At 65.2% G+C, this 57,450-nt stretch carries 50 protein-coding genes (1 of these 50 only partly in view); 31 read left to right on the top strand and 19 right to left on the bottom strand.

Annotated elements, in window-relative coordinates:
* Positions 1 to 137: 137 nt before the first annotated feature.
* The 3 genes from ABID59_RS24700 to trmB all read left to right on the top strand — a co-directional run bounded on the left by ABID59_RS24700 (position 138) and on the right by trmB (position 2,501).
* Entirely contained in the window at positions 138 to 551 is a 414-nt protein-coding gene (locus tag ABID59_RS24700) for a helix-turn-helix domain-containing protein (protein WP_148750925.1), read from the top strand.
* 85 nt (positions 552 to 636) lie between these two features.
* Positions 637 to 1,794, top strand: a complete 1,158-nt coding sequence (locus ABID59_RS24695; protein ID WP_354085203.1) for a M20 family metallopeptidase — start codon at positions 637 to 639, stop codon at positions 1,792 to 1,794.
* On the top strand, positions 1,791 to 2,501 hold the full coding sequence (gene trmB, locus ABID59_RS24690; RefSeq protein ID WP_354085109.1) for a tRNA (guanosine(46)-N7)-methyltransferase TrmB: 711 nt from the start codon (positions 1,791 to 1,793) through the stop codon (positions 2,499 to 2,501). Before ABID59_RS24695 ends, trmB begins: the two co-directional genes overlap by 4 nt.
* On the opposite strand, the gene ABID59_RS24685 is transcribed toward trmB, so the two are convergent.
* Entirely contained in the window at positions 2,498 to 3,580 is a 1,083-nt protein-coding gene (locus ABID59_RS24685) for a DUF2336 domain-containing protein (protein WP_148750927.1), read from the bottom strand. The two genes, trmB and ABID59_RS24685, sit on opposite strands and share 4 nt — an antisense overlap.
* Positions 3,581 to 3,948: 368 nt before the next feature.
* On the opposite strand from ABID59_RS24685, the gene rimP reads away from it, so the two are divergent.
* The 4 genes from rimP to infB all read left to right on the top strand — a co-directional run bounded on the left by rimP (position 3,949) and on the right by infB (position 9,773).
* Positions 3,949 to 4,704 (top strand): ribosome maturation factor RimP, encoded by a 756-nt coding sequence (rimP, locus tag ABID59_RS24680; protein WP_148750928.1) that lies wholly within the window; start codon positions 3,949 to 3,951, stop codon positions 4,702 to 4,704.
* A 2-nt stretch (positions 4,705 to 4,706) separates the two neighbouring features.
* Positions 4,707 to 6,317, top strand: coding sequence for a transcription termination factor NusA (gene nusA, locus ABID59_RS24675; protein ID WP_354085108.1), 1,611 nt, complete (start codon positions 4,707 to 4,709; stop codon positions 6,315 to 6,317).
* Between the two features lie 23 nt (positions 6,318 to 6,340).
* Complete coding sequence (locus ABID59_RS24670; RefSeq protein ID WP_148750930.1) at positions 6,341 to 7,024, top strand: RNA-binding protein; 684 nt, start codon at positions 6,341 to 6,343, stop codon at positions 7,022 to 7,024.
* Between the two features lie 70 nt (positions 7,025 to 7,094).
* Entirely contained in the window at positions 7,095 to 9,773 is a 2,679-nt protein-coding gene (gene infB / locus ABID59_RS24665; RefSeq protein WP_354085107.1) for a translation initiation factor IF-2, read from the top strand.
* Positions 9,774 to 9,782: 9 nt separating this feature from the next.
* On the opposite strand, the gene ABID59_RS24660 is transcribed toward infB, so the two are convergent.
* Positions 9,783 to 10,067 (bottom strand): hypothetical protein, encoded by a 285-nt coding sequence (locus ABID59_RS24660; RefSeq protein ID WP_246229828.1) that lies wholly within the window; start codon positions 10,065 to 10,067, stop codon positions 9,783 to 9,785.
* On the opposite strand from ABID59_RS24660, the gene rbfA reads away from it, so the two are divergent.
* The 4 genes from rbfA to pnp all read left to right on the top strand — a co-directional run bounded on the left by rbfA (position 9,984) and on the right by pnp (position 14,275).
* Positions 9,984 to 10,361 carry a 30S ribosome-binding factor RbfA gene (gene rbfA / locus ABID59_RS24655; protein WP_354031664.1) on the top strand — a complete coding sequence of 126 codons (378 nt, stop codon included), beginning with the start codon at positions 9,984 to 9,986 and terminating at the stop codon, positions 10,359 to 10,361. The two genes, ABID59_RS24660 and rbfA, sit on opposite strands and share 84 nt — an antisense overlap.
* On the top strand, positions 10,358 to 11,470 hold the full coding sequence (truB, locus tag ABID59_RS24650; protein WP_354085106.1) for a tRNA pseudouridine(55) synthase TruB: 1,113 nt from the start codon (positions 10,358 to 10,360) through the stop codon (positions 11,468 to 11,470). Before rbfA ends, truB begins: the two co-directional genes overlap by 4 nt.
* Positions 11,471 to 11,472: 2 nt before the next feature.
* Positions 11,473 to 11,742 (top strand): 30S ribosomal protein S15, encoded by a 270-nt coding sequence (gene rpsO / locus ABID59_RS24645; protein ID WP_148750934.1) that lies wholly within the window; start codon positions 11,473 to 11,475, stop codon positions 11,740 to 11,742.
* A 376-nt stretch (positions 11,743 to 12,118) separates the two neighbouring features.
* On the top strand, positions 12,119 to 14,275 hold the full coding sequence (gene pnp / locus ABID59_RS24640; RefSeq protein ID WP_148750935.1) for a polyribonucleotide nucleotidyltransferase: 2,157 nt from the start codon (positions 12,119 to 12,121) through the stop codon (positions 14,273 to 14,275).
* Between the two features lie 112 nt (positions 14,276 to 14,387).
* On the opposite strand, the gene katG is transcribed toward pnp, so the two are convergent.
* Positions 14,388 to 16,553, bottom strand: coding sequence for a catalase/peroxidase HPI (gene katG, locus ABID59_RS24635; protein WP_354085105.1), 2,166 nt, complete (start codon positions 16,551 to 16,553; stop codon positions 14,388 to 14,390).
* A gap of 113 nt (positions 16,554 to 16,666) precedes the next feature.
* Here katG and ABID59_RS24630 point away from each other — a divergent pair, with 113 nt between their 5' ends.
* The 3 genes from ABID59_RS24630 to ABID59_RS24620 are packed head-to-tail and all read left to right on the top strand — an operon-like array spanning position 16,667 to position 18,652.
* Positions 16,667 to 17,593: a hydrogen peroxide-inducible genes activator gene (locus tag ABID59_RS24630; protein ID WP_354085104.1), complete on the top strand. Its 927-nt coding sequence runs from the start codon at positions 16,667 to 16,669 to the stop codon at positions 17,591 to 17,593.
* Between the two features lies 1 nt (position 17,594).
* Complete coding sequence (locus ABID59_RS24625) at positions 17,595 to 18,059, top strand: GNAT family N-acetyltransferase (protein ID WP_354031312.1); 465 nt, start codon at positions 17,595 to 17,597, stop codon at positions 18,057 to 18,059.
* A complete protein-coding gene (locus tag ABID59_RS24620; RefSeq protein ID WP_148750939.1) occupies positions 18,056 to 18,652 on the top strand; it encodes a glutathione S-transferase family protein in 597 nt (198 codons plus the stop codon). The genes ABID59_RS24625 and ABID59_RS24620 overlap by 4 nt, the downstream gene beginning before the upstream one ends.
* On the opposite strand, the gene fabI is transcribed toward ABID59_RS24620, so the two are convergent.
* The 3 genes from fabI to fabA form a co-directional block, all read right to left on the bottom strand.
* Complete coding sequence (gene fabI / locus ABID59_RS24615; protein ID WP_354085103.1) at positions 18,649 to 19,449, bottom strand: enoyl-ACP reductase FabI; 801 nt, start codon at positions 19,447 to 19,449, stop codon at positions 18,649 to 18,651. The genes ABID59_RS24620 and fabI overlap by 4 nt on opposite strands.
* 138 nt (positions 19,450 to 19,587) lie before the next feature.
* Complete coding sequence (gene fabB, locus ABID59_RS24610) at positions 19,588 to 20,811, bottom strand: beta-ketoacyl-ACP synthase I (RefSeq protein WP_354085102.1); 1,224 nt, start codon at positions 20,809 to 20,811, stop codon at positions 19,588 to 19,590.
* Positions 20,812 to 20,851: 40 nt separating this feature from the next.
* Positions 20,852 to 21,373 (bottom strand): bifunctional 3-hydroxydecanoyl-ACP dehydratase/trans-2-decenoyl-ACP isomerase, encoded by a 522-nt coding sequence (gene fabA, locus ABID59_RS24605; protein WP_148750964.1) that lies wholly within the window; start codon positions 21,371 to 21,373, stop codon positions 20,852 to 20,854.
* A 353-nt stretch (positions 21,374 to 21,726) separates the two neighbouring features.
* Here fabA and irrA point away from each other — a divergent pair, with 353 nt between their 5' ends.
* On the top strand, positions 21,727 to 22,218 hold the full coding sequence (irrA, locus tag ABID59_RS24600) for an iron response transcriptional regulator IrrA (protein ID WP_045004900.1): 492 nt from the start codon (positions 21,727 to 21,729) through the stop codon (positions 22,216 to 22,218).
* 82 nt (positions 22,219 to 22,300) lie between these two features.
* On the opposite strand, the gene ABID59_RS24595 is transcribed toward irrA, so the two are convergent.
* Positions 22,301 to 22,831: an SH3 domain-containing protein gene (locus ABID59_RS24595; RefSeq protein ID WP_148750942.1), complete on the bottom strand. Its 531-nt coding sequence runs from the start codon at positions 22,829 to 22,831 to the stop codon at positions 22,301 to 22,303.
* A gap of 324 nt (positions 22,832 to 23,155) precedes the next feature.
* Here ABID59_RS24595 and ABID59_RS24590 point away from each other — a divergent pair, with 324 nt between their 5' ends.
* Positions 23,156 to 24,157: a 2-hydroxyacid dehydrogenase gene (locus ABID59_RS24590; RefSeq protein ID WP_354085101.1), complete on the top strand. Its 1,002-nt coding sequence runs from the start codon at positions 23,156 to 23,158 to the stop codon at positions 24,155 to 24,157.
* Between the two features lie 3 nt (positions 24,158 to 24,160).
* On the opposite strand, the gene ABID59_RS24585 is transcribed toward ABID59_RS24590, so the two are convergent.
* A complete protein-coding gene (locus tag ABID59_RS24585) occupies positions 24,161 to 25,072 on the bottom strand; it encodes a LysR family transcriptional regulator (RefSeq protein WP_354085100.1) in 912 nt (303 codons plus the stop codon).
* A 121-nt stretch (positions 25,073 to 25,193) separates the two neighbouring features.
* Between ABID59_RS24585 and ABID59_RS24580 the strand changes: the two genes are divergently transcribed.
* The gene (locus ABID59_RS24580; protein ID WP_354085099.1) at positions 25,194 to 26,201 is read left to right on the top strand and encodes an aldo/keto reductase; all 1,008 of its coding nucleotides are present in this window, start codon (positions 25,194 to 25,196) and stop codon (positions 26,199 to 26,201) included.
* 8 nt (positions 26,202 to 26,209) lie between these two features.
* Here ABID59_RS24580 and ABID59_RS24575 read toward each other — a convergent pair whose 3' ends face one another.
* Entirely contained in the window at positions 26,210 to 27,013 is an 804-nt protein-coding gene (locus tag ABID59_RS24575; RefSeq protein ID WP_148750946.1) for a HesA/MoeB/ThiF family protein, read from the bottom strand.
* Between the two features lie 91 nt (positions 27,014 to 27,104).
* Between ABID59_RS24575 and ABID59_RS24570 the strand changes: the two genes are divergently transcribed.
* Positions 27,105 to 28,466, top strand: a complete 1,362-nt coding sequence (locus ABID59_RS24570; RefSeq protein ID WP_354085098.1) for a peptidoglycan-binding protein — start codon at positions 27,105 to 27,107, stop codon at positions 28,464 to 28,466.
* Positions 28,467 to 28,611: 145 nt separating this feature from the next.
* Here the strand turns inward: ABID59_RS24570 and ggt are convergent, their stop codons facing one another.
* Positions 28,612 to 30,291: a gamma-glutamyltransferase gene (gene ggt, locus ABID59_RS24565; RefSeq protein ID WP_354085097.1), complete on the bottom strand. Its 1,680-nt coding sequence runs from the start codon at positions 30,289 to 30,291 to the stop codon at positions 28,612 to 28,614.
* 242 nt (positions 30,292 to 30,533) lie between these two features.
* Here ggt and ABID59_RS24560 point away from each other — a divergent pair, with 242 nt between their 5' ends.
* Positions 30,534 to 31,274 (top strand): nucleotide-binding protein, encoded by a 741-nt coding sequence (locus tag ABID59_RS24560; RefSeq protein ID WP_354085096.1) that lies wholly within the window; start codon positions 30,534 to 30,536, stop codon positions 31,272 to 31,274.
* A gap of 275 nt (positions 31,275 to 31,549) precedes the next feature.
* On the opposite strand, the gene mutM is transcribed toward ABID59_RS24560, so the two are convergent.
* Positions 31,550 to 32,455: a bifunctional DNA-formamidopyrimidine glycosylase/DNA-(apurinic or apyrimidinic site) lyase gene (gene mutM / locus ABID59_RS24555; protein WP_354085095.1), complete on the bottom strand. Its 906-nt coding sequence runs from the start codon at positions 32,453 to 32,455 to the stop codon at positions 31,550 to 31,552.
* Between the two features lie 81 nt (positions 32,456 to 32,536).
* On the opposite strand from mutM, the gene ubiE reads away from it, so the two are divergent.
* The 11 genes from ubiE (at position 32,537) to trxA (ending at position 49,559) form a co-directional block, all read left to right on the top strand.
* Entirely contained in the window at positions 32,537 to 33,298 is a 762-nt protein-coding gene (ubiE, locus tag ABID59_RS24550; RefSeq protein WP_354085094.1) for a bifunctional demethylmenaquinone methyltransferase/2-methoxy-6-polyprenyl-1,4-benzoquinol methylase UbiE, read from the top strand.
* Complete coding sequence (ubiB, locus tag ABID59_RS24545; protein WP_148750951.1) at positions 33,295 to 34,869, top strand: 2-polyprenylphenol 6-hydroxylase; 1,575 nt, start codon at positions 33,295 to 33,297, stop codon at positions 34,867 to 34,869. Before ubiE ends, ubiB begins: the two co-directional genes overlap by 4 nt.
* A 57-nt stretch (positions 34,870 to 34,926) precedes the next feature.
* On the top strand, positions 34,927 to 36,375 hold the full coding sequence (gene coaBC, locus ABID59_RS24540; protein WP_354085093.1) for a bifunctional phosphopantothenoylcysteine decarboxylase/phosphopantothenate--cysteine ligase CoaBC: 1,449 nt from the start codon (positions 34,927 to 34,929) through the stop codon (positions 36,373 to 36,375).
* Positions 36,372 to 36,830, top strand: coding sequence for a dUTP diphosphatase (dut, locus tag ABID59_RS24535; protein ID WP_354085092.1), 459 nt, complete (start codon positions 36,372 to 36,374; stop codon positions 36,828 to 36,830). Before coaBC ends, dut begins: the two co-directional genes overlap by 4 nt.
* Before the next feature lie 191 nt (positions 36,831 to 37,021).
* Positions 37,022 to 39,526 (top strand): sensor histidine kinase, encoded by a 2,505-nt coding sequence (locus ABID59_RS24530; protein ID WP_354085091.1) that lies wholly within the window; start codon positions 37,022 to 37,024, stop codon positions 39,524 to 39,526.
* Positions 39,523 to 41,043 carry a tRNA (adenosine(37)-N6)-threonylcarbamoyltransferase complex ATPase subunit type 1 TsaE gene (gene tsaE, locus ABID59_RS24525; RefSeq protein ID WP_354085090.1) on the top strand — a complete coding sequence of 507 codons (1,521 nt, stop codon included), beginning with the start codon at positions 39,523 to 39,525 and terminating at the stop codon, positions 41,041 to 41,043. The genes ABID59_RS24530 and tsaE overlap by 4 nt, the downstream gene beginning before the upstream one ends.
* Positions 41,044 to 41,130: 87 nt before the next feature.
* On the top strand, positions 41,131 to 41,448 hold the full coding sequence (locus ABID59_RS24520; protein ID WP_148750956.1) for a PilZ domain-containing protein: 318 nt from the start codon (positions 41,131 to 41,133) through the stop codon (positions 41,446 to 41,448).
* A 124-nt stretch (positions 41,449 to 41,572) separates the two neighbouring features.
* Positions 41,573 to 42,295, top strand: coding sequence for a nucleotidyltransferase family protein (locus ABID59_RS24515; protein ID WP_354085089.1), 723 nt, complete (start codon positions 41,573 to 41,575; stop codon positions 42,293 to 42,295).
* 224 nt (positions 42,296 to 42,519) lie between these two features.
* Positions 42,520 to 45,666: a double-strand break repair protein AddB gene (addB, locus tag ABID59_RS24510; protein WP_354085088.1), complete on the top strand. Its 3,147-nt coding sequence runs from the start codon at positions 42,520 to 42,522 to the stop codon at positions 45,664 to 45,666.
* Positions 45,660 to 49,169 (top strand): double-strand break repair helicase AddA, encoded by a 3,510-nt coding sequence (gene addA / locus ABID59_RS24505; protein WP_354085087.1) that lies wholly within the window; start codon positions 45,660 to 45,662, stop codon positions 49,167 to 49,169. Before addB ends, addA begins: the two co-directional genes overlap by 7 nt.
* A gap of 69 nt (positions 49,170 to 49,238) precedes the next feature.
* Entirely contained in the window at positions 49,239 to 49,559 is a 321-nt protein-coding gene (gene trxA / locus ABID59_RS24500) for a thioredoxin (protein ID WP_148749083.1), read from the top strand.
* A gap of 72 nt (positions 49,560 to 49,631) precedes the next feature.
* Here the strand turns inward: trxA and ABID59_RS24495 are convergent, their stop codons facing one another.
* Positions 49,632 to 50,060 carry an SRPBCC family protein gene (locus ABID59_RS24495; RefSeq protein ID WP_354085086.1) on the bottom strand — a complete coding sequence of 143 codons (429 nt, stop codon included), beginning with the start codon at positions 50,058 to 50,060 and terminating at the stop codon, positions 49,632 to 49,634.
* 177 nt (positions 50,061 to 50,237) lie between these two features.
* Between ABID59_RS24495 and ABID59_RS24490 the strand changes: the two genes are divergently transcribed.
* Positions 50,238 to 51,251, top strand: coding sequence for an ATP-dependent DNA ligase (locus ABID59_RS24490; protein WP_354085202.1), 1,014 nt, complete (start codon positions 50,238 to 50,240; stop codon positions 51,249 to 51,251).
* A gap of 23 nt (positions 51,252 to 51,274) precedes the next feature.
* On the opposite strand, the gene ABID59_RS24485 is transcribed toward ABID59_RS24490, so the two are convergent.
* The 7 genes from ABID59_RS24485 to ABID59_RS24455 all read right to left on the bottom strand — a co-directional run.
* Positions 51,275 to 52,015 (bottom strand): metallophosphoesterase family protein, encoded by a 741-nt coding sequence (locus ABID59_RS24485; protein ID WP_354085085.1) that lies wholly within the window; start codon positions 52,013 to 52,015, stop codon positions 51,275 to 51,277.
* Positions 52,016 to 52,150: 135 nt separating this feature from the next.
* Positions 52,151 to 53,494, bottom strand: a complete 1,344-nt coding sequence (locus tag ABID59_RS24480; protein WP_354085084.1) for a bifunctional folylpolyglutamate synthase/dihydrofolate synthase — start codon at positions 53,492 to 53,494, stop codon at positions 52,151 to 52,153.
* Positions 53,491 to 54,432 (bottom strand): acetyl-CoA carboxylase, carboxyltransferase subunit beta, encoded by a 942-nt coding sequence (accD, locus tag ABID59_RS24475; RefSeq protein WP_354085083.1) that lies wholly within the window; start codon positions 54,430 to 54,432, stop codon positions 53,491 to 53,493. Before accD ends, ABID59_RS24480 begins: the two co-directional genes overlap by 4 nt.
* Positions 54,433 to 54,542: 110 nt before the next feature.
* On the bottom strand, positions 54,543 to 55,379 hold the full coding sequence (trpA, locus tag ABID59_RS24470) for a tryptophan synthase subunit alpha (protein ID WP_354085082.1): 837 nt from the start codon (positions 55,377 to 55,379) through the stop codon (positions 54,543 to 54,545).
* A complete protein-coding gene (gene trpB, locus ABID59_RS24465; protein WP_354085081.1) occupies positions 55,376 to 56,593 on the bottom strand; it encodes a tryptophan synthase subunit beta in 1,218 nt (405 codons plus the stop codon). Before trpB ends, trpA begins: the two co-directional genes overlap by 4 nt.
* Positions 56,590 to 57,249, bottom strand: coding sequence for a phosphoribosylanthranilate isomerase (locus ABID59_RS24460; protein WP_354031292.1), 660 nt, complete (start codon positions 57,247 to 57,249; stop codon positions 56,590 to 56,592). The genes trpB and ABID59_RS24460 overlap by 4 nt, the downstream gene beginning before the upstream one ends.
* Before the next feature lie 65 nt (positions 57,250 to 57,314).
* Positions 57,315 to 57,450: the 3' end of a lipopolysaccharide assembly protein LapA domain-containing protein gene (locus tag ABID59_RS24455; RefSeq protein ID WP_354085080.1), read on the bottom strand. It continues 257 nt past the right edge of the window; 136 of the gene's 393 nt are visible here — the last part of the coding sequence; its start codon lies beyond the right edge, outside the window; it ends in the stop codon at positions 57,315 to 57,317.

Below are 57,450 nucleotides of genomic sequence, written 5' to 3'. Positions count from 1 at the left end.
GCACCCGCTGCATAAGACAGCGGTGCATTGCTAAATTTCTCCGCAATGTTTCCCCAATCAGGGTGAAATTTTGACGTCGCTGTCACCTGAGGCAATACTTCTATTGCGCCGACGGTGGTGTTTGGAGGGCTGAGGAAATGTCGAAAGCGCCCAACCCTGTTGACAAATATGTCGGCAGTCGCGTGCGTATGCGCCGCATCATGTTGGGCATGAGTCAGGAAAAGCTCGGTGAAGCTTTGGGGCTGACTTTCCAGCAGGTTCAGAAGTACGAGAAGGGCACGAACAGGGTCGGCGCAAGCCGAATCCAGCAGATCGCCGAGATTCTGCAGGTGCCGGTGTCGTTCCTTTTCGAGGGCGGACCGAGCGGCGTCGCCGGCCCCGATGGCTTCGCGGAAGGTGCATCGCCCTCTTATGTCTCCGACTTCCTCGCGACCTCGGAAGGGCTCGCGCTGACCAAGGCGTTCACCCGAATCACCGATTCGAAGCTGCGCCGTTCGATCGTCGATCTCGTCGAGCAGATCGCCGCCCGCGAAGGCCCGGACAAGCGCTGACGCGCCAACTCATTCCAGTTTGAGACTGCGCCAAATCTGGCCTATGTCGTCATTTGCGGTTGCGCTTTGCATCGCCTCCGCCGAGATGATGCGATTCGAAGGTACAGATATTTTCATGGCGAACTCCAATTCGTTCGATTCCCAAACTATTCTCGCTGGTATCCGCCGCTGGGTGGAGATCGAGACGCCGACGGAAGTGCCCGAGCAGGTCAACAAGCTGACCTCGATGGTTGCCGACCACTATCGCGACCTGCCTGTCACGCTCGAACGCGTCGCCGGCGTCGATGGCTACGGCGATCATCTCGTGGTGCGTTCGACCTGGGGCCAGGACCGGCCCGGTATCCTGGTGCTCAGCCATCTCGACACCGTTCATCCCATGGGCTTCATCGAACGTCTGCCTTTCAAGGTCGAGGGCGACAGCGCGTTCGGTCCCGGCATCTACGACATGAAGGGCGGTGCCTACATCGCCTATCATGCCTTTCGCGAGCTTTGCGTTGCGCCCGATCGTCCGCCGCTCGGCATCACCCACCTGTTCACCTCCGACGAGGAGACCGGCAGCCCGACCTCGCGCGGGCTCATCGAGGCGGAAGGGCGCAAGGCCAGATACGTGCTGGTGACGGAGCCGGCGCGCGACGGCGGCAAGATCGTCACCGGACGCAAGGGCGTCGGGCGATTCAAGATTTACATCAAGGGCGTGCCCGCACATGCCGGCTCGCGGCCCGAAGACGGCCGCAGCGCAGTGCGCGAGCTCGCCAACGTCATCCAGACGCTGGAAGGGATGAACGATCTGAAGCGCGGCGTCACCGTCAACGTCGGCGTGGTGCGCGGCGGCACGCGGCCCAACGTCACGCCGGAAGAGGCCTATGCCGAAGTCGATTTGCGCGTGCCTGGTATCAACGATGCGGAGGAGTTCGTCGGCAGGATCCTCGGACTGACATCGAGGACCGACGGCGTGACCGTCACCGTCACCGGCGAGCTCAACCGTCCTCCTTACGAGAAGGGCAACGCGGGCGCGTCGCTATACGAGCACGCCAAGACGCTGGCCGCAGAGATCGGCTTCGAGCTGATCGACACCCACACCGGCGGCGGCTCCGACGGCAATTTCACTGCGCCGCATACCGGCACGCTCGACGGGCTCGGCGTCGACGGCAAGGGCGCACACACCCATTATGAGCAGCTCTACGTCTCCTCGCTCGAGCCGCGCGCGCGGCTGCTCCATCGTCTGTACCAGACACTGCGATGAGCGAACGCAAATCAGATTCCGATCGTGCGGACGGCGAGCGCGCCTTCTTCGGGCGGCGCAAGGGCCACAAGCTCAGGCAGCACCAGGCCGAGCTGGTTGATCATCTGCTGCCGCATCTTTCGCTCGACATCACGACGCAGAGGCCGGCGAGCGCCGCCGAGATCTTCGGTCCCGCAACCAAAGACGTACGGCTCGAGATCGGCTTCGGCGGCGGCGAGCATCTCGCCGCGGAAGCGCAGACCTTCACGACGACGGGCTTCATCGGCTGCGAGCCCTATGTCAACGGCATGGCAAAGATCCTCGCGCAGATCGAGGCCGCCAACATCGGCAACATCCGCCTGTTTGCCGGCGATGCCGCCGAACTGCTGGCCTGGCTGCCGGACGCGTCGCTGTCGCGGATCGATCTGATCCACCCCGATCCCTGGCCGAAGCGGCGACACTGGAAGCGGCGCTTCGTTCAGGACCGGACGATCGCCGCGATGGCGCGCGTGCTGAAGGCAGGCGGTGAATTCCGTTTCGTCTGCGATATCGACGACTACTGCGCCTGGACGCTGTCGCATCTTGCGCGCGCGCCGGATTTTCAGTGGCTTGCCGAACGCGCCGATGATTTTCGTCAGCCCTGGGCCGGCTACACCATGACGCGCTATGGACGAAAAGCCGCGCGCGAAGGGCGCAAGGCGGCGTATTTGCGATTTCGCAGAAGCTAGATCGTTCGCCGGTTGCGCCAGAAATTCACGACGCGCTCGGCGGTCGCCGGCATCAGACGCGTGAAATTTATCCGCGCCTGCTCCAGATCGGCATCGGCCGGCATGCGATGCGGCCCGTACCACATCAGGACCAGCGCGCGCACCGTGGGCCAGCCGAGATTCAGGACACGGCCGAGGATCAGGATCGGATCGTAGCGATCGCCCGCAATCAGGCGATCGAGCATCGAAAGCCTGACGCCGGCCATCGCCGAGAGTGTGGCGACCGATTCCTCGTATTTGTTCGCCTTGGCAAAGCCAAGCAGCGCGCTTTCGCCGAGATGGCCGCCGCGATGCAGGCCAAGCACCGTGCGTTGCGCAGCGGAGAAATCGCGCCGCGGGCCGGGCGGCAGCGCGGCTTCCTCGATCGAAGCCATGGCGCGCTTGATCTCGACCTGGCGCGTCGGATTGACCACGCTGGAGAGGCGACGGCGAATGACATCGAGCGTGCCGTCCAGGAGCTCTTTGAGGTGCTCGCCGGAGAGATCTTCGCGCTGGCCGATCTTGAGCGTCAGCACGCCATCCTGGCGCGCGCGCTTGATCAGCTCCGAATAGCCACCCGACGAAAAGATCGCACCGGCGTTACCGGCGGCACGACGCACGACGTCGCGATCGCCGCGCTCGACCAGCACGTCGGTGATCTCAGGCGACAGGGTCGGCCGTTCCGTCATCGCCAGCAGGTGGCCCTGGCCCTTCAGCCGCGCGATCTCGACGAGCGCGGCTTCATCGAGCACAGGCGAACGGCGCAGCACCGGGCCCGCCACCAGGATTTCGTTTTCACGCGCGAGCTGGCCGACCAGATGAGGCGGCGCATTATCAAGCAGCGAGAAGCGCTCGGCGAGATCGACGCGCGAGGCAAGCTCGGCGTGCGGGACGAGATCGATCAGGAGATTGTCGAAGAGATCGACGAGCTCGGGACGGAGTTTTGACGCGTCCTGAAAGAACAGTGCGGCGATGGCGCTCGCGATCTCGCCACGACGCCGGGGATCACCGCGTTTGACGATATCGTCCAGTCCGGGAATGAGCGACGTGGCAACGGTCATGGAACGCAACTCGAATCTGGCACGCCGTGGGCGCGCCATAGGCTCAAGCCGCCCCACAACCGGGAAATTTAGGCCCGCTTCATGAAGGAAGCGTTGCCCCCGGGGGCCTGCAGGGGCGCAAAAAGCCCGCATCCCGCTGCGATGGGCCTTGTCCGGGCGGGCGGAAAGGGCTATATCAGCGCCAATTCATCTTCTCATACGATCCGCGTAGTGAGAGTGGGCCCGAAAGGACCCGCTCTTTTTTATTACCTGAACGCGGCTTGGCGGAAGATGCCGGCCCGACGGAGTGTCGGGAAAGTTCCGAAGCGGGCTTTGACGTTTTAACCAAGCCTTAACCATCGAGACTATCGAGCGCCTTGACCCCTGATATGACCGAACCGAACACTGGTTCCAACGAGGCCGAGTTGCTGGCCGAGCCGAGGCTCGTGGTCGAGCCGGGCGCGGCGGCGCGGGTGTCTGCGGTCGCAGCGCCGGTGCTCGAAGGCATGGGTTACCGCCTGGTACGGATCCGCATTTCCGGCGAAGCCGGCTGCACCGTGCAGATCATGGCCGAGCGGCCGGACGGCTCGATGCAGCTCGAGGATTGCGAAGCGATCTCGCGGGCATTGTCGCCCGTGCTTGACGTCGCCGACCCCATCGATCGCGCCTATCGGCTGGAAATCTCCTCACCCGGGATCGACCGTCCGCTGGTGCGCCGCTCCGATTTCGAGCGCTATTCCGGCTATCTGGTGAAGATCGAGATGGCGGTCGCCCATGAGGGACGCAAGCGGTTCCGTGGCACGCTCGGTGCCGTCGAAGGCGACCGCGTGCACCTGCGTCGCGACGACGCCAAGCCGAACGACGATGTCGACGTGCTCCTGACCATGGAGGATATCGGCGAGGCGCGGCTGGTGCTGACCGATGAGCTGATCGCGGAATCCATGCGCCGCGGCAAGGCCGAGGAGCGCAAGATGCGCCGCGATCTCGGCATCGCGCCGCCGCAGGCACCGCACGCAGAGATCAGTGCGAAGACCACCAAGAACACCAAGCCGAAAAAGAAGCCGGCCCCGACCAATACGAAGAAACATCGCCTTGCCGCCGAACGCGCGCGGCGCGGCGAGATCGAGCCTGACGAAGGAGACTAGCCATGGCAGTCAGCGCCAATCGACTTGAATTGCTCCAGATCGCCGACGCCGTCGCCCGCGAGAAATCGATCGATCGCGGCATCGTCATCGCGGCGATGGAGGATGCCATCGCCAAGGCGGCGCGAGCCCGTTACGGCAGCGAGACTGACGTTCACGCCGAGATTGACCCGAAGAAGGGCGAGCTGCGGCTGTCGCGCCATATGCTGGTGGTCGACACGGTCGAAAACCACTCCAACCAGATCTCGCTGGTCGACGCGCAGCGCGCCAACCCCGGCGCCCAGGTCGGCGACACCATCGCCGACACCCTGCCGCCGCTCGAATACGGCCGCATCGCCGCGCAGTCGGCCAAGCAGGTGATCGTGCAGAAGGTGCGCGAGGCCGAGCGCGACCGGCAATACCAGGAATTCAAGGACCGCATCGGCGACATCGTCAACGGCGTCGTCAAGCGCGTCGAATATGGCAGCGTGATCGTCGATCTCGGCCGCGGCGAAGCCATCATCCGCCGCGACGAGATGCTGCCGCGCGAAGTGTTCCGCAACGGCGACCGCGTCCGCGCCTATATCTTCGACGTCCGCCGCGAGACCCGCGGTCCGCAGATCTTCCTGTCCCGCACCCATCCGCAGTTCATGGCAAAACTGTTCGCGCAGGAAGTGCCTGAGATCTATGACGGCATCGTCGAGATCAAGGCGGTCGCCCGCGATCCGGGCTCGCGCGCGAAAATCGGCGTGATTTCCCGCGATTCCTCGGTCGATCCGGTCGGCGCCTGCGTTGGTATGCGCGGCTCGCGCGTGCAGGCCGTCGTGAACGAATTGCAGGGCGAGAAGATCGACATCATTCCCTGGTCGCCCGACATCGCGACCTTCGTGGTCAACGCGCTGGCGCCGGCTGAAGTCTCCAAGGTCGTCATCGACGAGGACCGCGAGCGCATCGAGGTCGTGGTGCCCGACACCAACAACCAGCTTTCGCTGGCCATCGGGCGCCGCGGCCAGAATGTCCGTCTCGCCTCGCAGCTCACCGGCTGGGACATCGACATCCTGACCGAGCAGGAGGAATCGGAGCGCCGCCAGGCCGACTTCGAGAACTCCACCCGCGTCTTCATGGAATCGCTCAATGTCGACGAGGTGGTCGGCCAGCTGCTCGCGTCCGAAGGCTTCACCTCGGTCGAGGAGCTCGCGATGGTGGACCTCAAGGAACTTGCCGGGATCGAGGGTTTCGACGAAGAGACCGCGCAGGAGCTCCAGAACCGCGCCCGCGAATATCTCGATCAGCAGGAAGCCGAGATCGAGGCCCGCCGCAAGGAACTCGGCGTCGAGGACGCCGTGAAGGACGTGCCCGGCGTCACCTCGAAGATGCTGGTGAAGTTCGGCGAGAACGACATCAAGTCGGTCGATGACCTCGCCGGCTGCGCCACTGACGATCTGGTCGGCTGGACCGAGCGCAAGGAAGGCGGCGAGCAGACCAAGTTCGCCGGCGCGCTCGACGGCCTCGGCGTCTCCCGCGACGATGCGGAAGCCATGATCATGCAGGCCCGCGTTCAGGCCGGCTGGATCACCGAGGCTGACCTCGCCAAGCCGGCCGAAGAGACTGAGGCGACCGAAGATCAGCCGGCTTAAAGGCGAAGGAGGATGTCGCCCGGATGCTTGCCAGCACTGACAACGAACTCGACCATGGACCGCGGACCGAAAGGTCCGCGACCATGCGCATGTGCGCTGTCAGCCGCGAGGTCCGGCCGATCGACGAGCTGATCCGCTTCGTCGTATCGCCGCAAGGCGACATAGTTCCCGATCTCAAGCGCAAATTGCCCGGACGGGGCATGTGGGTCACGGCATCGCGACAGGTGGTTGCGGAAGCTGTCCGTCGTCACCAATTTACCAGAGCCTTCAAGCGCGACCTGCGCATTCCCCAGACGCTTCCCGACGACATCGATGCGCTCCTGGTTCGAAGCGTGACCGAAGCCCTTGGGATTGCCGCCAAGGCGGGCCAGATCGTTGCAGGTTTCGGCAAGGTCGAAAGCGCCCTGCGGGAAGGCACTGTCGAGGTCCTGATCCACGCCAGCGACGGGGCCGCGGACGGAATCCGCAAATTGGACATGCTGGCACGTCAAAATGCCGGAAACCGCGGTGCCAAGCCTCAGATTCCGGTCGTCACGGCCCTGAAATCGGTAGAATTGGATTTGGCACTTACCCGGTCAAATGTGATACATGCTGCCCTGCTCGCGGGCCCGGCGAGCAAGTCATTCCTGTCACGTAGCCAGATGCTGGTCCGATACCGGATGGCGGACGCTGACAAGATTGCCGAAAAGCCCGGCCAGGATTTCTGAAGATAACGACGAACCCGATAAGACGGTGCGGCAACGCACAACACTGATAAATCAGGATTAGGACTGCTGAATGGTTGATACCAAGACCCCAGACGACAAGAAGCTGAGCGTTCCGAGCAAGACGCTATCGCTCAAGCCGCGCGTCGAAACGGGCACTGTCCGCCAGAGCTTCAGCCATGGCCGCAGCAAGCAGGTCGTGGTCGAGAAGCGCGGCAAGCGCCGCATCGACGGCAGCCCTGAGCCGCAGGCCCCGACGGTTGTCGCGAAGCCGGCGCCCGCCGCGCCGGCGCCCGCCCCTTCACGCCCGGCGCCGCCGCGCAACGCCGGCTCCGGCGTGGTGCTGCGTACGCTGACCGAGGACGAACGCTCCGCCCGTGCCAGCGCGCTCGCTGACGCCAAGGTTCGCGAAGTCGAAGAGCGCCGGCAGGCCGAGGAAGAGGCCCAGCGCCGCACGGTTCGCGAGGCCGCCGAGCGCGCCGAGCGCGACGCCGCCGAATCCCGCCGCAAGGCCGAGGAAGAGCGCCACCGTCACGAGGACGAGGCCAAGCGCAAGGCCGAGACCGAAGCCAAGAAGCGCTTTGGCGAAGGCGAGCAGCCGGCTGCCGCGCGTCCCGCAGCGGCCACCCCGACGACCAGCGCTCCGCGCTCCGCGCCGACCACGACGCGACCGGGAGCGACGGCGACCACTCGCCCGGCAACGACCACGACGCGACCGGGTATCCCGGCAGCTCGTGCGCCCGGTGTTGCGGCCGGACCGGACGAAGATGACGGTCCGCGCCAGATCCGTCGCGGTCCCGGCGGCGCCGCGCGTCCTGTGGTGGCGCCCAAGCCGACCCATAAACCTGGCCCGCAGAAGGAGCGCGGCCGCCTGACCGTCGTCACGGCGCTCAACGCCGACGAGGTGCGCGAGCGCTCGATCGCCTCGTTCCGCCGCCGCACCCAGCGCCTGAAGGGCCACGTCTCGAATGAGCCGAAGGAGAAGCTGATCCGCGAGGTGATCATTCCCGAAGCGATCACCATCCAGGAACTCGCCAACCGCATGGCCGAGCGCGCGGTCGATGTCATTCGCATGCTGATGAAGCAGGGCGCGATGCACAAGATCACCGACGTGATCGACGCCGACACCGCGCAGCTGATCGCCGAAGAGCTCGGCCATACCGTCAAGCGTGTCGCCGCGTCCGACGTCGAAGAAGGCCTGTTCGACCAGGTCGACGATTCCTCCGACACCGAGACGCGGTCGCCTGTGGTGACCGTGATGGGCCACGTCGACCACGGCAAGACCTCGCTGCTCGACGCGCTCCGCCATGCCAACGTGGTGTCCGGCGAAGCCGGCGGCATCACCCAGCACATCGGCGCCTATCAGGTGCTGTCGCCCGAGAGCGGCAAGAAGATCACCTTCATCGACACGCCCGGCCACGCCGCGTTCACCGCGATGCGCGCCCGCGGCGCCAAGGTCACCGACATCGTCGTGCTGGTGGTCGCGGCCGATGACGGCGTCATGCCGCAGACCGTCGAAGCCATCAACCACGCCAAGGCGGCGCGGGTGCCGATCATCGTTGCCATCAACAAGATCGACAAGCCCGATGCCAGGCCCGAGCGCGTGCGCACCGAGCTGCTCCAGCACGAAGTGCAGGTGGAATCGTTCGGCGGCGACGTCGTCGACGTCGAAGTGTCCGCCAAGAACAAGACCAATCTCGACAAGCTGCTCGAGATGATCGCGCTCCAGGCCGACATCCTCGACCTGAAGACCAATTCGGAGCGTCCGGCCGAAGGCACTGTGATCGAGGCCAAGCTCGACCGCGGCCGTGGTCCGGTCGCGACCGTGCTGGTCCAGCGCGGCACGCTCCGGGTCGGCGACATCATCGTCGCCGGCGCCGAGATGGGTCGCGTCCGCGCGCTGATCTCGGACCAGGGCGAGACGGTGCAGGAAGCCGGTCCGTCGGTGCCGGTCGAGGTGCTCGGCTTCAACGGTCCGCCAGAAGCCGGTGATCGTCTCGCGGTGGTCGAGAACGAAGCCCGCGCCCGTCAGGTCACCAGCTACCGCGCGCACCAGAAGCGCGAGAACGCGGCGGCCTCGATCTCCGGCATGCGCGGCTCGCTCGAGCAGATGATGTCGCAGTTGAAGACGGCGGGTCGCAAGGAATTCCCGCTGATCATCAAGGCCGACGTGCAGGGCTCGCTGGAAGCGATCCTCGGCTCGCTGGAAAAGCTCGGCACCGACGAAGTCGCCGCCCGCATCCTGCATGCAGGCGTCGGCGGCATCTCGGAATCCGACGTGACGCTCGCCGAAGGCTTCAACGCCGCGATCATCGGCTTCTCGGTTCGTGCGAACAAGGAGGCGGCTGCGGCCGCAAAGCGCAACGGCATCGAGATCCGCTACTACAACATCATCTACGACCTCGTGGACGACGTGAAGAAGGCGATGAGCGGCCTGCTCGCGCCGACCTTGCGCGAGACCATGCTGGGCAATGCTTCGATCCTGGAGATCTTCAACATCTCCAAGGTCGGCAAGGTTGCCGGCTGCCGCGTCACCGACGGCACCGTGGAACGCGGCGCCAATGTGCGCCTGATCCGCGACAACGTCGTCGTGCACGAAGGCAAGCTGTCGACGCTGAAGCGCTTCAAGGACGAAGTGAAGGAAGTCCAGTCCGGTCAGGAATGCGGCATGGCCTTCGAAAACTATCACGACATGCGTGCCGGTGACGTGATCGAGTGTTATCGCGTGGAGACGATCCAGCGCTCCCTGTAAGTCCAAATCTTACCGAAGCGGCTGGATCTTTTTGAGCTGAAATTGCGGGAGTGAGATGGCCGGATTTTTTCCGGCCATCCACGCCTCATTCGTTCCAACAGGACAAATGACAATGCTCGTGTCCCAAACGCGGGCAGGACGAGGTGATTTTCGACGATGCCGCGCCATCATCAGAAGAAAAGTTCCGCGCCCGGCGGCTCGCAGCGTCAGCTGCGCGTCGGCGAGCAGGTTCGCCACGCGATAGCCGAGATTCTGGCGCAAGGCGGTGTGCATGATGCGGACCTCGAAGGTCACATCATCACCGTGCCGGAGGTGCGGATGTCGCCCGACCTGAAGCTCGCGACAATCTACGTGATGCCGCTTGGTGGCCGCGACACCGAGCTCGTCATCGCTGCGCTCGATCGCAACAAGAAATTCCTGCGCGGCGAAGTCGCGCGGCGCGTTAACCTGAAATTTGCACCTGACCTTCGCTTCCGCGTCGACGAGCGATTCGACGAAGCGGAACGGATCGAGAAGCTTTTGCGAACACCTGCGGTGCAGAAGGACCTGGAACAGGATCCGGACTCGGATCGGGAAGAAGAACAATGATGATGGACCCGGCTCACGGCACGATCGGCAGCGAAGAGGTCGACACGCGCGACCTGCAGAAAAATAATTTTGCAGTTGCCGATGCTCAGCCGCATCAGGAAGCGCGTCGCGTCAACAACGATCCGCGCGCGGGCAAGCAGAAGGGCAACCAGCCCCGCCGCGACCGGCGCGACGTGCACGGCTGGGTCGTGCTCGACAAGCCGATCGGGATGACCTCAACGCAGGCCGTTGCCGTGCTCAAGCGTCTGTTCAACGCCAAGCGCGCAGGCCACGCCGGCACGCTCGACCCGCTCGCCTCCGGCGGCCTGCCGATCGCGCTCGGCGAAGCCACCAAGACGGTTCCCTTCGTCATGGACGGTCGCAAGCGCTACCGCTTCACCGTGTGCTGGGGTGAGGAGCGCGACACGGACGATATCGAAGGCAAGGTCACCGCGACCTCGGACCAGCGCCCGACCCGCGAGGCCATCGAAGCCCTGCTGCCCCGCTTCACCGGTGTGATCGAGCAGGTCCCGCCGCGCTATTCGGCGATCAAGGTCCAGGGCGAGCGGGCCTACGATCTGGCACGCGACGGCGAGGTCGTGGAGCTGGCGCCCCGCCCGGTCGAGATTCACCATTTAACCCTTGTGGATCAGCCAGATAGCGATCGGGCCGTGTTCGAGGCCGAGTGTGGCAAGGGCACCTATGTCCGCGCGCTCGCCCGCGATATGGGCCGGATTCTCGGCACTTTCGGCCATATCTGCGCGCTGCGGCGGACCCTGGTCGGCCCGTTTGGCGAAAACGACATGATTCCGCTGGATCAGCTTGAGGCTTTATGCGATAGAGCCGCGTCCGGCGAGGGAAGCCTCGCCGACGCGCTGATGCCCGTTGAGACCGCGCTGGACGACATCCCGGCACTGGCCGTCACTCGGGCTGATGCGGCAAGGCTCCATCGGGGCCAGGCCGTTTTGTTGCGCGGACGGGATGCGCCCACTAGTAGCGGCACAGTCTATGTCACGGTAGCAGGCCGTCTTTTGGCGCTTGCTGAAGTTGGCAATGGCGAAATCATCCCCAAGCGTGTGTTCAACCTGACCGGCTTGACTGCCTCAACCGGTCGCAACGAGAGAAATTGACGATGTCGATTGCCGCAGAACGCAAAGCGGAAGTCATCAAGACGAATGCCAACAAGGCCGGCGACACCGGCTCGCCAGAGGTTCAGGTCGCGATCCTGTCGGAACGCATCACCAACCTGACCAACCATTTCAAGACCCACGTGAAGGACAACCATTCGCGTCGCGGTCTCTTGAAGCTGGTCTCGACTCGCCGTTCGCTCCTCGACTATCTCAAGAAGCGGGACGAGGCGCGTTACAAGGCGCTGCTCGAGAAGCACAACATTCGTCGTTAAGAGTTCTTGCGCGCGCCACCGGCGCGCGTTTTTGCGCGTGATTTCGAGCGAAAGCGCTTATTTCAAGGTTTTTGATCGAGGCTCACGCGTACGTCCGGTGCGGGCCAATGCTGCTTCGCATCGGGGCATGATGAACGAAGACCGCGGTCCGGTGTTCGCGAGCGTGCCGACTGACAGTCCAGCAGCAATCCGGCGGCTGGGCGCAACGGGCAAGGTGCCCGTATGACCCGAAAGGATGGACGCCATCCGACATCCGAAAACCATGGCAGGATCGCAGGACGCTGATCGCCCGCTCCGATCAGCGTCCTGCAATCTTGACATGGTTTTTGTTTTTCGAGCCGTCCCTTCTTTCGAGAACCCATGAAAGAAGACCTCTATGTTCAATAAGCATTCCGTCGAGATCGACTGGGGCGGACGCCCTCTCAAGCTCGAAACCGGCAAGATCGCACGCCAGGCCGACGGCGCCGTCGTCGCCACCTATGGCGAGACCGTGGTGCTCGCCACCGTCGTCGCGGCGAAGTCGCCGCGTGAAGGCGTCGACTTCCTGCCGCTGACCGTCGACTACCAGGAAAAGACCTACGCAGCTGGCCGCATTCCCGGCGGCTATTTCAAGCGCGAGGGCCGTCCGACCGAAAAGGAGACGCTGGTCTCCCGCCTGATCGACCGTCCGATCCGTCCGCTGTTCGTCGACGGCTGGCGCAACGAGACCCAGGTGATCGTCACCGTGCTGTCGCACGATATGGAGAACGATCCCGACATCGTCGCGCTGGTGGCGTCCTCGGCCGCGCTGACCCTGTCCGGCGCCCCCTTCAAGGGCCCGATCGGCGCTGCCCGCGTCGGCTTCGCCAATGACGAGTTCATCCTCAACCCGACGCTCGACGAGATGGTCGACACCCAGCTCGACCTGGTCGTCGCCGGCACCGCCGACGCCGTGCTGATGGTGGAATCGGAAGCCAAGGAGCTGAACGAAGACATCATGCTCGGCGCCGTGATGTTCGGTCACCGCCACTTCCAGCCGGTCATCAACGCGATCATCGAGCTCGCCGAGAAAGCCGCCAAGGAGCCGCGCGAAGTCACCGTCATCGACAATGCCGCACTCGAGAAGGAAATGCTCGGCCTCGTCGAGCAGGAGCTGCGCGCCGCCTACGCCATTCCGGTCAAGCAGGATCGCTACGCCGCGGTCGGCAAGGTCAAGGAAAAGGTGATCGCCCACTACTTCCCCGAAGGGCAGGAGCCGAAATACGACAAGCTGCGCATCGGCGCCGTGTTCAAGGAGCTCGAGGCGAAGATCGTTCGCTGGAACATCCTCGACACCGGCAAGCGCATCGACGGCCGTGACTCAAAGACCGTTCGCAACATCATTGCCGAGGTCGGCGTGCTGCCCCGCGCCCATGGCTCGGCGCTGTTCACCCGCGGCGAGACCCAGGGCCTGGTCGTGACCACGCTCGGCACCGGCGAGGACGAGCAGTATATCGACGCGCTGTCGGGAACGTACAAGGAGACGTTCCTGCTGCACTACAACTTCCCTCCCTACTCGGTGGGTGAGACCGGCCGCCTCGGCGGCACCAAGCGCCGCGAGATCGGCCACGGCAAGCTCGCCTGGCGCGCGATCCACCCGGTGCTGCCGCCGCATCACGAGTTCCCGTACACGATCCGCGTGGTCTCCGAGATCACCGAGTCCAACGGCTCCTCGTCGATGGCTTCGGTGTGCGGCGCCTCGCTCGCGCTGATGGACGCTGGCGTGCCGTTGAAGCGGCCGACCGCGGGCATCGCGATGGGCCTGATCCTCGAAGACAAGCGCTTCGCCGTTCTCTCGGACATTCTCGGTGACGAGGACCATCTCGGCGACATGGACTTCAAGGTCGCCGGCACGGAAGTGGGCATCACCTCGCTCCAGATGGACATCAAGATCGAGGGCATCACCGAGGAGATCATGAAGGTCGCGCTCGGCCAGGCCAAGGATGGGCGTATCCACATCCTCGGCGAGATGGCCAAGGCGCTCACCAACGCCCGCGCCGAGCTCGGCGAATACGCGCCGCGCATCGAGACCTTCAAGATCGCCACCGACAAGATCCGCGAAGTGATCGGCACCGGCGGCAAGGTGATCCGCGAGATCGTCGAGAAGACCGGCGCCAAGGTCAACATCGAGGACGACGGCACCGTGAAGGTCGCCTCCTCCGACGGCGAGGCGATGAAGGCCGCGATCAAGTGGATCAAGTCGATCGCATCCGATCCGGAAGTCGGCCAGATCTATGACGGCACTGTCGTCAAGGTGATGGAGTTCGGCGCCTTCGTGAACTTCTTCGGCTCCAAGGACGGCCTCGTCCACATCAGCCAGCTCGCCTCGGCGCGCGTGCAGAAGACCTCCGACGTCGTCAAGGAAGGCGACAAGGTCAAGGTCAAGCTGCTCGGCTTCGACGATCGCGGCAAGACCCGCCTCTCGATGAAGGTCGTCGACCAGACCACCGGCGAAGACCTCGAAGGCAAGGGCGGCGACGGCGAGAAGGCCCCGCGCGAAGCGGCCGGCGAGTAAGTCTCGCTACCTGCCAGAAACACGAAGGGCGGCCTCGCGGCCGCCCTTTTTGTTTGTGTTCGCTCCGGGAGAGCTGCGCTCCTTCTCCCGCTTGCGAGAGAGGTGCAGCAACTCAGGCCGCGATGTCGAACCGGTCGAGGTTCATCACCTTGGTCCAGGCCTTGGCGAAGTCCTTCACGAACTGCTCCTTGGAGTCGGACGTGGCATAGACCTCGGCGTAGGCACGAAGCTGCGAGTGCGCGCCGAAGATGAGATCGACACGCGTGCCGGTCCACTTCACCGCATTGGTCTTGCGGTCGCGGGCTTCGTAGGTACCGTCAGCAGCCGGCGTCCACTGCGTGCCCATATCGAGCAGGTTGACGAAGAAGTCGTTGGTCAGCGTGCCCACCTTCGAGGTCAAGACGCCGTTCTTCGAACCGCCCGCATTGGCACCGAGCACGCGCAGGCCGCCGACGAGCGCCGTCATCTCGGGTCCGGTCAGCTTCAGAAGCTGCGCGCGATCGACCAGGGCTTCTTCCTGCTGCAGGAACTGTTGCCGCTTGCCGACGTAGTTGCGGAAACCATCGGCTCGCGGCTCCAGCGGAGCAAACGAAGCGGCATCGGTCTGCTCCTGCGAAGCATCCATGCGGCCCGGCGTGAACGCGACCTTGACGTCGACGCCAGCATCCTTGGCGGCCTTCTCGACCGCGGCGGTGCCACCAAGCACGATCAGGTCGGCGATCGAGACCTTCTTGGCGCCTGATGACGCGTTGAAGTCTTTCTGGATCGCTTCGAGCTTGCCGAGCACCTTGGAGAGCTGGGCCGGCTGGTTCACCTCCCAGTCCTTCTGCGGCGCGAGGCGAATGCGCGCGCCGTTGGCGCCGCCGCGCTTGTCGGAGCCGCGGAACGTCGAAGCCGACGCCCAGGCGGTCGAGACCAGCTCCGGCACCGAGAGGCCCGAGGCCAGGATTCTGGTTTTCAGCGAGGCGATATCCTGATCGCTGACCAGCTCGTGGTCGACCTTCGGGATCGGATCCTGCCAGATCAGCGTCTCCTTCGGCACCAGCGGGCCGAGGTAGCGCTGGATCGGACCCATGTCGCGGTGGGTGAGCTTGAACCAGGCGCGGGCGAACGCGTCGGCGAACTGATCGGGATTTTCGAGGAAGCGGCGCGAGATCTTCTCGTAGGCCGGATCCATGCGCAGCGAGAGGTCGGTGGTCAGCATGGTCGGCCGACGCTTCTTCGACTTGTCGTACGCGTCCGGAATGATCGCGTCGGCACCCTTGGCCGTCCACTGGTTCGCACCACCCGGGCTCTTCGTCAGCTCCCATTCGAACTTGAACAGGTTCTCGAAGAAGTTGTTGCTCCACTTCGTCGGCGTCTTGGTCCAGGTCACCTCGAGACCGCTGGTGATGGAATCACCCGCGAGACCCGACGCGTGCTTGCTCTTCCAGCCGAGGCCCTGATCTTCCAGCGCGCCGGCTTCCGGCTCCGGTCCGACCAGCGACGGATCGCCGGCGCCATGGGTCTTGCCGAAAGAGTGGCCGCCCGCGATCAGCGCGACGGTTTCCTCGTCGTTCATCGCCATGCGGAAGAAGGTCTCACGGATGTCCTTGGCCGCGGCGACCGGATCCGGCTTGCCGTTCGGGCCTTCCGGATTGACGTAGATGAGACCCATCTGGACCGCGCCGAGCGGCTCGGCGAGCTGGCGTTCGCCGCTGTAGCGCTCATCGCCCAGCCACGTGCCTTCGGGACCCCAATAGAGCTCTTCCGGCTCCCACACGTCGGCGCGACCACCGGCAAAGCCGAACGTCTTGAAGCCCATCGACTCCAGCGCGACGTTGCCCGCGAGCACCATCAAATCGGCCCAGGAAATCTTGCGGCCATATTTCTGCTTGATCGGCCAGAGCAGCCGGCGCGCCTTGTCGAGATTGGCGTTGTCAGGCCAGCTGTTGAGCGGGGCGAAACGCTGCTGACCGGCACCGGCGCCGCCGCGGCCGTCGGTGATGCGGTAGGTGCCGGCGCTGTGCCAGGCCATGCGGATCATGAGACCGCCGTAGTGACCGAAGTCGGCCGGCCACCATTCCTGCGAGTCCGTCATCAGAGCGGTCAGGTCCTTGATGACCGCGTTCAGGTCGAGCGTCTTGAATTCCTTGGCGTAGTCGAATTCCTTGCCCATGGGATCGGAGAGGCCGGAATTCTTGTGCAGCATCTCGATGCTGAGCTGAGTTGGCCACCAGTCGCGATTGGTTGGCGCGCGTTTTCCGCCCGGAAACGGGCACTTCGAAGTGTCGTCCATGATTACCTCCTCTGGTGGCGTCCGACGGCGCCTTTGACCAGGTCGAAGCACTCTAAGCGTCGCGTTCGATCAGGGGAAGTTGACTTTAATGATCGCTGCAATAGGATTTTCTGATGATCAACGTGACGATGCGACAGCTGCGGTATTTCGACGCGCTGGCACGGCATGGTCATTTCGGCCGCGCCGCCGAGGCCTGCTCCATCTCGCAGCCGGCACTGTCGATGCAGATCAAGGAACTGGAGCAAGCGCTCGGCGGGCTGCTGCTGGAGCGCAGCGCGCGCCAGGTCGCGCTGACCCGGTTCGGCGAGGAGCTCGCCCAGCGCGTCCGCGACATCCTGCGCGCGGTCGATGAGCTCGGCGATTTCGCCCGCGCCTCGCAGGACCGTTTTGCGGGCCGCCTGCGCATCGGCATGATCCCGACGATTGCCCCCTATCTGCTGCCCAAGATCACCAAGAATCTCACGCGCCTGCATCCCGAGCTCGACATCCGCGTGCGCGAGACGATGACGCCGCGGCTGATCCAGGAACTGGTCGAAGGCCGGCTCGACACCGCCATCGTCGCGCTGCCGGTCTCCGAACCCTCGCTCACCGAGGTCGCTTTGTTCGAGGAGAAATTCCTGCTGGTGCGACCGGGCACGGATGCGGGCACGCCGGTGCCGTCGCGCGAGATGATGCGGGAGATGCGGCTGTTGCTGCTCGAAGAGGGCCATTGTTTCCGCGATCAGGCGCTGTCGTTCTGCAACATGCAGTCGGCGCCGCCGCGCGAGATGCTGGACGCCAATTCGCTGTCGACATTGGTCCAGATGGTCAGCGCCGGCATCGGCGTCACCCTGATTCCGGAGATGGCGGTGTCGGTGGAGACGCGATCGGCCTCGGTCTCACTGTCGCGCTTCCGCGACCCCGAGCCTTCGCGCACCATCGGCATGGTCTGGCGCAAGACCAGCCCGCTGGCGCGGCAGCTGCTGCAGATCTCCGAGGTGGTGTGCCTGTCGGCCGGCAAGGCGCGCCCGCGGCAGGCCGCGCGCAACCAGCGAGCCTGAGATGCCGGATCCGATCATCCGTCCCGCCCGCGCCGACGAATATGACGAGATCGGCCGTGTCTGGATGGAGAGCTGGGTCTCGACCGGGCTTGCCGAAGCCAGCGAGTTCCTGCTGGCAAACCTGCGTGCGCGCATCCGGCGCGAGATGGAGAACGGCTGGAGCCTGTTCGTCGCCGACGACAACGGCACCATCGCTGCGATGCTCGCGCTGCATCTGCCAAAACTCTATCTCGATATGCTGTTCGTCGGGCCCGCCTATCAGGGACAATCGCTCGGGCGGAAGTTGCTCGCCTTCACGCGCACGCACATGCCGGATGAAATGTTCCTGCGCTGCGTCCGCGAGAACGAAAAGGCCTGGCGCTGGTACGAGCGCGAAGGTTTTGTGTTCGAGAAGGAAGAGGTCGAGCCGTCGAACGGGTTTGTGATGAAGTACTATAGGTGGAAGAACAAGGGTCCGCTCCCATGATCAAACTCTATTGGTCGCCCCGCTCGCGTTCGTTCTCGGCGCTTTGGCTGATGGAAGAGAGCGGGCTTCGGTATGAGCGCGTGCTGACCGACATTTCGACCGGCGCGCAGAAGGCGCCGGATTATCTGAAGGTCAATCCGATGGGCAAGGTGCCGGCGCTCGCCGACGGCGATGCCGCGCTCGGCGAGGCCGCTGCAATCTGCGCTTACATCGCCGACCGTTATCCGGAGACGAAGCTCGCGCCTGATGTGACCGATCCACGTCGTGCGCGCTACCTGCAATGGCTGTTCTTCTCGCCGAGCTGCATCGAACCGGCGATCATCCAGATCTTCACCAAGATCGAGGTGCCGAGCTCGACTGCGGCCTGGGGCAGCGCGACGCAGGTCTTCGACGTGCTGGAAGCGGCGCTCGAAAACGGCCCTTGGATTCTCGGCGAGGAATTTTCCGCGGCCGACATCACGATCGGCTCGGGCCTGAACTTCGCAGTGCGCCTGTTCAAGATGGTGCCGTCGCGCACCGCGTTCGATGCCTATATCGCGCGTTGCATGGCGCGGCCGGCATTCCAGCGCGCGGAGAAAATCGCGGCGGGTTAGCCTTCCGCCTTCAGATCATCCGGCCTCGGCATCAGGACGGTGTTGTAGCCGGAATCGACATAGTGGATTTCGCCGGTCACGCCGCCGGAGAGATCCGACAGCAGATACAGCGCCGAGCCGCCGAGCTCATCGAGCGTGACGCCGCGGCGGAGCGGCGAATGCTTTTGCATGAACGCAAACATCGCGCGCGCCTCGCCGATGCCGGAGCCCGCGAGCGTGCGGATAGGGCCGGCGGAGATCGCGTTGACGCGGATGCCGCGCGGTCCGAGATCGGACGCGAGATAGCGCACCGAGGCTTCCAGCGCCGCCTTGGCCACGCCCATCACGTTGTAATTCGGCATCGCGCGCTCTGAGGCGCCGAAGGTCAGCGTGATCATGCTGCCACCCTCGGTCATCAGCTCGGCGGCGCGTTTTGCGACCTCCGTGAACGAGAAGCAGGAGATCACCATGGTGCGCGAAAAATTCTCGCGGCTGGTGTCGGCGTAGCGGCCCTTCAGCTCGTTCTTGTCGGCAAAGCCGATCGCGTGGATCACGAAATCGAGCTTGCCCCACTTTTCGCGCAAGACGTCGAACGTGGCGTCGACGCTGGCAATGTCCTCGACATCGCACGGCAGCACCAGATCAACCCCAAGCGATTCCGCCAGCGGCTTGACGCGCTTGCCGAGAGCCTCGCCCTGGAAGGTGAAGGCGAGCTCGGCGCCATGGGCATGCAGCGTCCTCGCCATGCCCCAGGCGATCGAATGATCATTGGCGATGCCCATGATCAGACCGCGCTTGCCTTGCATCAAACCTTCCATCTCGCGATTACCCTCCGCTCTCCGTCATGCCCGGGCTTGTCCCGGGCATCCACGTTCTTCCGAAGTCGGTAGCAAAGACGTGGATGGCCGGGACAAGCCCGGCCATGACGAAATAGCTATCGGTCGTCCGCAGTGACGTCACACGTCCAGCCGGCTGAACACCAGGGTGGCGTTGGTGCCGCCGAAGCCGAAGGAGTTCGACAGCACGGTGCCGATTTTGACGTTGTCGATGCGCTTGCGCACGATCGGCATGTCGGCGAACACGGGATCGAGCTCCTGGATGTGCGCGCTTTCGCAGATGAAACCGTTGTTCATCATCAGCATCGAATAGATCGCCTCCTGCACACCGGTCGCGCCCAGCGAGTGGCCGGTCAGCGCCTTGGTCGCCGAGATCGGCGGGCACTTCTCGCCGGCGCCGAACACGCGGCGGAGCGCGTCGATTTCCGGCGGATCGCCGGCTGGCGTCGAGGTGGCGTGCGGATTGATGTAGTCGACCTTGGTCTTCACCGTCGACATCGCCATGCGCATGCAGCGCTCGGCGCCTTCACCTGACGGCGCGACCATGTCGTAGCCATCCGAGGTCGCGCCATAGCCGACGATCTCGCCGTAGATGCGCGCGCCGCGCGCCTTGGCGTGCTCAAGCTCTTCCAGGACGAGGACTCCGGCGCCGCCGGCGATGACAAAACCGTCGCGGTTGACGTCGTAGGGACGCGAGGCGGTGGCGGGGGTATCGTTGTACTTCGAGGACATCGCGCCCATGGCGTCGAACAGCACCGAGAGCGACCAGTCCAGTTCCTCGCAGCCGCCGGCGAAGATGATATCCTGCTTGCCGATCTGGATCGTCTCATAGGCGTTGCCGACGCAGTGGTTCGACGTCGCGCAGGCCGAGGAGATCGAATAGTTCACGCCCTTGATCTTGAACCAGGTCGCGAGCGTCGCCGACGCCGTGGACGACATCGCCTTCGGCACTGCAAAGGGACCGACGCGCTTCGGTCCCTTGGTGCGGGTGATATCGGCGGCTTCGACGATAGTGCGCGCCGAGGGGCCGCCGGAGCCCATGATGATGCCGGTGCGGACGTTGGAGACTTCGTCAGGCGACAGACCGGAGTCCTGGATCGCCTGCTCCATCGCGACATGATTCCACGCCGCACCCTGACCGAGGAAACGCATGGCGCGGCGGTCAACCACTGTCGAAGGATCGAGCGTCGGCGCACCTTGCACCTGCGAACGGAAGCCGAGCTCGGCATATTTCTCGGCCCGCGAAATGCCCGACTTCGCCTCGTGAAGGCTCGCAAGCACTTCCTGGGTGTTGTTTCCGATCGACGAGACGATTCCCATCCCGGTGACCACAACCCGCCTCATGACAGCCTCGCCTAAATCGTTGTCTTTCTTGGTGATGCGCTCAGCCCAGGCTCACGCCTTGCTTGAACAAGCCGACCTTCAGCTCCTTCGCGCGATAAATAATCTGGTCATCGACCGAAAGCCATCCGTCGGCGATGCCGAGCACCAGCTTTGAACGCATCACGCGCTTGATATCGATGTTGTACACAACCTTGCGGGCCTCGGGCAGCACCTGGCCGCTGAACTTGAGCTCGTTCAGACCAAGCGCGCGGCCGCGACCTTCGCCGCCGCTCCAGCCGAGATAGAAGCCGACCATTTGCCACAGCGCGTCGAGGCCGAGGCAGCCGGGCATCACCGGATCGTTCTTGAAGTGGCAGCCGAAGAACCAGAGGTCCGCCTTCACGTCCAGCTCGGCACGCACGATTCCCTTGCCGAACTCGCCGCCGGTCTCCGAAATGTCCGTGATGCGGTCGAACATGAGCATCGGCGGCAGCGGCAGCTGGGCATTGCCCGGGCCGAACATCTCGCCGCGGGCACATGCCAGCAAATCTTCGTATTCGTAGCCGTTGCGCCTGTTCAGCATGCGGAAGCCTCTGTTTGAACCCCGATTGAGCGGCGTTTCTGGCAAAAAATGGGCCCCGTTCTCGTTCGGAAAGCAACGCCAATTGCCGTCGCCAGGCGCAAATACCGAGAGCCGGATGGACTTCGGGCCGGGCCTCAATGCCTGGCTGCGCCAAAATCGGTTAAGCGGAACCGCGCGCTCTCTAACACAGGCCTTTTCGGGTAGCAAAGCGGGCCCATGAAGGTAAAAATGACCGGGACCCGGCCCGGTTCCTCTGCTGATTAGAACCGCTCTAGTTGCGAGAAACTTGCATCTGCATCTATCTGTCCATATATTGCAGATAGATAGTGTTCACGCGTGCCCGAATTCTGGAAATGAACGAAAACAACGCCACCCACCACGACGAAGACGCCCATGCGGCGGCTCTTCTGTCCGGCCGCCAGCCGGCCCTGACCGGCTGCCCCTGGCACGACGTCAATGAAATGCTCCAGTCTGCCGGCCTGCGCCCGACGCGCCAGCGCATGGCGCTCGGCTGGCTGCTGTTCGGCAAGGGTGCACGCCACCTCACGGCTGAAATGCTCTACGAGGAAGCGACGCTGGCCAAGGTCCCGGTCTCGCTCGCGACCGTCTACAACACGTTGAACCAGCTGACCGATGCCGGCCTGCTGCGTCAGGTCAGTGTCGACGGCACCAAAACCTATTTCGACACCAACGTCACCACGCACCATCACTATTACCTCGAGAACAGCCACGAGCTGGTCGACATCGAGGATCCGCATCTGGCCCTGTCCAAGATGCCGGAGGTGCCGGAAGGCTACGAGATCGCGCGCATCGACATGGTCGTGCGCCTGCGCAAGAAGCGCTGAAATCGTCCCGAAATCGCATTGAGTTCGTCATGGCGAGTTCGTCATGGCCCGGCTTCGTCCCGGCCATTGTCGTTTCAGGCCGTCAGTTGACCTGCTCGTCGGCGTAGACGCCCCAGAGCCGTTCCTGCTGGATCCAGCCGTCAAAGCCGTCGCCGACGACGTGGCACCAGTTGGTCGTGCACTTCTTCACCTGCGTGACGACGCCGGCCTGGAGTTTCGCGGCCACGGCGCTGTCGGCATCGGCGCGGTCATAGATCGGCGCGAGATCGTCCCTGTGCTTCATGGTCACCACCGCAGTGCGGCGGCCCGACAGCAGCGAATGATAGACCCAGCCCTCGGCGCCCTCGGAATCGCGCACCCGGCGCCAGTTCTCGAACTCGGCTGTGATTTCAACCGGCAGGCCGGACCGGGTGTAGACCCAGGCCACGTCATTGTCCTTGGTTGGCCCGGCGCGAACGTTGACGTGATCCGATTTGAGGCTGACATAGCGCGGCACCGGAAGGCCGCTGGCCGTCTGGGGGGTGTTGTCCTTGGCCGAGTGCCCGGGGCTGACCGAGGCGCTCAACCAGGTGCAAACGAGCGCCAGCACCGAACAAAAACGCCCCAACGCCATTAACCCGTCTCCTGTCGAAGACCTGGCCAGACCAGGTCCTCACCCCAAATTCCAAAACCTGCCGTGCAAACCCCTCTCCCGCCCCACGCGGGTGTTCCCAAAGCCAAACCCGTGGTTCTTGTCTTGGCCCGGCCTTCTGCTAGAGAGGACGGACATCTGAACAACCGGTTTGCCCCGATTTTCCGGCCGGAAAGTTGGGGGAAAGCTTGAAGGAAACGCCGGGGACGACACGGCTAAGGCAGTGTCGAACAACCGGGTTAATGAGGCCTCAACAGCCGGCCTTTGGCGACAGAGGCGGCCTGCAACGCCTCATGAGGGCAGCACATGTCGGTGAAGAAAAAGCCCCTCGTCGTGGTGACGCGCAAGCTGCCGGACTCGATCGAGACCCGGATGCGCGAACTGTTCGACGCACGCATCAATCTCGACGACACACCGATGTCGACCGAGCAGATCGCCGAAGCCGCGCGCACTGCCGACATCCTGGTTCCCACGGTCACCGACCACATCAGCGCCGACATCGTCAATCAGCCCGACTGCAAGCTCCGCCTGATCGCCAATTTTGGCAACGGCGTCGACAATATCGACGTCGAGGCTGCGCATGCCCGCGGCATCACCGTCACCAACACGCCAAAGGTTCTGACCGAAGACACCGCCGACATGACGATGGCGCTGATCCTGGCGGTGCCGCGCCGGATGATCGAGGGCGCTTCCGTGCTGACGGAGGGGAAACCCTGGGCGGGCTGGTCGCCGACCTGGATGCTCGGCCACCGCATCGGCGGAAAGCGCCTTGGCATCATCGGCATGGGCCGCATCGGCCAGGCGGTCGCACGCCGCGCCCGCGCGTTCGGCTTGCAGATCCACTATCACAACCGCCGCCCCGTCGCGCCTGTCATCGCCGAAGAGCTTGGCGCGACCTATTGGGAAAGCCTCGACCAGATGCTGGCGCGGATGGACATCATCTCGGTGAACTGTCCGCACACGCCAGCGACCTATCACCTGCTCTCGGCGCGCCGGCTGAAGCTGATCCGCAAGGACGCCTATATCGTCAACACCGCGCGCGGTGGAGTCACCGACGAAGACACGCTGATCAAGCTGATCGAAGCCGGCGAGATCGGCGGCGCCGGCCTCGACGTCTATGAGCACGAGCCGGCGGTCAACCCAAAGCTGGTGCGGCTTGCGAAAGCCGGCAAGGTGACGCTGATGCCGCATATGGGCTCAGCCACGATCGAAGGCCGCGTCGAGATGGGCGAGAAGGTGATCATCAACATCCGCACCTTCCTCGACGCGCACAAGCCGCCGGATCGCGTGTTGCCGAGCATGCTCTGAGGCCTATTTGCCGCGCGTCTCGCGCTTGCGCCAATCGGCGACGAAATCGATGAAGGCGCGCAGCGCGGGCGGCACCTGGCGCCGGCTCGGGTAGTACAGAAACGGGCCCGGGAACGGCTCGCACCAGTCTTCCATCAAGCTGACCAGCGCACCGGATTTCAGGGCGTCGCCGACATAGCCATCGAGGCTTGCCCAGACGCCAGCGCCGCCGAGCGCGGCGCGCATGGCAAGACCCATGTTGGTCGAAATCAGTTTTGCAGGCGGATCGACCTTCACGATCTGGCCGGCCTTCTCGAACTCCCAATCATGCATGACGCCGCTCGAATAGCGCGCGCGGATGCAGTCGTGGTCGAGCAAATCCTTCGGGTGCTTGGGCCTGCCGCGGCGCGCGACATAATCGGGCGAGGCGACGACGACATAGTGCTGCGGACCGCTCAGCGGGATCGCGACCATGTCTTGCGCGAGATGCTCGCCGTAACGCACGCCGGCGTCGTAGCCTGCGCTGACGATATCGACGAAGCCGCTCTCGGAAACGATATCGAGATCGACCTGCGGATGGGCCTGCAGGAACGGAACGACCATCGGCGCCAGCACCAAATCGACCGCCGGCGGCGGCGCGTTGATGCGCAGGCGGCCTGAGGCGACCTCGCGCAGGCCCCGCACCTGATCCAGGGCGTCGCCGACGTCGCGCAAGGCCGGGGCCACCCGCGACAGCAACAGTTCCCCTGCCTCCGTCAGCGCGACGCTGCGGGTGGTGCGGTTCATCAGCCGGACGCCGAGGCGCTCCTCCAGGTCGCGCAGCCGCTGGCTAAGGCTCGACACCGACACGCGAATTTCGACCGCCGCGCGCCGGAAATTGCGGGTGCGGGCGATCGCCACGAAGGCATCGAGATCGCGCAGGTCAGGACCAACCATTGTTCGATATGATGAACAAGCTATTCCGCATTGTCCAGCTTATCGCGGCAATGGGCCGGGCGCATATCTGGCCTCGTCACGCGGCGTCCATCGGGCGCCGCCTTTTTCAAGGAGAGTCATCATGGAACAGCGCAAACTCGGTTCGACCGGCCCCAACGTCTCGAGCCTCGGCCTCGGCTGCATGGCGATGTCGGATGCCTATGGCCCGGCCGATCGCGGCGAGAGCATCGCCACCGTCCATGAGGCACTCGACGCGGGCATCACGCTGCTCGACACCGGCGATTTCTACGCGATGGGCCACAATGAAATGCTGATCCGCGAGGCGCTGACGAACGCCCCCCGCGACAAGGTACAGCTCAGTGTGAAGTTCGGCGCGCTGCGCGGTCCCGCCGGCGAATTCGTTGGGTTCGATTCGCGGCCGGCTGCGACGAGAAACTTCCTCGCCTATTCGCTGCAACGACTTGGCACCGACTACATCGACGTCTACCGCCCGGCGCGGCTCGATCCCAGCATTCCCATCGAGGAGACGATCGGCGGTCTCGCTGATCTCGTGAAGGCCGGCTACATCAAGCATATCGGCCTGTCCGAGGTCGGCTCCGACACCATCCGCCGCGCGCATGCCGTGCATCCGATCGCCGATCTCCAGATCGAATATTCGCTGATCGAGCGCGGCATCGAGCGCGATATTCTGAAGACCTGCCGTGAGCTCGGCATCGGCATCACCGCTTACGGCGTGCTGGCGCGCGGCCTGATCAGCGGCCATTGGTCGAAGGACTCCGGCAAGACCGGCCGCGACTACCGTCTGATGAGCCCGCGCTTCCAGGGCGCGAACCTCGATGCCAATCTGGCGCTGGCGGAGCAGCTTCGCGCCATTGCCACAGAGATCGGCGCAACACCAGCGCAGGTCGCAATCGCCTGGGTGGCGGCGCAAGGCCAGGAGATCGTGCCGCTGATCGGTGCCCGCACCCGCAAGCGCTTCACCGAAGCACTCGGCGCGACCAATGTGGCGCTGACGCCGGCTCATCTTGCGGCGCTGGCAAAGGCGTTTCCGCCCAACATCGCTTCCGGCACGCGTTATGCGGCCGAGCAGATGGCGCATCTCGACAGCGAGAAGCCGGCCACGGCGTAACAGCGCGATCAGGTGCGATGGGCGCTAAGGTCAGTCATGACCGGCCCATCGCCATTAAGCGGATTGGCCGGATCGCGCCCGTAGCGCAGCGTCTCGAAGCGCATCGCGCGCGCATCGATCATCAGGAGGCGGCCGACCAGGCCATCGCCAAAACCGACGATCTCGCGGATCGCCTCCAGCGCCATCATCGAGCCCATCACGCCCGCAAGCGCGCCCATGACGCCGGCCTCCGCGCAGGCCGGCACGGTGCCCGGCGGGGGCGCCTCCGGAAACAGACAGCGATAGGTCGGGTTAAATTCGCCCTGCTCATTTGTCTCATATGCGCGGATGGTGGTGAGCGAGCCGTCGAAGGTGCCGAGCGCCGCGGTGATCAGCGGCCGCTTCGCAAAAAAACAGGCATCCGAGACCAGATAGCGTGTCGAGAAATTGTCGGAGCCATCGAGCACCAGGTCGTAATCGCCGATCAGGCCCAGCGCATTGTCGGCATTGAGCCAGGTGGCGTGGCCGACGAAGCGGACATGCGGATTGAGCGCCGCAATCCGCTCGGCCGCGCTCTCGACCTTGTGCCGGCCGATGTCAGGCGTCGTATGGATGACCTGGCGCTGAAGGTTGGACAGCGACACGACGTCGTCATCGACCACGCCGAGCGTGCCAATGCCGGCCGCCGCCAGATACATCAGGGCCGGCGCGCCGAGCCCGCCGGCGCCGATCACCAGCGCGGAGGCTCGCTTCAGCGCAGCCTGGCCCGGGCCGCCGACATCGCGCAGCACGATATGGCGGGCATAGCGTTCGAGTTCGTCCGGGCTCAGCACCTTCTCTTACTCCTGAACCGCCCCAACATTGTTCGCGACCAACGAGATGTGCTTCAATGGCGGCGCGTTCAATGGGCTGGCTGGATTTGTCATGAGATCGATGCTTGCGGCAACACTGATGTTGGCGTCTGCCACAGGCGCCAGCGCCCAGACGACGACGCCACAGGTCCCGGGCACCAAGCCGAAGGTGGTCCAGACCGTTCCGATCAAGCCGCCTGCCCTGCAAACGCCGTCGGAAACCGCGGATGGGATGGCGCAGGCCGAGCGGCTGTCGCTTCAGTCCGACCTCGCCTGGGTCGGCGAATATAACGGCGCCATCACCGGCGACGTCAGCTCGCGCATGGTCGACGCCATCAAGGAGTACCAGAAGAACAAGGGCGGCAAGCCAACCGGCGTGCTCAATCCGCAGGAGCGCGCCGCGCTCGCCGAGACCGCGCGGCGCAAGCAGGACAGCGTCGGCTGGAAAATCGTGACGGAGATGACCAGCGGCGCGCGGCTCGGCATTCCCTCAAAGCTGGTGCCGCAGCAGGCCACCGACGCCAACGGCTCGAAATGGAGCTCGGCGACCGGAACGGTTCAGGTGCTGCTGAGCCGCCGCAAGGAGGCGAACCCGACGACCGCAAAACTCGCGGAAACCGAAAAGAAGGAGCCGGCCGGACGCAAGGTCGACTACACCGTGGTGAAGCCCGACTTCTTCGTGCTGTCGGGATTGCAGGGCCTGAAGAAATTTTACGTGCGCGGCACTTTCAAGGGCGACGAGGTCCGCATCATGACGATCTTGTACGACCAGGCGACCGAGGGCACGGTCGAGCCTGTCGTGATCGCGATGTCGAGCGCGTTCAATGCATTCCCGTCGGGGCCGCTAGTCGGACCGCCGCCGCGCAAGACCGTCGAATATGGCACCGGCATCGTCGTCAGCGACGACGGCGCGATCCTGGCCGACCGTCTCGTCACGGATTCCTGTCTCGCCATCACCATCGGCGGCTACGGCAATGCCGATCGTCTCGCCGAGGACAAAGAGCACGACCTAGCGCTGCTGCACATCTATGGCGCACGCGGCCTGAAGCCGCTCAGCCTCGCCGGCGGCCCAGCGAAGGCAAGTGTCGATGTCGTCGGCATCGCCGATCCGCAGAGCCAGGGCGGCGCGGCCGGTGTATCGAGCATCAAGGCTGCGCTGGCATCTGTCGGTGGCGGCGATGCCGCGCTGTCGCCGCCGCCGGCGGTTGGATTTTCCGGCGGCCCGGCAATCGACGGCGACGGCAAGTTCTCGGGCGTTACGCTGTTGAAGCCGGCGATGGTTGCGGGACCCGCAAATGCAGTGCCGGCGTCACAGGCCGTGATGGTCGCAGCAGATACGGTACGCGATTTCCTGAAGGCGAGCGGCGTTGCCGCGAACGGCACGTCAACAGATGCGAAGGCGGCGGTCGTCCGCGTGATCTGCGTGCGGAAATGACTCTCGTGTCCCGGACGCGCTGCAACGCGCCAGCGTTGCTGCGCAGAGCCGGGAACCACGCCGCCTCAAATTCAGTGCGAGAAGTTTCTGGGCCCCGGCTCTGCAGCGCACCGCTTCGCGCTGCGCCGCGTCCGGGGCACGAGCGCTAGCTCAACCTGAACCTGACACCGCTTTTCGCAAGGCCGCCCGAGATCCCAACCGGCGTGCCGTCCGCGCGCCAGCAGGCGGCGCCCGACATGCTCCCGTCGTCGTGGAACGCAATCGCATTCATGCCGCCGGCAACCGTCGCCACGGGCTGGACCTTGTGGCCGAGGGCCGCAAGCTTCGCGCGAACGCTCTCCGGCACCTTCTGCTCGACCTCGAGCGCGTTGCCCTCGGTCCACACACGCGGCGCTTCGACCGCTTCCTGCAGGCTCATGCCGTGGTCGATCAGATTGATCAGCGCCTGCATCGCGCTTGGGAAGATGCGCTTTCCGCCGGGGAGGCCCAGCGCATAGCGCAGCTTGCCGTCACGGAGCGCCATCATCGGCGACATCGAGGTCGTCACGCGCTTGCCGGGCGCGAGCGACAGCGCATGGCCCGGCCGCGGATCGAACAGGTTCATGTAATTGTTGGCGATGGCCCCTAGACCCGGGATCATGATCTTGGCGCCAAAGAGATTGTTGATGGTCTGCGTGGTTGCGACCACGTTGCCGAAGGCATCTGCCGCCGTCATGTGCGTGGTGTGCGCGCTTTCGAGCTGCGTCACGCCGGCACCAAAAGCCTGCGCCCGCGCCGGATCGATGGCGCGGCGGCGCTCCTCGGCATAGGCTTTTGACGTCAGCTTCTCCACGGGCACGCCAACATAATCCGGGTCGCCGCTGGCGGCGGCGCGATCGGCGAAGGCGATCTTCAGGACCTCGGCGAGGTAATGGATGGTCTCTGATGTGCCGAAGCCGAGGCCACCGATGTCGTAGCCTTCAAGAATGTTCAGCATCTGCGCGATATGCACGCCGGAGGCCGCGGGCGGTGGCGGCCCCAAAATGGTCCAGCCACGATAGTCGGCGCGGATCGGCTGCCGCTCGACGGTCTTGTAAGCCGTGAGATCGCCACGCCGGATGAAGCCGCCGGCCTTTTCCATATAGTCAACGAGGATGTCGCCGAGCGGCCCCTCGTAGAGCGCTTTCTCGCCGTGGTCGGCGATAGCACGAAGCGTCTCGGCATATTCGGCCTGCACCACGCGCTCGCCGACCTTGAGCGGCTCGCCATCAGGCAGATAGATCGCCGCAATCGGCTTGTCCTTGCGCATCTCGGCGGCGCTCTCGCTGATACATTCGTGCAAGTACGGCGTCGCCGCATATCCGCGCCTGGCGTGCTTGATCGCGGGCTGCATGACGTCGGCAAGCGACATGGTACCGAATCGGCGCAGCGTCTCGCACCAGGCTTTCAGCGACCCCGGCGTGGCGACGGCTTTCGGACCGTTGAGGTTCTCGTTGCCGACGGTATCGAACACGTCATGGGCGGAGCCCGGCCTGGAGGTGTAGGTGGTGTCGCGGACCGCAGCGGGCACCGTGCTCTGGCCGTCGATGAAGCGGTGGCTGCCGTCGGCGAGGCGGATATGCGCCATGCCGCCGCCGATGATGCCGACCATCATCGGCTCGACCACGGTCAGCGTGAACAGGGTCGCGATTGCGGCATCGATGGCGTTGCCGCCAGCGGCCAGCATCTCGGCTCCGGCGCTGGAGGCCAGGGGATGGTTGCTCACCACCATGCCGCGGCTCGAGACCGCCGGCATCTTCTGGCAGTCAAAGGTGGTTGCCGTCCGATCGCGCCAGTTGCCGCTCATGCTGCCTGCCCCTCTTGTTCACGGCGGCGAGCACACCACACGCAGGATTACGGGTCCAGTAATGGTACGGATTAGCTGGCATTCCCGATTCTGCCATCATTGTTTCCGTTGATTCGGACATCCGCGGTCCCCTTTGGATCGGGCAAGGCACGTCCTGAGCGAGAAGAGCTCAGCATCGAGAAGCGATGCACGTTCGCGTGGCGTTATCCTAGACCCAGGCACTCCAAAGGAATCATCTTCCAATGCATACGATCGTACTCGCCACCCAAAAGGGCGGCAGTGGCAAGAGCACCCTCGCCATCGGCCTCGCGCTGGCGGCCAGGCAGGCCGGCTTCACCGTCCGCCTGATCGAGACCGACCCGCAGGGCACCCTCTCCAACTGGCAGCGCCGCCGCAACAATGACGATATCGTCGTCGAGCCGATTTATCACGCTGCCGACATCCAGCCACGCCTGAAGATGCTGGCCGAGAGCGGGCTCCAGCTCGCGATCGTCGACACCGCGGCCGGCCTCAGCGCCGCCACCACCGCCGCGATCCGCCATTCCGACCTCTGCCTGATCCCGGCCCGCCCGAGCGTCGCCGACATCGAGGCGACCGTCTCGACCCTCAGCGTGGCGCGCGCCTGGAAGCGGCCCTTTGGCTTCGTGCTGAACCAGACGCCGATCCGTGGCCAGCGCATCGACAACGCCGCCAACGCGCTCGCCGAGGAAGCCGCGCTCGATCTCGCCGACGTGCTCGCGCGCCCGCTGATCGTGATGCGCAACGATCACCAGGACTCGCTCGCCTCAGGCCTTGCGGTCAGCGAATGCGCGCCGAACGGCAAGTCGACCGAGGAGATCCGCAGCCTCTGGCGCTGGATCGAGACCCGTCTCGAGCTCTCCGCCGGCAATATGCTGATCGATCAGGTCATGTCGGCGGCAGACGGAATGCTGCATGCCGCTGCCGAAATTTCGGCGGACGAGACCACGACTCTGGCGTCCTGAGCGGGGCGATCGGCCAGGGCCGCAGACGGACTCCTCGCTGTCCGGTGAATGAGCCCAAGCGACGAAGCAATCCGGCCACCAGCCCGGCCGGATTGCTTCGCTTCGCGTTGTACGGACGCTCCATCCTCCGTCATTGCGAGCGCAGCAAAGCAATCCAGAATCTTTCCGCGGAAAGACTCTGGATTGCTTCGTCGCAAGCGCTCCTCGCAATGACGATTGCGGTTGGCATGTCGGCTAGCAGACACTCACCGCCCCCTTGGCCACTCGCTTGATTCTCACTTCTGACATTTCGGACACCAGAAGGTCGAGCGGCCGTTCTGGGTGAAGCGCTTGATCGTGCCGGCGCAGCGCGGCGTCGTACATTTCTCGCTCTCGCGGTCGTAGACCTTGAATGAGTGCTGGAAATAGCCGAGCTCGCCCGAGGTCTGGCGATGGTCGCGCAATGACGAGCCGCCGGCCTTGATCGCATCGTTCAACACGGTGTGAATCGCGCCAACCAGCCGCTTGGCATGATCCGTCGGCTCGCCCCCGCCATTGCCCTTGCGTTGTCCGGCCTTTGTCGACAGCGTCGCGGCGATACGGCGCGGCGACAGATGCGAGCGGTGCAGGGCTTCGCAGACATAGATGTTGCCGAGGCCTGCGACCACGCGCTGGTCGAGCAGCGCGGCTTTGAGGCTCGTGGTCTTGCCGGCGCAGGCGCGCGCCAGCATCGCGGAATCGAATTCGTTGCCGAGCGGCTCGGGGCCGAGGCCGCGCAGCAGCGGCTCGTCTTCGAGCGCGTTGCGCGCGATCACTTTCATGTAACCGAAGCGGCGTGGATCGTTGAAGACGATGTCGGCGCCCGAGGACATCCGAAACAGCACATGATCGTGCGCGGAGTCCTTGCCCCTCGGATAATGAAACTCGCCGGACGCGGCCTCGTTGTCCGGCTTGATGACGCGGAACGAGCCCGACATGCCCAGATGCATCAACAGCACGTCGCCGGAGGCGAGATCCGCCATGAGATATTTTGCACGGCGGCCGAGGCCCGTGACGATCTGTCCCTGGAGCCGGGCCACGAAATCCGGCTGGAACGGAAACCGCAAATCAGGCCTGCGGGCTTCCGCGACAACGATTTTCGCACCCTCCATGACAGGCTGAAGGCCGCGGCGGACAGTCTCGACTTCGGGCAATTCAGGCATGGTCAGGCATTCACCTTATGAGGGCGGTGTGATAGCGCCATTGCGGCGGCCGCGCTATGGTCGGCGTCGTGGAGTAGAGTAATGGATCGGCCGGGCGAAACCACGCATTTTGGCTTCAAAGACGTCCCCCTGGGGGACAAGCAGACGCTGGTGAACGATGTGTTTCACAGCGTGGCGTCGCGTTATGATTTGATGAACGATTTGATGTCCGGCGGCCTGCACCGGGTCTGGAAGGACATCATGATCAATGCGCTGAATCCGCCGCGGGGCGACCGGCCGTTTGCATTGCTCGACGTTGCCGGCGGCACCGGCGACATCTCGTTCCGGGCCGCCAAGGCGGCAGGTCCGGGCTTCCACGCCACCGTCTGCGACATCAATTCCGACATGCTGGCGGTGGGTCGCGAACGTGCCGCAAAACGGCATCTCGAAACCCAGGTCGATTTCGTCGAAGGCAATGCCGAAGCGCTCGCCTTCGCCGACCGCAGCTTTGACGCATATACGGTCGCTTTCGGCATTCGCAACGTGCCCCAGATCGACAACGCGCTGCGCGAGGCCTATCGCGTGCTGAAGCCCGGCAGTCGCTTTCTGTGCCTGGAATTCTCCACCGTCGAGATGCCCGGCCTCGACAAGATCTATGATCTGTTCTCGTTCAAGGTGATCCCGCCGCTCGGGCGCATGGTGACGGGCGACGCCGAATCCTACCGATATCTCGTCGAATCGATCCGCAAGTTTCCGAAGCCCAACACCTTCGCCGACATGATCCGCGACGCCGGTTTCTCCCGCGTCGGCTTTCAGACCCTGACCGGCGGCATCGTCGCACTGCATTCGGGCTGGCGTTTGTGATTTCTGCCATCACTCACATTTCGCGCCTGATCCGCGCCGCATTCGTGTTCGCGCGCGAGGGCGTGTTCGGCTCCGTCGATCCGAGCCTGGTGCCGCCGCCCGGACAGCTTGCGCTGAAGCTTGCGCGCGTCATCGAGCGGCGCGGCCCGAAGGATGGCCCGCGGATGTCGCGCGCGCTGACCCGGATGGGCCCGGCCTATCTCAAGCTCGGACAATTCCTGGCAACGCGGCCCGACGTTGTCGGCGTCGTGATGGCGCGCGACCTTGAAAGCCTTCAGGACCGCCTGCCGCCGTTCCCACAAGCCGAAGCGGAAGCTGCGATCGCGACGTCGCTGGAACGGCCGCTCAAGGACGTCTTCGTGAGCTTCGGCCCGGCGGTCGCGGCCGCCTCGATCGCGCAGGTGCATCGCGGCGAGGTCCTGCGTGACGGCGTCAGCAAGGCGGTCGCGGTCAAGGTGCTCAGGCCGCACGTGGCCGCGCGCTTCCGCCGCGATCTCTCCGATTTCTTCTTCGTCGCGCACAAGGCCGAAGCTTACTCGAGTGAGGCGCGGCGGCTGCGCCTGATCGAAGTCATCAACACCATGTCGCGCTCGGTCGCGATGGAGATGGATTTGCGGCTCGAGGCGGCTGCGCTGTCGGAGATGGCGGAGAACACGGGCGACGATCCTGATTTCCGCGTGCCGGCCGTCGACTGGGACCGCACCACGCACAACGTGCTGACGATGGAGTGGATCGACGGCATCGCGCTGAACGATCACAAGCGGCTGGCACAAGCCCAGGTCGACCTGCCCGATCTCGGCCGCAAGGTGATCCAGAGCTTTTTGCGCCATGCGCTGCGCGACGGCTTCTTCCACGCCGACATGCACCCGGGCAACCTGTTCCTGGATGATACGGGGCGCCTTGTCGCGGTCGATTTCGGCATCATGGGCCGGCTCGGCATGAAGGAGCGGCGCTTCCTCGCCGAAATCCTGCTCGGCTTCATCACCCGCGATTACCGCCGCGTCGCCGAGGTGCATTTCGAGGCGGGCTATGTGCCCGCGCATCACTCGGTCGAGAATTTCGCGCAAGCCATCCGCGCCATCGGCGAGCCCATCCACAACCGCACCGCCGAGGAAATCTCGATGGCGCGTCTGCTGACGCTGCTGCTCGAGGTCACCGGCCTGTTCGACATGACGACGCGGCCCGAGCTGATCCTGCTGCAGAAGACCATGGTCGTGGTCGAGGGCGTGGCGCGCGGCTTCGATCCCAGGCTCGACATCTGGAAGGTCGCCGATCCCGTCGTGCGCGAATGGATCGAGCGCAATCTCGGACCGATCGGCCGGGTGCAGGGTGCGCTCGCCGGCGGCGGCGACCTCGCCCGCATCCTGATGCGCCTCCCGGATCTTGCTGCGCGCTCGGTCGCGGTGATCGAGCAGCTCGAGACCATGACGCGCGAGGGCGTCCGGCTGTCGCCGGAGAGCATCGCCGCGATGGGGCGCAGCGAGGGCCGCAAGAACCGCTGGCGCACCGTGGCGCTCTGGATCATCGCCGTGACCTTCATCGGCATTCTGATCGCCGTCCGGAATCTATGATTGCACTGCAATCATGTGAATGATAGCATCGCTATCATTCCGTGCTGGAGAGGCGTCATGGCGAGCCTGACCATCCGCAAGCTCGACGAACACGTCAAAACCTATCTGCGACTGCGTTCGGCCAAGAACCGCAGATCGGTCGAGGAAGAGGTCCGGGTCATCCTGCGGGAGCTGATCGAGGGCCGCGAGGAGCCGCTGACGCCGTTTGCGGTGCCGCCCGAGGCATCCCCTGCGGCCGCGTCCCCTCGCGCCAGCGCCGTCCCCGAGGCCAGCATCACCCTGATCATCGGCGGCGGGATCGCGGCCTTCAAGTCGCTCGACCTGATCCGCAGGCTGAAGGAGCGGCGCATCGAGGTTCGCTGCGTGCTGACCAGGGCGGCGGAGCAGTTCGTCACGCCGCTCTCGGTCAGCGCCCTCTCCCATGAGCGCGTCTACACCGATCTGTTCGATCCCCAGAGCGAGTTCGACGCCGGCCACATCCGTCTCGCGCGCGACTGCGACCTGATCGTGGTGGCGCCGGCCACCGCCGATCTGATGGCCAAGATGGCCAACGGCCATGCCGACGATCTCGCCAGCGCCATCCTGCTCGCGACCAACCGCAATATACTGATCGCGCCGGCGATGAATCCGCTGATGTGGAACAATCCGGCGACCCGCCGCAACGTCGCGCAGCTTCAGCGTGACGGTGTCCTGCTGATCGGCCCCAACTCCGGCGAGATGGCCGAAGCGGGCGAAGCCGGCGTCGGCCGCATGTCCGAGGCGATCGAGATCGCGGCCGCCGCCGAGCGGCTGCTGCGGCCGCCGGTGCCGCGCCCGCTCGCCGGCAAGCGCGTGCTGATCACCGCAGGTCCGACCCACGAGCCGATCGATCCGGTGCGCTATATAGCCAACCGCTCCTCCGGCAAGCAGGGCTTTGCCATCGCCGCCGCCGCGCAGGCCGCCGGCGCCGACGTGATCCTGGTGAGCGGCCCGGTGGACCTCAGCGATCCCCAGGGCGTGACGGTGAAGCATGTGGAATCGGCCCGGCAGATGCTGGAGCAGGTGCAGGCTGCGCTTCCCGCCGACATCGCGATCTTCGCCGCCGCCGTTGCCGACTGGCGCGTCGCCAATGAAGGCGAGCAGAAGCTGAAGAAGTCCTCGGCCGGCATGCCGCCGCTTCAGCTGGTTGAGAATCCCGACATCCTCGCCACGATCTCCAAGCTGGCCGAGAAGCGCCCGCCGCTGGTGATCGGCTTTGCCGCCGAGACCGAGCATCTCATCGACAACGCCAAGACAAAGCTCGCCCGCAAGGGCTGCGACTGGATCGTCGCCAACGATGTCTCGCCCGCCACCGGCGTGATGGGCGGCGACCGCAACACCGTGCACCTCATCAGCAAGAATGCTGAGAACAACGGCGAGATCGCAGTTGATTCCTGGCCGGCGATGACCAAGGAACAGGTCGCCACCGAACTGGTCGCGCATATCGTGAAAAGCGTGACCCACAAACCCCTGGAGCCGGCATCTTGAGCACGACAATCACGGTCGAACTGCAGCGCCTGCCCCACGCGGAAGGCCTGCCGCTGCCGGCCTATCAGACCATGGAGGCCGCCGGCCTCGACCTGATGGCGGCGGTGGCGGACAGCGAGCCGCTGACGCTTGCGTCCGGCCAATATGCGCTGGTGCCGACCGGGCTTGCGATTGCCCTGCCGCCCGGGCACGAGGCCCAGGTGCGGCCGCGCTCGGGGCTTGCCGCCAAGCACGGCGTCACCGTGCTGAACTCGCCCGGCACGATCGACGCCGACTATCGCGGCGAGATCAAGGTGATCCTGATCAACCATGGCGCCGCGCCGTTCGTCATCAAGCGGGGCGAGCGCATCGCGCAGATGGTGATCGCGCCAATGGTCCAGGCCGCGCTGGTTCCGGTAGTGACGCTGTCCTCGACCGACCGCGGCGCCGGCGGCTTCGGCTCGACCGGCCGCTAACGCGCGGCAATCTCAACCAAATCATCCCGCAGAACTACGTGGGCTGGAACCTTGCCACCCGCATTTTTGTAAGACCACGTTTGCGTTCACGGTCTGGACTCTTACCGGTGGAGTCGCGGTGAGGGTATTGTCGCTTGATTCGCGTGCGGCGGGGGTCGCCGCGCGTAAATTCGTGCGGTCTTGGGGCAACTATGTCAGGCGTGATCGTGTCGATGCGTCGGACGCTGTTGTCGTGCACTTCGTTGGCGCGCAACGGCTTATTGGGAGGCGCTCTCGCAGCGCTGCTGCCGGCTGCGCCGGCTGAGGCCGCCGACCTCGTCGACACTCTCTCGATATTGCTGGATTTCAACCGGCAGGAACTCGCGGTGCTGGCCACCGCGCTGGCTTTGCTCGGCTTCTCGGTGGTGGCCGCGATCCTGTTGATGCGCACACGCGTCGGCAAGGCCAAGACTGAGGCAGCCTTGCGCGCGCGGATCAGGGAACTCCAGCTGCAGTCCGACCGCTTCGGCGCGCTGCTGTTCGCCGAACCGCAGGTCCTGATTTCCTGGCCGGCCGGCGACGATCGCGCGCAGATCTCCGGCGACATCGCGCTGGTGCTGCCGCGCGATTCGTCGCCGCAACGCGTGCTCGCCTTCGGAACCTGGCTGCCGCCGGAACCGGCGCTGCAGATGGATCACGCCGTCGATGCGCTGCGCGAGCACGGTGACGGCTTCCAGATCACGCTGACGACCGCCAACGGCCACACGCTGGAAGCGATCGGCCGCGCCATCGGCGGCCAGGCCATTGTCCGGATTCGCGAGCTCTCAGGCCTGCGCCGCGATCTGGCCGAGACCCACCTGCGCTACAAGGCGCTCTCCGATGAAACCGAGATGCTGCGCGGCTTCGCCGCTGCCGCGCCATGGCCGATCTGGGCCAAGGGCGAGAACGGTGCGCTGACCTTTGCCAATCCTGCCTATGTGCGCGCCACGGAAGCGACCAGCATCATTGACGCCCAGGAGCGCAAGCTCGAGCTGCTTGACAGCGCCGACCGCACGGCCATGGAGCGCAGCCTGAAGGAGGCCACAAGCTTCACCTCGCGGCTGCCGATCGTGACCGGCGGCGAGCGGCGCATGTACGACGTGCGCGCCGTCAATGTCGGCAACGGCAATGTCGGCGTCGCGATCGACGCCAGCGAAGCGGATGCGCTGAGCGCAGCCCTCGTGCGAATGGCGGAGGCGCATCGCCGCACGCTCGACCAGCTCTCCTCCGGCGTGGCCGTGTTCGACGGCCAGCGCCGGCTCGCCTTCTACAACGATTCCTACCGGCGGCTGTGGGACCTCGACCGCACTTTCCTCGACGCCGATCCCGACGATTCCAGCGTGCTCGACCAGCTCCGCGCCGCGCGCAAACTGCCGGAGCAGCCGGACTTCCGCGCCTGGAAGGCCAAGCTGCACGAGGCCTATCGCGCGGTCGAGGCCGCCAAGGACACCTGGTACCTGCCCGACGGCCGCGCGCTGTCGGTCGTCACGACGCCGAATCCCGAAGGCGGCGTCACCTATCTGTTCGACGACGTCACCGAGAGCCTCGAGCTGGCCCGCCGCTTCGACGGCATGATCCGGGTCCAGCGCGAGACCCTGGACAGCCTCGCCGAGGGCGTCGCCGTGTTCGGCAGCAACGGCAGGGCACAGCTGTTCAATCCGGCGTTCCTGCGCATGTGGAAGCTGTCGAACGACGCCATGCGCGAGGAGCCGCATATCCAGACCGTCGAGGGGTGGTGCCACCAGCTGTTCGACGATCCAATCGTCTGGCGGCAGATCCGCGAGGCCATCACCTCGATCGAGAACCGCGCCGACGTGCCGATCAAGCTGGAGCGCAAGGACGGCAGCGTGCTCGACGGCATGATCCGGCCGCTGCCGGACGGCGCTACCATGCTGACCTTCCTCGACATCACCGACACCGAGAATGTCGAGCGCGCGTTGCGCGAGCGCAACGAGGCGCTGGAGGCCGCCGACCAGATGAAGGTGGATTTCGTCCACCACGTCTCTTACGAGCTGCGCTCGCCGCTCACCACCATCATCGGCTTCGCGCATTTCCTCAGCGACCCCTCGACCGGCCCGCTGACGCCGAAGCAGGCCGAATATCTCGACTACGTCACCAAATCGACCAATGCGCTATTGGCGCTGACCAACAACATTCTCGATCTCGCCACGATCGACGCCGGCGCCATGAAGCTGGAGCTCGGCCCGGTCGACGTCAGCAAGACCATCGAGCTCGCCGCCGAGGGCATCCAGGACCGGCTCGCCACCGACCGCATCCGCCTCAAGGTCGAGATCGCCCCCGATGTCGGCAGCTTCGTCGGCGACGAGAAGCGCGTAGTGCAGGTGCTCTATAATCTGCTCGCCAATGCCGTCGGCTTCTCACCGCAGGATTCCACGGTCGGGATCAGCGCGCGCCGCACCGAGCGCAGCGTGGTCTTCATTGTGACAGATTCCGGTCCTGGAATACCCGCCGACATGAAGGACAAGGTGTTCAACTGGTTCGAGAGCCGCTCGCAGGGCTCGCGTCATCGCGGCGCCGGGCTCGGGCTGTCGCTGGTGCGCTCCTTCGTCGAGCTGCACGGCGGCAAGGTGCAAGTGGATTCGGCCGCCGGCAAAGGCACGGTCGTGATCTGCGACTTCCCGACCGACCGGGCGGCGCATCGCGACGCCGCCGAATGATTGCGCCGGCCACATTCTCCGTCGCGCTTCACAACGAGACGGCGACCGCGCAATTGATGGCCGATCTCGCGCTGCTGGTCGGCCCGGGCGATGTCATCACGCTCACCGGCGATCTCGGTGCCGGCAAGACTGCCGCGGCCCGCGCCATGATCCGTTACCTTGCCGGCGACGAAGAGCTGGAAGTGCCGAGCCCGACCTTCACGCTGGTACAGGGTTACGAGCTGCCAGCGTTTGCCGTGATGCATGCCGACCTCTATCGCGTCGAGGACGAGAGCGAGCTCGAGGAGATCGGGCTGTCGCCGCTGCCGGAGGCCACGCTGGTGCTGATCGAATGGCCGGAGCGTGCACCGTCGGCGCTGCCCGCGGACCGCATCGACATCGCGCTGACGCATCGCCCGGCGCTGGGCTCGAACGCACGGGCCGCCGACATCGCCGGCTGTGGCAAGGGGGCGACGACCGTTGCGCGGCTGAAGGCGCTGCGCGAATTCCTCGATGCGTCCGGCTATATCGACGCAGGCCGCAAGCGCATGGCCGGCGATGCCTCGACGCGCTCCTATGCGCGGCTGATCCGCGACGACGGCGTCGTCATCCTCATGAACTCGCCGCAGCGCCCCGATGGCGCCGCGATCTACAACGGCAAATCCTACAGCGCCGCGGTGCATCTCGCGGAGAACATCAAGCCGTTCGTCGCCATCGACGAAGGCCTGCGCGCGGCAGGCATCTCGGCGCCCGCAATCCACCATGTCGATCTCGACCACGGTTTCCTGATCTCGGAGGATTTCGGCGGCGAAGGCGTGATCGAAGGCGATCCGCCGCGCCCGATCATCGAGCGCTATGAAGCCGCGACCGACGTGCTGGCCGTGCTGCACGGCAAGACGCTGCCGGAGACGCTGCCGCTGGATGGGCAAACCCATGCCATTCCCGCTTGGGACACCGACGCGCTGCTGATTGAAATCGGGTTGATGCCGGAATGGTATCTGCCCGATCGCAACGCGCCGCTGAGCCAGGCGAAGCGCGCGGAGTTCTTCGCGATGTGGCGCGAGCTACTGAAGAAGCCGCTGGCCGCGCCAAGAACCTGGATCATCCGCGACTACCATTCGCCGAATCTGATCTGGCTCGCGGAACGAACCGGCATGGCGCGCGTCGGCGTGATCGACTTCCAGGACACCGTGCTCGGACCGCATTCCTATGACGTGGTGTCGCTGCTGCAGGACGCCCGCGTCGACGTGCCCGAAGCCCTCGAGCTGACGCTGCTGTCGCGCTACATCAAGGCGCGCCGCGCTGACGATGCAAGCTTCGATCCGGCCGGCTTTGCCGAGCTCTATGCCATCATGTCGGCGCAGCGCAACACGCGCCTGCTCGGCACCTTCGCCCGGCTCAACCGCCGCGACGGCAAGCCGCATTATCTGCGCCACCAGCCGCGGATCTGGACCTATCTGCAGCGCTCGCTGGCGCATCCGGCGCTTGAGCATTTGCGCGACTGGTATCTCGCTAACGTTCCGCCGCCCCAATCCTGAGCCCGAACCGGTTTACCGGCTGTTAGCCATCGCACCGGTATCATCGCCCGCGGGCAGCCGGACAAATCGGGGCTGGAGCAAGGGCACATGGCGGTCAAGACGGACCAGCGCGGGAACAGCAGGGTTGTTTTCGAACGTGGGGTGCCGGCCCAGATGATGGGGATCGACGGCACATGGCGGCGCGAATGCACCATGGAGGACGTCTCCGAGAGCGGCGCCAAGCTGACCATCGACGGTTCGGTCGAAGGCCTGCACCTGAAGGAATTTTTTCTCGTATTGTCGTCCACCGGGTTAGCGTACCGGCGTTGTGAACTGGCCTGGGTCAATGGCGACCAGATCGGCGTCAATTTCCTCAAGCAAGGCGAGAAGAAGAAAAAGGCGCGCTCCACGGCCGTCGGGGCGTGACGGCAACACACGTCGTACAAACGTCACGGCGGGTGGTTAAGGCCGTTGAGATGCGGTGCGGCCGACTCCGGTCCGTGCTAGGTTTGCTGCAAGCGCGAATTTCTGAGGTTCGAGAAAGCGAAGCATGTCCGTCAAGCCGACCAAAGCCATGGTGCTCGCCGCAGGGTTCGGCCTGCGCATGCGTCCGCTGACGGATACGATGCCAAAGCCGATGGTGCCGGTGGCCGGCCAGCCGCTGCTCGACCACGTGCTCGACAAGCTCGCGCTGGCCGGCGTGACCGAGGCGGTGGTCAACGTGCACTATCTGCCCGACCAGATCATCAATCACACCGCGACGCGCCAGCATCCGCACGTGACCATTTCGGACGAGCGCGACGAGGTACTCGGCACCGGCGGCGGCGTGGTCAAGGCGCTGCCGCTGCTCGGCGATGCGCCGTTCTTCCACGTCAATTCCGACACGCTGTGGATCGACGGCGTGCGCTCCAATCTGGCGCGGCTTGCGGAAAACTTCGACCCCGAGCGCATGGACATCCTGCTGCTGATGGCGCCCACGGCGACCAGCATCGGCTATAGCGGCCGCGGCGACTACGGCATGCTGCCCGACGGGGCGCTGCGCAAGCGCAAGGAAAAGGAGATCGTCCCGTTCGTCTATGCGGGCGCGGCCATTCTGTCGCCGACGATCTTCGCGGACGCACCGCAGGGCGAGTTCTCGCTGACAAAAATGTTCGACCGCGCCAACGAGCAGGAGCGCCTGTTCGGCCTCCGCCTCGACGGCGTCTGGATGCATGTCGGCACGCCGGATGCGGTGCATGCCGCGGAAGAGGCGTTTTTGGAGAGCGTGGCGTAGGGCTGCTCTCGCACACATGGTGCCGTAGGTGGGCAAAGCGAAGCGTGCCCACCAAATCAAGCTAACCCCGGATGACGAATACGGTGCGCACGGCGCAAGTGCGCCTTTACCCACCCTACAACACCTGTGCTGGTACGGCGAACAGCGGGGACGATTTCGCCGTGCCCATATCCATTTGAGTCCGCCTCCCTATATTGGCGCTTGATTCCCGAATCAGGCGGCCCATGCGCGTTTTCAGCGTTCCAGTCTCAGTTCCGTTCCTGCGCACGATCGTATCGAGCCTGGTCGACGGCCGGCTGGTCGACGGCTTCGAGGCGCGCAAGGAACCGGCGCGGCTGGCGGACGCCACGCTCTATCTGCCGACGCGGCGCGCCATGCGCGTCGTGCGCGAGATCTTCCTCGACGAGATGGCGGCGGACGCCGTGGTGTTGCCGCGCATCGTCGCGCTCGGCGATATCGACGAGGACGAGCTCGCTTTCGCCGACGAAGGCGAGCACTTTTCCGGCGCAACGCCGCTCGACATTCCGCCGCGGCTCGGCGAACTCGAACGCCGACTGACGCTGGCGCAACTCGTTGCCGCCTGGGCCAAGGGTCCCGTGCTGGCGCCGCTGGTGGTCGGCGGCCCGGCCTCAACGCTGGCTCTCGCCTCCGATCTCGCGCGCTTGATCGACGACATGGTCACGCGTGGCGTCGACTGGAGCGCGCTCGACGGGCTGGTGCCTGATAACCTCGATCGCTATTGGCAGCACTCGCTCGAATTCCTGCGCATCGCCCGCATCGCCTGGCCCGGCCATCTCGCCGAGATCAACCGGATCGAGCCGGCGGCGCGGCGCGATCTCCTGATCGCGGCCGAAGCGAAACGGCTGACCGCGCATCCCCATGGGCCCGTGATCGCAGCCGGCTCGACCGGATCGATGCCGGCCACCGCAAAATTCCTGCACGCGGTCGCCTCGCTGCCGCATGGCGCCGTGGTGCTGCCGGGCCTCGACACCGATCTCGACGACGACGCCTGGCGCAGCATCGGCGGCGTGCGCGATGCGCTCGGCAAATTCGCGGAGCATCCGGCCTCGAACCATCCGCAATATGCCATGCACGCGCTGCTGGATCGTTTTGGCATCAGGCGCAGCGATGTCGAGATCCTTCAACCGCCAGCCGAAGGCGGCCGCGATCTGCTCGCATCCGAATCGATGCGGCCGTCCGCCAAGACGGAGGTATGGCACGACCGGCTGAAGCAGCCGGATGTGGCCGCGAAGATTGCCGGCGGCATGAAAGATCTCGCGGTGGTCGCAGCCCCCAATCCGGAGATGGAGGCGCTCGCCATCGCCATCGCGATGCGCGAGGCGCGGCATCTCGACAAATCGGCGGCGCTGGTGACGCCCGATCGCGCGCTGGCGCGGCGGGTGATGGCCGCGCTGACCCGATGGGATCTCGCTTTCGACGATTCCGGCGGGGACGTGCTGATGGAGACCTCCGCCGGCGTGTTTGCGCGCCTTGCGGCGGAGGCGGCAACGAAGGGATTGGAGCCGCCGACGCTGCTCGCGATGCTGAAACATCCGCTGTGCCGGCTCGGCCGGCTGCCTGGCGCATGGAGGACGGCGATCGAGGGCTTGGAGCTTGCGGTGCTGCGCGGCACGCGTCCGCCCGCGGGCACGGCCGGCCTGTTGCGCGAGTTCAATCGCTTTCGCGACGAGCTATCCAAGCTGTGGCGCAGCGAGGTGTCCGCGCTGCACCACGCCGAAACTCGCGCACGCCTCAAGCCTGATGACCTCGACCGCATCCAGGCGCTGATCGATGCCTTGCAAAAAGCCCTGGCGCCGATCGAGAGCCTGGCGTCATCGAAGCCGTTTGACTTCGCCGAGCTTGCGCATCGGCATCGCGAGATCATGATCGAGCTGTCGCGCGACGAGCAGGGCATTCCGCTCGCTTTCGAGGAGCGTGAAGGCCTCGCGCTCGCCGGTGCCTTCGACGATCTCTTACGCGGCGGCACGACCAGCGGATTGATGGCGCCGCTGTCCGACTATGCCGACGTCTTCCAGACCGCGTTCAGCGACCGCGCGGTGCGGCGGCGGGACAAGCCGGGCGCGCGCCTGCAGATCTACGGTCCGCTGGAATCGCGCCTGATGCAGGCCGACCGCATCATCATTGGCGGCCTGATCGAAGGCGTTTGGCCGCCGGCACCGCGGATCGATCCCTGGCTCAGCCGGCCGATGCGACATGAGCTCGGTCTCGATCTGCCGGAGCGACGTATCGGCCTCTCGGCGCATGATTTTGCGCAACTGCTCGGCGGCGGCGAGGTGATCCTCACCCATTCCGCCAAGGCCGGCGGCGCGCCGGCGGTGGCCTCGCGCTTCCTGCACCGGCTTGAAGCTGTCGCGGGCGACGATCTCTGGAACGCCGCGGTTCGCGCCGGCGAGAAATACGTGCAGTTCGCAGGCGCGCTGGACCAGCCTGCCGAGGTCAAGCCGATCAAGCAGCCGGAGCCACGGCCGCCGCGCGCGACGCGGCCGCTGAAGATGTCGGTGACCGCGATCGAGGACTGGCTGCGCGATCCCTACACGATCTACGCAAAGCACATCTTGCGGCTCGACGCGCTCGATCCCGTCGACATGCCGCTCTCAGCCGCCGACCGCGGCTCGGCGATCCACGATGCGCTCGGCGAGTTCACCGAAACGTTTGCCGCGCATCTGCCCGACGATCCCGCGCGTGTGCTGCGCGCGATCGGCGAAAAGTATTTTGCCCCGCTGATGGAACGGCCCGAGGCGCGGGCGCTGTGGTGGCCGCGCTTCCAGCGCATCGCGCGCTGGTTTGGCGAATGGGAGACGGCGCGCCGCGATTTGATCGAAGCCATCACCGCGGAGACCCGCGGCGAGATCTCGATCAAGCTCGACAATGAACGCAGCTTCCGGCTCTCCGCGCGCGCTGACCGCATCGAGCGGCGCCAGGGCGGCGGCTACGCCATTCTCGACTACAAGACCGGCCAGCCGCCGACCGGCAAGCAGGTCCGCATGGGCCTGTCGCCGCAGCTCACATTGGAGGCTGCGATCCTGCGCGAGGGCGGTTTTCCCAGTATCGACGCCGGCGCGTCCGTGAGCCAGCTCGTCTATGTCCGCCTGAGCGGCAACAATCCGCCGGGCGAGGAGCGCATCCTCGAGCTCAAGTACAAGCAGGGCGACGAGCCGCAGCCGCCGGACACCGCGGCGGCGGAGGCGCGAGCGAAGCTTGAGGTCCTGATCCGCGCCTTCGACGACGAGCACCAGCCCTACACCTCGCTGAACCTGCCGATGTGGTCCAACCGCTACGGCGCCTATGACGATCTCGCCCGGATCAAGGAATGGTCCGCGGCCGGCGGCCTGGGGATCGAGGAATGGTGAAGGCTCCCCGCCCCATCCCGGATGAAGTGCGCGCGCGGCAGGCGCGTGCCTCCGATCCGACCGCGTCCGCCTTCGTGTCGGCCAATGCCGGCTCGGGCAAGACGCATGTGCTGGTGCAGCGCGTGATCCGCCTGTTGCTGTCGGGCGTGCCGCCGGAAAAGATCCTCTGCATCACCTTCACCAAGGCCGCGGCCGCCAACATGGCTGAGCGCGTGTTCACCACGCTTGGTCATTGGGTGACGCTTGACGACACCGGGCTCGATGCCGCAATCCGCGCCGTCGGAATCCCGCATCCCAACACAAAGCTGCGCCGCGAGGCGCGAAAACTGTTTGCCTGCGCGCTGGAGACGCCCGGCGGGCTGAAAGTGCAGACCATCCACGCGCTGTGCACCCGGCTGCTGCAGCAGTTCCCGTTCGAGGCCAATGTTCCCGCGCGCTTCGCCGTGATCGACGAGCGCGACCAGACCGACATGATGGAGCGCGCCAATCTGAAGGTGCTGCTGGAAGCCGCGCGCGATCCGGAGACTGTCACCGGCCGCGCGCTGCTGACCGCGATGGCGAGTGCCGCCGATGTGACCTTCAAAGAAGTCGTGCGCGAGGCTTGTCTCAGCCGCGATCATTTCATGGCATGGACCGATGAAGCCGGTAGCGCCGAAGCCGCTGCCGCGCAGATGGCGGCGGTGCTGGGCGTTGGCGCCGCCGACCGCATCGAGGACGTCGAGACTGAGATCCTCGATGGCCCGTTCCTGCCGCGATCGCGCTGGGACGACATCGCGGTCGCGCTGGAGGAAGGCAGCAAATCCGACAACGACCAGGCGAGCCGTCTTCGCGAGGCAAAAGTGTTCTCCGGCGCGGCACAGGTCGACGCCTATCTCGGCGTCTTTCTCACCGATGAGAAGCTGCCGCGCAAGGCCGTGCTGACCAGGAAGTTTTGCGAGCAAAATCCGTCCGTCGCGCGCCTGTTCGAGAACGAAGCGTCCCGCCTCGGTGGATTGATCGAGAGGCGCCGTGCGGTGACCATGCGCGACCGCACCGCGGCGCTGCTGCACATCGCAACGGCCGCCGCTGCAAACTACCGGCGCGAGAAGCAGGAACGCGGGCTGCTCGACTATGACGACCTCATCGACAAGACGCTGGCGATGCTGAACCGCATCTCCTCCGGGTGGGTGCATTACAAGCTCGACCGCGGCGTCGATCATGTGCTGATCGACGAGGCCCAGGACACCAGCCCGCGGCAATGGGACATCGTCGCGCACATCATTTCGGAATTCACCGCCGGCGAAGGCGCGCGCGAGGGGCTGAACCGCACGGTCTTCGCCGTCGGCGACGAGAAGCAGTCGATCTTCTCGTTCCAGGGCGCGGCGCCGCACGAATTCGACGCGCGCCGGCGCGAGCTGCACCGCAAGTTCACCGCGGCCGGGCTGAAATTCGATCCGGTCGCCTTCACCTATTCATTCCGCTCAGGCGCCGCGATCCTGCACTCGGTCGACCACGTCTTCCGCGATCCCCAGATCTACAAGAGCATTCATTCGGTCGAGATCGGCCATCCCCTGCACAATGCGCTCGCCGATGCCGGCCCGAGCGTGATCGAGCTGTGGGATCTTGCCGAGGCCGATGACAGGCAGGACATCGAGGGCTGGCGCGCGCCGTTCGACGGCGTTGCCGTCACCAGTCCCGAGGTCAAGCTCGCCCGCCGCATTCAGAGCGAGATCAAGCGGCTGGTCGAGAGCGGCACGCTGACGGGACATGAGGGCGAGCGGCGGCCGCTACGCTATGGCGACATGCTGATCCTGGTGCGTCGGCGCGGCAACGCGTTCGACGCGGTGATCCAGGCGCTGAAGCACGCCAACGTTCCCGTCGCCGGTGCCGACCGGCTGAAGCTGACCGAGCACATCGCGATCATCGACCTGATGAACCTTGCGGACGCGCTGCTGCTGCCGCAGGACGATCTCGCGCTGGCGGTGGCGCTGAAGAGCCCCCTGTTCGGTCTCGGCGACGACGATTTGTTCGAGCTCGCCCATGGCCGCAAGGGATCGCTGCGCCGCGCGCTCGGCGAGCATGCCGTTGCAAGCGAGAAGTTCGCCACTGTCCTGCGTCGCCTCGAGGCCTGCGAAATCCGTGCGCGCGAGGAGACGCCGTTCGCCTTCTATGCCTGGCTGCTCGGCGGTGACGGCGGCCGTGCGCGCATCCTGCGCCGGCTCGGCCATGAGGCCAATGACGCGCTCGACGAATTTCTGGAGCTGGCGCTGAACTGCGAGCGCAAGGCACCGGCCTCGCTGCAGGGTTTCATGGCCTGGCTGCGTTCGGCGGACACCGAGGTGAAACGCGACATGGAAATCACCCGCGACGAGGTGCGGGTGATGACAGTGCATGGCGCCAAGGGTCTAGAGGCTTCGGTCGTGTTCATGGTCGACACGACGTCGTCGCCCGCGGACTCGCAGCGGGTGCGGCTGATTCACGTGCCGCGCGGCAATGGCGGCGAGGTCGTGGTCTGGGCCGGGCGCAAGGCCGACGATCCCAAGCCGGTCGCCGACGCGCGCAAGGCGATGCTGGAGGAGACCGAGGACGAATATCGCCGCCTGCTCTATGTCGCGATGACGCGCGCGGCCGATCGGCTGGTCGTCGGCGGCTGCCTGCCCGGCAACATGAGAAGTGTCCGCAAGCTGAGCTGGTACGACCTCGTCGACACCGGGCTCACCGGCTCCGGCCTGGACAAGCAGACGATCGAGACGCCGCTCGGCAAGGTGACCCGATTCGCCCGTCCCGAGGACGTCGCGGCGCTAGGCACGCCGGCGACAAGTGTGGATCAGACGATCATCCTGCCGGACTGGCTGCGGACGCCGGCGCCGCGTGAGAGCATCGAAGACGATCCGGTGCGTCCCTCCGGCCAGTCGGCCGAGGAAGGCCGCTCGGTGCGATCAGGCGAATCAGTGCAGTCGCGCGCACTGGCGCTCCAGCGCGGCACGCTGGTGCACCGGTTGCTGCAATCTCTGCCCGACGTCGCCACCGAGCGCCGGCGCGAGGCCGCGCTCGGCTTCATGGCGCGCAATGCCGGCGACTGGCTCGATGCCGATCGCGTCACGCTGGCCGACAAGGTGCTCGGCTTGATCGCCGAACCGCGCTTTGCGCCGGTATTTGCCGAGGGCAGCCGGGCGGAGGTCGCCATCGTCGGGAAACTCGACCGGCCGGGCCGCCCGCCGGCGCTGGTGTCGGGGCAAATCGACCGGCTGGTCGTTCGCCCGAACGAGGTCCTGATCGTCGATTTCAAGACCAACCAGACCGCCCCCAAAAGCGCCGCGGAAACCCCCGCCGCCTATGTCCGGCAGCTTGCGCTGTACCGGGCGGTGCTGTCCCGGCTTTATCCCCAAAAGCCGATCCGCGCCGTCCTGCTCTGGACCGAGGCCCTTGAATATATGGAGATTTCAGCCCCCGCGCTGGACGCGGCGCTGGCATCCCTTCATGTCGGCGTGAGCGTCCTTGACCCGGCAAGGGGCCGTTCATAGGTTGAGGCCATGATCCCGGGCGCGATTCTACGTCGCGCCGATTCTCTTTCAACCGAGTGAGGTACTGCAATGGCCGTTGGCAAGGTATCCGATACCGATTTCGAAGCCGAAGTGCTCAAGGCGAACGGTCCTGTGGTCGTCGATTTCTGGGCCGAATGGTGCGGCCCCTGCCGCATGATCGCCCCCGCGCTTGACGAGATCGCCGGCACAATGGGCGACAAGGTCAAGATCGTGAAGCTCAACGTCGACGAGAGCCCGAAGACCGCGTCGAAGTACGGCGTGATGTCGATCCCGACCCTGATGATCTTCAAGGGCGGCGAGATGGCCTCCCGTCAGGTCGGCGCGGCGCCGAAGGCGAAGCTCCAGCAGTGGATCACCTCCGCGGTCTGATCCGCCTCGCGACACGATGATTTCGAGAACGGCCGGCGCCATGTCGGCCGTTTTAGTTTTTGCCTGCCGCAATCATCCCGCTCTCGTTTCAGCGAGCTTGGCAAGGCTGGCGAGAACCTCGGGAAAATCCGACGCGACAGCCGGACCGATCTCGGACGCCTGCGGCCCTCTTGCGTCGACGGCATAGACGACGCGCGTGCGCGCCGATCCAAGAGGTTCGATGCGATGGGCTACCTTGATCACGAGATCGCCGACTCGCGTTTCGTCGATGAAGCATGCGTTCTCGCGGACCTCGATCAGTTGCGAGCGTAGCGCATCCTCGCCGGGTGGCGTCATCGTGAACCAGGTGCCGGCCACAAAGGGCCCGTCGATGTCGATCCGCTCGATGCCTGCATTCCAGGCTTTCCAGCTGCGAACATCGCGAAAGATGCTCCAGATCGTCTCTGCGGGTGCAGACGTCTCGATGGCGTATTCGCACTGCCAGGTGTTTTCGTCGCTCATGACGTGCCTAACCTTTGCTATGTGACTTATAATACGTGCGCATAGTAAATTGTCACGGCTTCCGGGAGGAGCGAACTCTCGCGCTTCGCGTTGGAAGGGGATGTTCTGAGTCAAAGAGCGTTCGCAGTGCCCTCTTCCCGCCGACAAACCCGTCGGAAGCCTGCCATGCTGACGGCCATGGAGGCGCGGTCGGTCGATGCCATACCGCGCGGCAAGGAGTGGCAGTACGAGCCGAAATGGGATGGTTTTCGCTGCCTGCTGTCGCGCGCCGGCAGCAGCATTGATCTGCGCTCGAAATCAGGCGAGGGCCTCGCCCGGTACTTCCCTGAAATCGTCGCCGCCGCGCAGAAGCTGAGGGCGGATGGATTCACGCTCGACGGCGAGATCGTCGTACCGCTGGGCAAAGCTTTTTCCTTCGACGCATTGCTGCAACGGATCCATCCCGCCGCAAGCCGCGTCAAGAAGCTCTCGGAGGCGACGCCGGCGCTCTATCTTGTCTTCGATCTGCTCGCAACAGCCAGGGAGAAGCATCTCGCCAACGAGCCGCTTGGCAAAAGACGGCTGGCGCTGGAGGCCTTTGCAAAGGCCAATCTGAGAGGGAGCACGTTCCGTCTCTCACCGGCGACGATGAGCTACGCCACCGCGAAGAAGTGGTTGGCGCAGGCGGGCGGCGGCTCGGACGGCGTCATCGCCAAGCGCGTCGACCTGTCCTATCAGGCGGGAAACCGCGACGGCATGCAGAAGATCAAGAAGTTTCGCAGCGCCGATTGTGTGGTCGGCGGCTTCCGCTACGCGACCAACAAGCTCTCGGGGCGGAAAGTCGTCGGCTCGCTGCTGCTCGGGCTCTACGATGACGCGGGGCTGCTGCACCATGTCGGCTTCACCTCAGCGATCAAGGCAGAGGAGAAGCCGGCTCTGACAGACAGGCTGGAGGCATTGATCGGCGAGCCCGGCTTCAGCGGCAGCGCGCCGGGCGGACCCAGCCGCTGGTCCACCGATCGCTCGGCGAAGTGGTGTCCGCTCAAGCCTGCGCTCGTGATCGAGGTCTGCTACGACCATTTCAGCGGTGAGCGCTTTCGCCACGGCACCTCGATCCTGCGCTGGCGGCCCGACAAGGCGCCGCGGCACTGCAGCTTCGAGCAATTGAAGCAGAAGGTAGCCGATCCGATGAAGCTGCTGAAACAGAAGTAGCTGTGGCCCGGACAGAGCAATAGCTACTTGATCCACCCCGTCGCCAGCGCGTTCGCGAGCTCCGGCTGATTGTTGCGGCGGGCGAGCGCGGCCATCGCTTCATGGTCGTAACCGACATTGCGGAACGTGACCTGCCAGGCAGCGTCAACGCATTCGAGGATCGCATAGCGCGCGTGCGGCGTGCCGGCTTCGACGAGATGCGGGAACGGATGCACGTCGCGGTAGCCGGGGCTTCCGACGCTGCCGGGATTGACGATCAGCCGGCCGTCGCGAAGCCGCACGGCACGGGCAAGATGGGTGTGAGCGCAGAGGATCAGCGACTGCGTGATCCCTTGCGCGAATTGCTCGATCCGATCGAGCGGCGATAGCGCCACCGTACCGTCGGGATGCACAGTGTCGAGCCAGTAGATTTCGTCATCCTCGGGCGTCGCGTGGCAGAGAAAAACCTGGTCGCGGAACACCCGCGTCATCGGTTGCGCGCGCAGCCAGTCGAGTTGAGCGGCGTTGAGCGCTGCGTGGGCGGGACGGTCCCACGAGCCCATCTTCTCCGGGGGCCGATCGAGCAGATAGCGGTCGTGGTTGCCGAGCACGTGCACGGCATCGAGCTTCATCAGGATCTCGATGGTGCGACGCGCATCGAGCGGGCCGCTCAGCATGTCGCCGAGATTGACGATGTCGGTGACACCTTGCGCGCGGATGTCGGCAAGTACCGCCTCCAGCGCGAGATAGTTTCCGTGGACGTCGGCAATGGCGGCAAAACGCATTGGCATTCTCTCTCTTGCCCCGGACGCAGCGCAGCGCTACTTCAGCGGTGCGCTGCAGAGCCGGGGCCCATGTGGCGGCATTCTGGGTCCCGGATCGGCGCTCCGCTTCGCTGCGCTTGTCCGGGACACGAGAGCTTATGCAGGAGGCGTGCCGTTGACGCCCAGCACGTGGCCGGCGAGATAGAGCGAGCCGGTGATGAGGATGCGCGGCGGCACTTCGTAGGCAAGCTTCGACACGCCGCGCAACGCGGCCTCGATGCTGGGCGCGATCTCGACGCGCATGCTGAGGCTGCGCACGGCATCCGCGAGGCGGTCGACCGGCATCGCGTTCTCGGTGTCCGGAATCGGCACCGCGATGATGTGACGGGTGAGGCCGGCGAAATTGGCGAGAAACGCCTTCGCGTCCTTGTTGGCCATCATGCCCGCAATCACAACCAGCGGCCGCGACACCCGCTCCTCGAGGTCGCCGAGCGCGGCGGCTGCGACGCGGCCGCCTTCGGCATTGTGTCCGCCGTCGAGCCAGATCTCACAGCCCTGCGGACCCGAGGAGAGCAGTTCGCCCGAGCTGAGACGCTGCATCCGCGCCGGCCATTCCGCGCCGAGGATGCCGGCCTCGTACGCCGCCTGGTTGACCTTGAAAGTGTGGATCGCACGCAGCGTTGCGATGGCGAGGCCGGCATTGTCGAACTGGTGGCGGCCGAACAGGCGCGGCGCGGCGAGATCCATCAGGCCGCGCTCGTCGGAATAAACCAGCCGCCCATGCTCGACATTGACGTGCCAGGTTTCGTTCGCAGCAAACAGCGGCGCGCGCATGCGCTTGGCCTGCGCCTCGATCACCGCCATCGCCTCGGGCGGCTGCTCGGCGCAAATCACCGGCACGCCACGCTTGATGATCGCCGCCTTCTCGCCGGCGATCGACGCCAGGGTGTCCCCGAGAAATTCCATGTGATCCATGCTAACCGGCGTGATCACGCAGGCCGCGGGCGCATCGACCACATTGGTCGAATCGAGCCGGCCGCCGAGGCCGACCTCGAGGAGGACTGCGTCGGCGGGATTCTGTGCAAACAAAAGGAAGGCGGCCGCGGTCTTGAGCTCGAACACAGTCGCGGGCTCACCGGCATTGACGCGCTCAACCTCTTCCAGCGCGGCGCGCAACTCGTCGTCAGAGACCAGCACACCACCACCGCCGCGGCCGAGGCGGAAACATTCGTTGATGCGGACCAGATAGGGCGATGTGTAGGCGTGGACCCGCAGGCCGGCCGCCTCCAGCGTCGCGCGCAGATAGGCCACCGTCGAGCCCTTGCCGTTGGTGCCGGCAACGTGGATCACGGGCGGCAGCTTGCGTTCGGGATGGCCGAGCCCCTCGAGCAGACGGTGCATCCGCTCGAGCCCGAGATCGATGCGCTTCTGATGCAGGGCCGACAGCCGCCCGATCAATGCATCGAGCGACGGCTTTGCGCTGTCGGAGGACGCGTTCACGCGTGGGGCGCAGCCGGCGCCACTTCCGGGGACATGACGATCTGTGCCGGGCTGACGACAGGCTGCACCGATTTCGACGCGCTCTCCTGCGCCGGCGCCCTGGTCAACAGGCGGCAGAGCCGCGCCAAAGTTGGACGCAGCTCGTGGCGATGCACGACCATGTCGACCATGCCGTGCTCTTTCAGATATTCGGCGCGCTGGAAGCCTTCCGGCAGCTTCTCGCGGATGGTCTGCTCGATCACGCGCGCACCGGCGAAGCCGATCAGCGCGCCGGGTTCGGCGATCTGCACGTCGCCGAGCATCGCATAGGACGCAGTGACGCCGCCGGTGGTCGGGTTGGTCAGCACGACGATATAGGGCTGCTTTGCCTCGCGCAGCATTTGCACGCCGACCGTGGTGCGGGGCATCTGCATCAGCGACAAGATGCCTTCCTGCATACGCGCGCCGCCACTTGCTGCGAACACGATGAAGGGCGACTTCTTCTCGACCGCGAGCTCGAGCCCGCGCACGAGGGCTTCACCCGCAGCCATGCCGAGCGAGCCACCCATGAAATCGAAATCCTGCACGGCGATGACGACACCGGCGCCTTCGAGCTTGCCGTAGCCGACCTTGACCGCGTCGTTCAGATTGGTGCGCGCGCGCGCGTCCTTGATGCGATCGACGTACTTCTTCTCGTCGCGAAACCTAAGCGGATCGGGCGTGACATCGGGCAGAGCCACGTCGAACCAGGTCTCGTTGTCGAAGATCGATTTCAGACGCGCCACCGCGCCCATGCGCATGTGGTAGTTCGAGCCGGGAATGACGAACTGGTTGGCCTCGACGTCCTTGTAGAACACGAGCTGTCCGGAATCCGGGCACTTGATCCACAGATTCTCTGGCGTCTCCCGCCGCAGCATGTTGCGAATCTTCGGCCGGACCACATTGGTAAGCCAGTTCATGGTTTGCTCCGATGTGCGAACCCGCAGGGGATCGCCTGAAGGACTATATGGCGGCCGGGCCTCTGCCCGGCAAGCCGCCGTGTCGTCCACTTTGGCAGCGGAATTATGGCCTATTCGGCCGCTTGTTTCGCGCCCTTGACGCCCTGGGCCAGCGCCGCGGTCAGCTCAGCCACGGCGTTAACGGTTTTGGCGGTTGCGCGGCCCCCGGCATCGAGGCTGTTCTTGAGCGCGTCGATCAGCGCGGTGCCGACCACGGCCCCGTTGGCATGTGAGGCAATAGCCTGGGCGTTCTCCGGCGTGCGGATGCCGAAGCCGACGCAGACCGGCAATTTGGTGTGGCGCTTGATGCGGGCGACCGCCCCGCTCACGGCGGTCGCGTCCGCCGCAGCCGCACCGGTGATGCCGGTGATGGCGACGTAGTAGACAAAGCCCGAGGTGTTGGCGAGCACCGCCGGCAGGCGCTTGTCGTCGGTCGTCGGCGTCGCCAGGCGAATGAAGTTGAGGCCGGCCTTCATCGCAGGCAGGCAGAGCTCGTCATCCTCTTCCGGCGGCAAATCGACGATGATCAGCCCATCGATGCCGGCGGCCTTCGCATCGACCAGAAACTTGTCGACGCCGTAGATGTAGATCGGATTGTAATAGCCCATCAGCACGATCGGCGTCGCATTGTCGTCCTTGCGAAAGTCGCGCACGAGATCGAGCGTCTTCTTCAGCGTCATGCCGACCTTGAGCGCGCGCAAGCCAGCGGCCTGGATCGACGGGCCATCGGCCATCGGATCGGTGAAGGGCATGCCGAGCTCGATCACGTCGGCGCCCGATTTCGGCAACGCCTTGATGATCTCGAGCGACGTAGCCGGATCGGGATCGCCGGCCATCACGAAAGTGACGAAGGCCGAGCGGCCGGCTTTTTTCAGCTCGGCGAAACGGGTGTCGATACGCGTGGTCACTTGGTCTTGCCCTTCAGGATGTCGCCGACCTGCGGGACGTCCTTGTCGCCGCGGCCGGAGAGATTGACGACCATCAGGTGATCTCTTGGCCGTTTCGGCGCGAGCTCCATCACCTTGGCGATGGCGTGCGCGGGCTCGAGCGCCGGGATGATGCCTTCGAGCTTCGAGAGCAGCTGGAACGCGGCAAGCGCCTCGTCATCGGTCGCGGAGAGATAATTGACGCGGCCGATCTCGTGCAGCCAGGAATGCTCCGGGCCGATGCCGGGATAGTCGAGGCCGGCCGAGATCGAATGCGCGTCCTGGATCTGGCCGTCCGCGTCCATCAGGAGATAAGTGCGGTTGCCGTGCAGCACGCCGGGACGGCCGCCCGCGATGGATGCAGCGTGCAGCTGCGTCAGCCCATGGCCCGCGGCTTCGACACCGAAGATCTCGACGGTGGAATCGTCGAGGAAGGGATGGAACAGGCCCATCGCGTTCGAGCCGCCGCCGATGCAGGCAACAAGAGAGTCCGGCAGCCGGCCTTCGACCTCCTGCATCTGCACCTTGGTCTCGTTGCCGATGATGGACTGGAAGTCGCGCACCAGCGTCGGATAGGGATGCGGACCCGCGACCGTGCCGATGCAGTAGAAGGTGTTGTGCACGTTGGTAACCCAGTCGCGCAGCGCCTCGTTCATGGCGTCCTTCAGCGTGCGCGTGCCGGACTGAACCGGATGCACCGTTGCGCCCAGCATTTCCATGCGGATGACGTTGGGCTGCTGCCGTTCGACATCGACGGCGCCCATATAGACCACGCATTCGAGACCAAACCGCGCGCACAGCGTCGCGGTGGCGACGCCGTGCTGGCCGGCACCGGTCTCGGCGATGATGCGCTTCTTGCCCATGCGCCGCGCCAGCATGATCTGGCCGAGCACGTTGTTCACCTTGTGCGAACCGGTGTGGTTGAGCTCTTCGCGCTTGAGGTAAATCTTGGCGCCGCCGAGATGCTCGGTGAGGCGCTCGGCGAAATAAAGTGGCGAGGGCCGGCCGACATAGTTCTTGAGATAGCCGTTCATCTCGGCCTGGAAGGCCGGATCGGCCTTGGCCGCGGTGTAGGCCTTCTCCAGATCGAGGATCAGCGGCATCAAGGTTTCGGCGACGAAGCGTCCGCCGAAAATGCCGAAATGGCCGCGCTCGTCGGGGCCGCTGCGGTAGGAATTTGGCTTGGCGATGTTCATCGGACGCTCAACTCTTGCGTGGCGCGCGCGGCGCGAATGAAGGCCTTGATCAGCTCGGGGTCCTTGACGCCAGGCGCGCTCTCGACACCCGAGGACACGTCGGCGCCACCGGCGCCGGTGACGCGGAGGGCTTCGGCGACGTTGTCGGCGTCAAGCCCGCCCGAGACCATGTAAGGCAATTTGAGATCGAGATGTTCCAGCAGGTGCCAATCGAAGGCTGCGCCCAGGCCGCCGGGGCGCGTCGCATCCTTTGGCGCGCGCGCGTCGAACAGGATGCGGTCGGCGACCGCGGCATAGCCGGGCAGCACGGCGAGATCGGCTGATGTTGCGACCGGCACCGCTTTCATCACCGGGCGGCCGAACTTCTGCTTGATATCGCGCAGCCGCGCGGCGCTCTCTTGGCCGTGGAGCTGCAATATGTCGGGCGACAGCGCATCCATGATGTTGTCGAACGTGGCGTCGTCGGCATCGACGGTGAGCGCGACCTTGAGCGCACGCCCCTTCACCTGGCGGCCGAGATCGCGCCCCGTCTCCAGCGAGACATGCCGCGGCGACGGCGGGAAGAACACGAACCCCACCATGTCCGCGCCCGCGTCGAGCGCCGTTTCGAGCGTCTCGCGTGTGGACAGGCCGCAGATTTTGACGAGCAGGGACATGATCTCAAAGCGGGTGGAGGCCGCAAGCGGCGGCCGGAAAACGGGTTTTTCAGTCCGGGCCGCTTCTACAACGTCGCGCGCTGCTTGTCTCGCCCGATGGCCCCGTAAAGGCCTACCCCTGATGGCACCGGGAGGTGCCGGGACTCGGGCTTGGCCGGGGCCGTCTGGGCCCGCAGATCGGCCAGCTCGCCCCGGGCGGCC

The sequence above is a fragment of the Bradyrhizobium sp. S3.3.6 genome, from assembly GCF_040546905.1.
Lineage (GTDB): Bacteria > Pseudomonadota > Alphaproteobacteria > Rhizobiales > Xanthobacteraceae > Bradyrhizobium > Bradyrhizobium cytisi.
This window is presented reverse-complemented; position numbering and strand designations above follow the sequence as displayed.

Bases quoted from the DNA above. Each gene is read 5' to 3' on its own strand.
- ABID59_RS24700 (WP_148750925.1), top strand. From the start codon at position 138: ATGTCGAAAGCGCCCAACCCTGTTGACAAATATGTCGGCAGTCGCGTG.
- ABID59_RS24695 (WP_354085203.1), top strand. From the start codon at position 637: ATGATGCGATTCGAAGGTACAGATATTTTCATGGCGAACTCCAATTCG.
- trmB (WP_354085109.1), top strand. From the start codon at position 1,791: ATGAGCGAACGCAAATCAGATTCCGATCGTGCGGACGGCGAGCGCGCC.
- ABID59_RS24685 (WP_148750927.1), bottom strand. From the start codon at position 3,580: ATGACCGTTGCCACGTCGCTCATTCCCGGACTGGACGATATCGTCAAA.
- rimP (WP_148750928.1), top strand. From the start codon at position 3,949: ATGACCGAACCGAACACTGGTTCCAACGAGGCCGAGTTGCTGGCCGAG.
- nusA (WP_354085108.1), top strand. From the start codon at position 4,707: ATGGCAGTCAGCGCCAATCGACTTGAATTGCTCCAGATCGCCGACGCC.
- ABID59_RS24670 (WP_148750930.1), top strand. From the start codon at position 6,341: ATGCTTGCCAGCACTGACAACGAACTCGACCATGGACCGCGGACCGAA.
- infB (WP_354085107.1), top strand. From the start codon at position 7,095: ATGGTTGATACCAAGACCCCAGACGACAAGAAGCTGAGCGTTCCGAGC.
- truB (WP_354085106.1), top strand. From the start codon at position 10,358: ATGATGATGGACCCGGCTCACGGCACGATCGGCAGCGAAGAGGTCGAC.
- rpsO (WP_148750934.1), top strand. From the start codon at position 11,473: ATGTCGATTGCCGCAGAACGCAAAGCGGAAGTCATCAAGACGAATGCC.
- pnp (WP_148750935.1), top strand. From the start codon at position 12,119: ATGTTCAATAAGCATTCCGTCGAGATCGACTGGGGCGGACGCCCTCTC.
- katG (WP_354085105.1), bottom strand. From the start codon at position 16,553: ATGGACGACACTTCGAAGTGCCCGTTTCCGGGCGGAAAACGCGCGCCA.
- ABID59_RS24630 (WP_354085104.1), top strand. From the start codon at position 16,667: ATGATCAACGTGACGATGCGACAGCTGCGGTATTTCGACGCGCTGGCA.
- ABID59_RS24625 (WP_354031312.1), top strand. From the start codon at position 17,595: ATGCCGGATCCGATCATCCGTCCCGCCCGCGCCGACGAATATGACGAG.
- ABID59_RS24620 (WP_148750939.1), top strand. From the start codon at position 18,056: ATGATCAAACTCTATTGGTCGCCCCGCTCGCGTTCGTTCTCGGCGCTT.
- fabI (WP_354085103.1), bottom strand. From the start codon at position 19,449: ATGGAAGGTTTGATGCAAGGCAAGCGCGGTCTGATCATGGGCATCGCC.
- fabB (WP_354085102.1), bottom strand. From the start codon at position 20,811: ATGAGGCGGGTTGTGGTCACCGGGATGGGAATCGTCTCGTCGATCGGA.
- fabA (WP_148750964.1), bottom strand. From the start codon at position 21,373: ATGCTGAACAGGCGCAACGGCTACGAATACGAAGATTTGCTGGCATGT.
- irrA (WP_045004900.1), top strand. From the start codon at position 21,727: ATGAACGAAAACAACGCCACCCACCACGACGAAGACGCCCATGCGGCG.
- ABID59_RS24595 (WP_148750942.1), bottom strand. From the start codon at position 22,831: ATGGCGTTGGGGCGTTTTTGTTCGGTGCTGGCGCTCGTTTGCACCTGG.
- ABID59_RS24590 (WP_354085101.1), top strand. From the start codon at position 23,156: ATGTCGGTGAAGAAAAAGCCCCTCGTCGTGGTGACGCGCAAGCTGCCG.
- ABID59_RS24585 (WP_354085100.1), bottom strand. From the start codon at position 25,072: ATGGTTGGTCCTGACCTGCGCGATCTCGATGCCTTCGTGGCGATCGCC.
- ABID59_RS24580 (WP_354085099.1), top strand. From the start codon at position 25,194: ATGGAACAGCGCAAACTCGGTTCGACCGGCCCCAACGTCTCGAGCCTC.
- ABID59_RS24570 (WP_354085098.1), top strand. From the start codon at position 27,105: ATGAGATCGATGCTTGCGGCAACACTGATGTTGGCGTCTGCCACAGGC.
- ggt (WP_354085097.1), bottom strand. From the start codon at position 30,291: ATGAGCGGCAACTGGCGCGATCGGACGGCAACCACCTTTGACTGCCAG.
- ABID59_RS24560 (WP_354085096.1), top strand. From the start codon at position 30,534: ATGCATACGATCGTACTCGCCACCCAAAAGGGCGGCAGTGGCAAGAGC.
- mutM (WP_354085095.1), bottom strand. From the start codon at position 32,455: ATGCCTGAATTGCCCGAAGTCGAGACTGTCCGCCGCGGCCTTCAGCCT.
- ubiE (WP_354085094.1), top strand. From the start codon at position 32,537: ATGGATCGGCCGGGCGAAACCACGCATTTTGGCTTCAAAGACGTCCCC.
- coaBC (WP_354085093.1), top strand. From the start codon at position 34,927: ATGGCGAGCCTGACCATCCGCAAGCTCGACGAACACGTCAAAACCTAT.
- ABID59_RS24530 (WP_354085091.1), top strand. From the start codon at position 37,022: ATGTCAGGCGTGATCGTGTCGATGCGTCGGACGCTGTTGTCGTGCACT.
- tsaE (WP_354085090.1), top strand. From the start codon at position 39,523: ATGATTGCGCCGGCCACATTCTCCGTCGCGCTTCACAACGAGACGGCG.
- ABID59_RS24520 (WP_148750956.1), top strand. From the start codon at position 41,131: ATGGCGGTCAAGACGGACCAGCGCGGGAACAGCAGGGTTGTTTTCGAA.
- ABID59_RS24515 (WP_354085089.1), top strand. From the start codon at position 41,573: ATGTCCGTCAAGCCGACCAAAGCCATGGTGCTCGCCGCAGGGTTCGGC.
- addB (WP_354085088.1), top strand. From the start codon at position 42,520: ATGCGCGTTTTCAGCGTTCCAGTCTCAGTTCCGTTCCTGCGCACGATC.
- addA (WP_354085087.1), top strand. From the start codon at position 45,660: ATGGTGAAGGCTCCCCGCCCCATCCCGGATGAAGTGCGCGCGCGGCAG.
- trxA (WP_148749083.1), top strand. From the start codon at position 49,239: ATGGCCGTTGGCAAGGTATCCGATACCGATTTCGAAGCCGAAGTGCTC.
- ABID59_RS24495 (WP_354085086.1), bottom strand. From the start codon at position 50,060: ATGAGCGACGAAAACACCTGGCAGTGCGAATACGCCATCGAGACGTCT.
- ABID59_RS24490 (WP_354085202.1), top strand. From the start codon at position 50,238: ATGGAGGCGCGGTCGGTCGATGCCATACCGCGCGGCAAGGAGTGGCAG.
- ABID59_RS24485 (WP_354085085.1), bottom strand. From the start codon at position 52,015: ATGCGTTTTGCCGCCATTGCCGACGTCCACGGAAACTATCTCGCGCTG.
- accD (WP_354085083.1), bottom strand. From the start codon at position 54,432: ATGAACTGGCTTACCAATGTGGTCCGGCCGAAGATTCGCAACATGCTG.
- trpB (WP_354085081.1), bottom strand. From the start codon at position 56,593: ATGAACATCGCCAAGCCAAATTCCTACCGCAGCGGCCCCGACGAGCGC.
- ABID59_RS24460 (WP_354031292.1), bottom strand. From the start codon at position 57,249: ATGTCCCTGCTCGTCAAAATCTGCGGCCTGTCCACACGCGAGACGCTC.